The organism is Spirillospora sp. NPDC047279 (assembly GCF_040643285.1).
Taxonomy (GTDB): domain Bacteria; phylum Actinomycetota; class Actinomycetes; order Streptosporangiales; family Streptosporangiaceae; genus Spirillospora.
In genome coordinates this window covers 1-50,223 of record NZ_JBEYUA010000034.1, presented here as the reverse complement: position 1 = coordinate 50,223, position 50,223 = coordinate 1, and the positions used below count along the sequence as shown (strand labels likewise).

Sequence of the window (50,223 nt, the reverse complement as noted above, 5' to 3'; positions counted from 1 at the left end):
GTCACTCTGCTCGGTACCCGTTCTCGCCCTACTCATGTCAGTTAGGGAACTTCATCCCCTTCTGTCTCACTTGAGCTTGGCACAGAGGGGGGCGGTGACCTTGGTCCTGGTGTCGGTGGGAGGTTGATCGCTGATGGCTGTGCTCGCGCTCGCCTCGATCAAGGCATCTCCCGGAGTGACCGCCACCGCGATCACCCTGACCGGCGTCTGGTCCCTGATAACCCCAATGACCGTCACGCTCCTGGAGTGTGATCCGGCGGGTGGGGACGCTGCGGCAAGGCTCGATCTGCCTCCCGAACCCGGACTTGTCAGTCTGGCGGCATCCGTGCGCCATGGCGCCAACGCGGCGGACCTCTGGCAGCATGCTCATCGGCTGCCGGGCCGGCGAGGACACGTGGTGCCTGGCCCCGTGGGACCGGACCAGGCACGAGCAGCCGTGCGTTCGGTCGCCGACTCTGGCCTGGTGGCCGAACTGGCCCGCTCTGGGACGGCGATGCTGGTCGCCGACTGCGGTCGGCTGGATCCGGACTCGGTTGCTCGTCCTGTGCTGGCCCAGGCGAATCGGGTGCTGTTGGTCGTTCGACCACGGACGGCCGAGTTGGCGCATCTGGCGTTGCGGCTTCAGGCGCTGCGTGCGCAGTTGCCGACCACCGAACTCCTGCTCGTGGGCGCAGCCGAGTACTCCATCAAGGAGATCATTACGACGCTGCGGACGCCGGTGGCCGCGCATCTCCCCTACGACCGTCGCGGCGCGGAGCTCATTCTCCGGCAAGGGCTGTCGCAGCGGCGCAGCACCCGGCTGCCCCTGGTGCGTGCCTGCCGGACACTGGCCGAACGCCTCGTCAACGCTCCCCCACCCACAGGAGACGACGCGAACAGACCTGCCGCTGAACCGGTGGACGCAACGACTCCGCCAAAGGCGTGGCTCGTCGGCCGCCCGATGGCGCCGGATGATCCGGCGCAGCGGGAGACGACGCAACCATGACCGTCCCTCCCATGAGCCCGCAACCTGGACCACTCAACGGCTCTGAAGCAGCGATCGTGGAATGGCTTCGTGCCGAGGTGGCACGGCGCCTGACCACCAGGGCTAAGGACTCCGTCCCGATCGCACCGGATGAACGAGCCGGTGTGGGCCGCCAGCTCATCACCGAGGTCCTGGACGGCTACGCGGCGCATGCGTTGCATCAAGGTCACGCACCGCTCGACGCACAGGCCGAGGAGCGGATCAGCGCGGTGGTGTTCAACAAGCTGTTCGCGCTGGGCGGTTTTCAACCGCTGCTGGACGACCCTGACATCGAGAACATCAATGCCAACGGATGTGACAACGTCCGGGTCCGCTACGCCGACGGGCGCCGCGAGCAAGCTCCGCCGGTGGCCCGCTCGGATGAGGAGCTCGTCGAGCTGGTCCGGACGATCGCTGCCCGCGCCGGAATCGAGGAGCGGCGCTTCGACCGTGGCTCACCGGGCCTGTCGCTACAGCTGCCGGACGGCAGCCGGCTGTTCGCCGTGATGGCGGTGACCCGAAGGCCGAGCGTGTCGATTCGCCGGCATCGATATCTGACGGTCACGCTGTCGGATCTCGTACGCGCCGGAACGCTCGACCGGGAACTGGCGGCGTTCCTGCGCGGGCTCGTCCGTGCTCGCCGGAACGTATTGGTCAGCGGAGGCACCGCGATCGGCAAGACCACTCTGCTCCGCGCGATGGCAGCGGAGATCCCCGAGTGGGAGCGGCTGGTCACCATCGAGGACGCCCATGAGCTCGCGCTCGACCAGGACGATGACGCCCACCCTGATGTCGTGGCACTCCAGGAGCGTGAGGCCAACGTCGAAGGTGAGGGCGCGGTGAGCCTGGCCGAGCTGGTGCGGTGGGCGCTGCGGATGAGCCCGGACCGGGTCATCGTCGGCGAGGCGCGAGGCTCCGAGGTCGTGCCGATGCTGAACGCGATGTCGCAAGGCAACGATGGGTCGATGGCGACCGTGCATGCCTCCAGTTCGCGCGGCGCGTTCACCAAGCTGGCCACCTATGCCGCGCAGGCCGCCGAAAGACTGCCGATCGAGGCCAGCGCCATGCTGATCGGCGGCGCCGTGCATTTCGTGATCCATCTGGCCCTGAGCGCCGAGGGGACGCGCGTCGTCTCCAGCGTGCTGGAGGTCACCGGCTCTGAAGGCCCGCTGGTAACGGCCAACGAGGTCTTTCGGCCTGGCGCTGACAAGCGAGCGATGTCGGGGGTGCCTGTGCGTGCCGAGACCATGGACGATCTCGTCACCGTCGGCTATCAGCCCGTCTTCGGGAGGCGGGGATGAATGCCGATATCGGGCTCGCAGCCGTTCTGGGTGCCGTGGCCGGGCTCGGGCTGGTGCTGTGCTGGACGGGGTTGCGGGCCCGGTCTCAGGGTTCGACCGGCCATGGGTGGTCGTGGCGTCGGTGGCGGCATTCGCCGGCTCGAGTCGCTGCGGCGGTCGGCTGCGCGGTCGTGGTCGGCGGTTGGACCCGATGGCCGGTGGGAGCGGTACTTGCCGCGGTGGCCTTCTGGTGGCTGCCCGACCTGCTTGGGCCCGATCGCCAGCGCGCACGGCTGGTCGCGCGGATTGAGGCGGTGGCCTCGTGGACCGAGTCGTTGCGCGACACGCTGGCCGGGGCCGCCGGCCTCGAGCAGACGATCCTGGCAACGGCCGCGGTCGCGCCCCCGCCCATCGCCGAAGAGGTAGCCGAGCTGGCCGCGCGGCTGGAGGCTGGGGACCGCCTCGGCGATGCGCTGCATGCCTTCGCCGACCGGCTCGCCGATCCGACCGCGGATCTGGTCGCCGTCTCTTTGATCTTGGCCGCCGAGACCGAGGCGAGTGACCTGGGCAGGCTGCTGGGGCGGCTGGCAGCGGCAGCGCGTGAGCAGGCGGGCATGCGGATGCGGGTGGCCGCAGGGCGTGCGCGGGTCCGGTCGTCGGTACGGATCATCGTGGCGGCCACATTGACTCTCGCCGGCGGGTTGCTGCTGTGGAGCCGCGAGTACCTGGCGCCCTACGACTCAGCGGTCGGCCAGTCGGTGCTCATCGTGATCGGGGTGTCCTTTGCCGGTGCCTTCGGCTGGCTGCGGCGAATCAGCCGGATCGAGGAGCCTCGGCGGGTGCTGGGCGCCTGGCCGACAGCGAGCCTCTCAAGCGCGAGAGGGCTGTGATCATGACGGCTGCGATGCTGCTGGGCGCCGGGTGCGGCCTCGGATTGGTTGTTCTGCTCCGCGGGCTCTTTCCGCCGCGGCCGAGCTTGGCGGCCATCCTTGATCGACTGACTCGACCCGCCGCCCTCATGGCCACTCCCAGAACATCGGAGACGTCGGGGTGGGCAGCCTGGGGCGGCCGTCCCTTCGCACCGGTGCTCGCAGGCCTGGGTTTGCCCACCGCATCGATACGGCGGGATCTGGCAGTGCTTGACCGCCCGCCGGAGCGCCTGCTGGCGGAAAAGGCGAGCTGCGCGCTGACCGGTCTGCTCCTCGGCCCGATCACGATCTTCCTGTTCGGTCTTGCCGGATTCGTGTTCCCCTGGCAGGCGCCGGCCTGGACCGCGCTGGCGATGGGTGCCGTCGGATTCTTCGTTCCTGATCTTGCAGTCCGGGCTCAGGCCGCGGCCCGCCGGGCTGAGTTCCGGCATTCCCTCAGCGCGTTCCTGGATCTCGTCGTGATCAGCCTCGCCGGCGGCGCCGGGGTCGAGGCCGCACTCAGCTACGGAGCCGCGGCGGGCCAAGGCTGGCCGTTCGACCAGATCCGACGAGCCCTGGACAACGCCCAGCTCACCCGCCAGCCGCCCTGGCACAGCCTCAGCGAACTAGGCCACACGCTGGACATCCCCGAACTGGTCGAACTCGCCGGCAGCGTTTCCCTGGCGGGAACCGAAGGTGCCAAGATCCGCGCGTCCTTGACGGCCAAGGCCGCGGGACTGCGAGCCCGCCAACTCACCGACGCCGAAGCCCAGGCGCAGGCAGCGACCGAACGGCTCAGCCTGCCCGTCGTGCTGCTCTTCGCCGGCTTCCTGGTTCTTCTCGGATTCCCCGCCGTCGCCAACATCCTGATCGATTTCTGACACCCGACGAGGAGAGTGCCGTGCACCTGCCCGAACTCACCGTCCTCAAAGCGTTCGCCGCCACGGTGTGGAACCGGTGGCGCCAAGGCCCGCGCGACGCCGGCTACACCACCGAAAGCGTGGTGGTGACCGCCCTGCTCGTCGCCTTGGCCATCGCGGCGGTCGCCCTGATCGCCGCAAAGGTCCGCGCCAAGGCCAGCGGCCTGAACCTGGGATGAGACACCACAGAGCGCGGTGGAACGCGCGGCAACGCACCGATGACGGATCGGCGACAGCCGAGACGGTCGCCGCCATGCCGCTGCTGTTGCTGCTCATCTTCGTCGTCGTCCAGTTCGGTGTGTGGGCGCACGCCAATCACGTCGCCCAAGCCACCGCTTCCGAAGCTCTGGCCGCCGTACGGCTGGAAGGCGCCAGCGCAGCCGACGGCTACGCCCGCGCCGCCGCCGTCCGCCACCAGATCGGCCCGCGCGCACTCGCCGACACCTCCGTGACCGTCGCCCGCACGACCGACACCGCGACGGTCCAGGTCACAGGCACCGCGCCTCGCGTCATCCCCGTTCCCTTCCTCAAGCTCACCGTCCACGCTCGAGCGTCCGGACCGGTCGAACGCTTCCGGCCCGGCGCAGACGGGCTTGGACTCGGCGGGAGGTGACCATGAGGACCCACCGCCAGCAGCCTCCAGGGGCCGGCGACCGTGGTGCGGCAGCCGCCGAACTGACCTTGATCACACCATTGCTCGTCCTACTGCTCCTGCTTCTGGTCGCCAGCGCGCGGCTGGTCTCGGCACGACAGAAGGTGAACGACGCGGCCCACCAGGCGGCCCGCGCGGCCTCCATCGCTCCCGACTCCGCGTCCGCCACGGCGGCAGCCGAGGTCACCGCCCGGACGGCGATCGCTCAGGGCGGTGTTTCCTGCCAGAACCTTGACGTCACCGCAGAGACCTCCGGTTTCCGGCCGGGTGGGCAGATCGACGTCCATGTCAGCTGTTCGGTCGCGCTCTCCGACCTGTCCATGCTGAGCCTCCCGGGCAACAGGTCGATCAACGCTCGATTCACCGCGCCCATCGATCAGTGGCGCTCTTCCGCTCCATAAGGGCTCAGGGTATGAACGACGACACGCGGCACCAAGACAGCGGCCAGGTCACAGCGTTCGCCATCGTGATGGTCAGCGCGCTGATCCTGGTGACCGGTCTCGTCCTGGACGGCGGCCTCATCCTTTCGGCTCGCGTGCGCGCCATCGGCGAAGCGCAGGAAGCCGCCCGCGCCGGCGCCCAGGCCATCGACCTTCAGGTCTACCGGACCCGCGGCGACGTCGTCCTCAACCTGCCTCAAGCCTCCGCAGCGGCACGCGCCTACCTGTCCGCCACAGGCGCATCCGGCGACGTTCAGGTCTCCCCCGCCCGGGTCATGGTCACCGTGCACCGCACCCAACCCACCCAGATCCTCAACGTCATCGGGCTCGGCGCCGTCCAGGTCCGGGCCACTGCCAGCGCTCGGGCCGCCCGCGGCATCACCACGGAGATCCCATGAATCCCCAACCGGCTCCCTGGTGGTCGCGCAGCCTCCGCAACGCTGCCCACGCCTGCGCCCTGATCCTCCTGCTCGCCGCGCCACCAGCAGCGCTCACCCGGTTCACCGGATGGCCGCTCCCCCACACGTCACCTCGCCTCGGCAGCGTTCGCCACTGGCTCACTCAGCCGATCAGCGAACAGACCCTGATCAACGTCCTCGCCTGCACAGCATGGATCACCTGGCTCCTCCTGGCGCTGGCGCTGCTCATCGAACTGGTCGCCGTACTACGGGGCCGCGCGGCACCCCAGCTTCCTGGGTTGAAGCCGCTGCAAACTCTGGCCGCCACCCTCATCGGTTCCGCCACCCTCACCCTGATCCCCACCGCAGCGCGAACCCTCGCCCCACTCCCCGCGACCGCAAGCGCCGACGTCATCAGCACCGCACCACTGCGCCCCACCACCACGACATCCCAGCAGCCAACCTCCGCAGAGACCACGACCGCTCAAACACCCCGCACCACACCGGAACGGCGACCACCCAGAACCCATCGAGTCGTGTCAGGCGACACCCTCTGGGACATCGCCGAACACCACCTGGGCGCACCAGAGCGGTGGCCTGAGATCTACAAACTCAACCGCGGCCGTCCCCAGCCCAACGGCTCCCGGCTCGCCGATCCAGACGTGATCCACCCCGGCTGGGTCCTGCTGCTGCCCAACCAGCCTCCCCAGACAACGCCACCAAAGCCACGCACCCCCCAGCCCGAAACCTCACCCGCTCCCGCCCAGCCACCGCACCCCAAACCCCAACCCGCCCCCTCCACCAGCAACGCACCGACCAGCAAGCCCACGCCAAAAGACCGATCCACACCTCCTCCCACCGTCGATCACGATGAACCCGGCCAGCACCACCATCCGACCACCCTGACACTCCCCTCCGAAGCGATCATCGGCACAACGCTCGCCGCCGCCATCGCACTGGCCATCACCCTGTCCCGACTACACCAGCGCCGCCGACGCCACCCATCGCCCGACCCCGGCACCACGCCCGCCGAACCGCCGCTGCCACCCGCCCTCTCGGCCATTCGCCACCACCACCTCCAAGCTCAAGAACACCCCACTCCCGCCCCGACAGAACAACCACCGCCACAGCCAGGCCCCGAAACAGAACACGAACCACCCGAAGCCATCAACGCCGCCACCGACGGCACCCACGAGATCCCCCTCCACCTCGACCGCACATTCGGCATCGGCCTCACCGGCGACGGAGCCCCAAGTGCCGTCCGCGCCCTCGCACTCACCCTCCTAACCCACCCCTCATCTCCACCCGAACGCCCCCAAGTCATCCTCACCACCGACGACGCCCACGAACTCTTCGGCCCCCTCCCCCAACTCGAACACGTCCCCGGCCTCACCCTCACCCCCACACTCGGCGACGCCCTCACCAACCTCGAAACCGAGATCATCCACCGCCGCCGCCTGCTCGAGAACGCCGCCACCAGCGACCTCACCACCTACCGCACCCAGCACCCCGACGACCCGCTCCCCACCATCCTGCTCATCGCCCAACCCGACACCCACCTCACTGACCGAACCGCCGCCGTCCTCACCCTCGGACGCTCCATCGGCATCATCGGCCTGCTCCTCACACCCTGGCGAGCCGGCACCGCCACCATCGACGCCGACGGCCACGTCATCGCCACCGACGGCCGCACCACCCACCACCTCCAAGGCACCCGCATGTTCCACACCACCCGCGACGACGCCGTCGACATCCTCACCACCCTGACCGCCGCCCACGGCCACACCCCGCCCGACCCCACTCCCCCACCACAACCCCGCCAACTCCCCCAGCCCGAACACAACCAGGCCTCCGAACCCGAGGACGTCCGCGTCGCCCCCACCACCAACCCCACGCCGACCAAACCGGTCTCCTTGACCATCCTCGGCCCCTTCCAGCTCACCGCCTGCGGCACACCCATCACCAAAGGCCTCCGCCGCAAAGGCCTAGAACTCCTCGCCTACCTCGCCCTCCACCCCGACGGCGCCGCCACCGCCACCCTCGCCGAAACCCTCTGGCCCGGCCTCCCCGACGGCAAGGCCATCAAAAGCCTCTACACCGTCACCGCCAACATCCGCACCACCCTCCGCACCGCCACCGACCACCGCGAAGCCGAATTCATCCAACGCCGCACCGACCGCTACCAACTCGACCCCACCCTCATCGACGTCGACCTCTGGCGATTCCAACAAGCCCTCGCCCGCCACGCCCACGCCACCACCGACACCCAACGCATCCAAGCCCTCAAGGGAGCCGCCATGACCTGGCCCAACGACCTCGAAGCCTGGCCCTCCATCGAATGGTTCGAACCCTGGCAGGAAACCCTCCGCCGCGACCTCACCGACACCCTCAGCCGCCTAGCCACCCACCTCGCCAAAGACCACCCCGACCAAGCCCTCACCCACCTCCAACAAGCCATCCACCACGACCCCTACGCCGAACAGCTCTACCGCCGCACCATGCACATCCAAGCCACCCTCAACGAACCCGACGCCATCCGCCGCACCTACAACCTCCTCCAAAACCGCCTCACCGACCTCGACACCGAACCCGAAAACGAAACCCAAGACCTACTCCACAACCTCACATCCAAACCACAACTCTGAACCACAACACTCGGGATAAGCACGAGCGACTGAGGCCCGGCCCGCCTTGACGCAAGTGGAGCAGGTCTTCCGATCTTTCCTCGTCACTCGTGAGCCATCCCGGCATAGGAGAGATCCGACGGTCAAGAAAACCCAGCCAGGCGGAGTTATCCCCGCATGCGCGGGGAGCAGAAGCGGAATTCTCCGCAGATCCTCCCACCAGCTCGAGGTCAACCCCATATTTATGGGGAACAGCCACTACCTCGTGGAGTAAATATCTAATGATAGCTGCAATATTCACTCAAATGTCTTCTCACCTGTGGATCCTTCGCTATCAGTTGAGCTCGACGAGCGCGGAAAGAGCTTTATCGCCCAGCGAACCGACATCCCTGCAGCACTGCCGCCAGCAAGAAGCGCTAGGGGTTCTAGCCCCTGAGCCCAGTATGTCAAGCCGCCAGCAGTACAACCAACAGCTGCCGCAAACCCGAGAATCTGCAGGGTGTACGAGTCGAGATGAGACTGCGGAGATTTACTCACCACCTACGCCCCTTCAGCTCTAGCAGAACCAACCACAAGCTCGTTACTTCCCTAAGGATGGAACACTTCGCAGTTTCGATCCACCCAACAAAACCAAATCGGCCTAGATCATCTAGATCTACATACCCAATGACGGCCGCCACGGCTGCACAATCCCCAAACCCCCAGAAGGTGACTTTCTACGTCAATCAGCACAATTCCTACAAAGCGAACGTTGCGTTCGGCCCTGCTCAAGCAAAGACCTCACGCATGTCCTGATAGAGATCAGCCGTCTACTGAAGCTGGGGCACCTAATTCAGGTCCTTTCCTGGATGCACGGGGCAGTCGATGGCGCAGCAGCAAGTCAACAGCATTCCGGGACCGTCCCCGCGCGCAAGAAGCAGATCCAGGCGGAAGGTGACGTCGTGCTCCAGGCGGGACCATCCCCGCATGCACGGGGAGCAATAGAGGACCTGCTGGTTGGGCTGGCCGAGCGCGGGACCATCCCCGCGTGCGCGGGGAGCAGTGTCGATTTCCAGGCCGGCGCGGCCGGACGCCGGGACCATCCCCGCGTGCGCGGGGAGCAGCGTGAGGGACATAGCGCGTTCAAGGGCGCGCTGGGACCATCCCCGCGTGCGCGGGGAGCAGTCGAGCCCCGACCACACGACGATCAATGACGTGGGACCATCCCCGCGTGCGCGGGGAGCAGACCGCGGCCCCCGATCTCTGGCTCGCCCGCGCGGGACCATCCCCGCGTGCGCGGGGAGCAGGTCGGCGTGGTCGGCTGGCCCGCCGGAGCGGGAGGACCATCCCCGCGTGCGCGGGGAGCAGCTCGGCTCCGTCTCTGACCTGATGGCGGAGCCGGGACCATCCCCGCGTGCGCGGGGAGCAGGCGTCGAGCGCCGCACGCTGACGCCGCGTACGGGGACCATCCCCGCGTGCGCGGGGAGCAGTTGAGAACTTGGTCGGCAGAGACACCCCAAGCGGGACCATCCCCGCGTGCGCGGGGAGCAGTTCTGGAGCGAGCGCGGGTGGTTGACGATGGCGGGACCATCCCCGCGTGCGCGGGGAGCAGACCGGCGGGTCCCAGTCCCCGGCGACCGTGTAGGGACCATCCCCGCGTGCGCGGGGAGCAGGCGGTCGAACCGGAGTACGACCTGATGGCGTCGGGACCATCCCCGCGTGCGCGGGGAGCAGGAACTGCGTGCACGCCTCGACCTCACCACATGGGGACCATCCCCGCGTGCGCGGGGAGCAGGCTGGGCCACGAGTCGATCACGACGACGCAGCGGGACCATCCCCGCGTGCGCGGGGGGCAGGCCTGGTCGTAGGTGATGATGCCGCCCGAGGCGGGACCATCCCCGCGTGCGCGGGGAGCAGGGGCCCCGCTACCGGGCGCTGTACGCCGCCGTGGGACCATCCCCGCGTGCGCGGGGAGCAGGGGCCCCGCTACCGGGCGCTGTACGCCGCCGTGGGACCATCCCCGCGTGCGCGGGGAGCAGGATCGAGTGGAGGGACTGGCCTTCGGCGTGGAGGGACCATCCCCGCGTGCGCGGGGAGCAGGACGACCTGGCGTGCGAAGTCGCGGAGCTGCTGGGACCATCCCCGCGTGCGCGGGGAGCAGCGGTGGTAGCAGGCGTGGCGGGCCTTGAGCCCGGCCGGGCAGGGACCATCCCCGCGTGCGCGGGGAGCAGAAGACCCGCGTGAGCGATGACGCCATCGCCGAGGGACCATCCCCGCGTGCGCGGGGAGCAGCGCCCGAAGAGGAGGAGATCCTCGAAGGCGAAGGGACCATCCCCGCGTGCGCGGGGAGCAGGATCGAGTGGAGGGACTGGCCTTCGGCGTGGAGGGACCATCCCCGCGTGCGCGGGGAGCAGGACGACCTGGCGTGCGAAGTCGCGGAGCTGCTGGGACCATCCCCGCGTGCGCGGGGAGCAGCTCGGCGAGCTGCTGCACGGAGAGCCTGCGCATGGGACCATCCCCGCGTGCGCGGGGAGCAGGCTGGCTGACCTGGCCTTCTACCAGCCAGTAACCACGAATCGAAGCACTTCTTGAGGTTCGGACATTTGAGACAGTCGGGCCTTGTGGGCCCAGCCGGGACACTCGGTTGTGGTCAGCGGTTGCCGTAGCGGCGGCGTTTGGAGGCTTTGCTCCAACCTGTGGTGGGTGGGGCGGCGGTCACGGTGGGCTGGTCTTTGGGGCGGCGGATCAGGGTGATGCCTTCGTGGTCGATGGGTTCCCATTTGTGGTCGTGGGTTTCGAAGGTGAAGCCTTGTTCGTTGTTGGTGGTGTAGGCGAGCAGTGCGCGGCCGGTGTTGGCGTATTTGCAGACTTCGTCCCAGAGGGCTTGGCGGATGCGGGTTGAGGGGCCGCCGATGAAGACTCCTGGGGAGATTTCCATGAGCCATCGGGTGAGGTAGCCGCGGAGGCCGGCGGGGCAGTTGGTGAGGATGATGATCGTCACCAGTCGAAGTCCTGGGCGTAGTTGCGGCCGGATTCGATGTTCATGCCGTGATCGCTTTGCAGGGTGACATGGTCGGTGTCGGGATCGGCCGGGTCACGTTGGGAGTCTGGGAGGAGGAGTTGCTTGACGTCGTTGACGCAGCGTTTGAGCAGGCCGATGTCGTTGACGCGATCGCGGATGGCACGCCGTGTGCGGGAGCCGACGTCGTCGGGGCTTTGAGCGGCGACTTCGAAGGCCACGGGGATGGCTACCTCGACCTTGTAGAGGTCGGCGATGTCCAGAACAAAGGCGAGTTCGTGGCCGGAGTGGATGAAGCCGAGTCCGGGTGCGCAACCGAGCGCGGAGACGGTGGTCTGGGCGATCCCGTACATGCATTGGGCGGCGGCGGTGACGGCCTGGTTGACGGTGTCTCCGGAGTCGAAGTCGCCTGGGACGTAGTGGCGTCCGTTCCAGGTGAGGCCGGCCAGGGATGCTTGTTCGCGGTAGCTGTCTTTGACCCGGCGGCCTTCGCGGCCCAGGAGTTCGTGGCGTGACAGGCTCGAGGGGTCTTCGCCGGGGAAGCGCATTCGGTACATCGTTCGGGCAACGTCGAGGCGGGTGCGGCGGTTGGCCCAGAGTCGGGCTTGGGCTTCGACGAGGGCAGAGGAGCGTGTAAGGGATCGGCCACCGGAATAGAAGCGCACGCCTTGCTCGCCTACCCAGACGACTCCGGCGCCGCTGTCGCCGAGGACGCTCATGGCTTGGTGGGTGACGCGGGTGCCTGGGCCGAGGAGCAGGGTGCCGATGGTGGCGGAGGGGATGTGGATGATGCCGTCGGCGTCTTCTGCGGTCAGGGCGTTGTCGGCGCGGTGGATGGTGCAGCGTTCGAGGTAGATGAACGAGATGCGGTCGCTCATCCGGGTGAGTTCGCGGGGTGAGGCTGCGGGGCGTTTTCCGACGGTGGACATCGTTCAGGCCGGGGCGAGTGTCATCAGGCCGCAGCCGTAGGCCTTGCCGCGCCCCAGGCCGTGGGTGAGGGCGGCGCGAAAGGCGTCGGCGTTGGTGATCTGCAGGTGCCCGTCGAAGGTGACGGCCACGAGGGTGACGTGGCCTTTTCCGCCTTTGGAGAAGCGGAGCTGGCGGCGTCCGTGGACGAGGACATCGTGGGTGTCGAGGCCTTGGGCGAGCTGCTTGTCCTGGGCCTTTTCGGTGATTTTGAAGCCGGAGGCTTCCTGGCGGTCCAGAAGCCATCGGAGTTGGTGGATGGGGGTGAGGTGAGCGGTGCGTTTGGTGGGTTCGGTGTCGTTACGGCGGATGTGGTGGACCGGATTGGCGGTGAGCCGGAAGGCCCAGGTGTCCCCGGCGTTGAGGCGTTTGAGGAAGGGTGTGTAGTCGTAGGTCTCCCAGCGGGCGGTGGTGGGCCAGCCGGCTTGTTCGACCAGGTGGGTGAGGTCGGGGCGGTACGGGGAGACGATGCACAGGTGGGTGGCGGCGTTGCCGTTGCGGTCCAGCCGCCAGAGGACGCGTGGGCCGTCGGTGGGGGTGAGTGTCTCGGCGAAGGACATCATGACGGCGGCGTGCATGGCTTGTGGCGATGCCAGGAGTTTGCGAGCGCCGACGCGTCCTGTGTTGATGCGGAAGCGCGTCAGGTACATTTCACTGGCTCCTCAGGGCGATGGTTGGATCGTGCTCGCCGGGCTGGGCCGTGGCCGTGGCGGGCAGTTGGATGGGGAAAGTGCGGACGCTACGCAGCGCATACCGGCGGTGATCGGGATCGAAGCTGAGCGGTTGATCGCGCAGCGTGTTGGTTGTCCGGCCTCTCCCCTGTGCTGCAAGGTCTCGGTCGCCGGGTTGGTCTTGGCCGGTGACTTCGATGAGGCCCTCGAGGGCGCCGTTGTGCTGGCGCCGGTACCAGCCGGAGGCCTGCCATGGTTCGGTGTTGAGAGTGGTGACCAGGTCGAGGTCGCGGAGCCCGAGGCCGATGGGGCGTGAGGGCGGGCAGGAGCGGCGTCCTAGATAAGGCAGGAAGCCGGGGTGCTGAAGGGCGTGGTCCAGCTCGGCGACCAGGTCGCGCGGGCCTTGGACGGCGGCGACGAAGACGGCGTCGGCGAGGTAGAAGCGTTCGGAGACGGGCAGGGCATCGCCGGTGCCGAGGCGGTGGGCGGTCTGGAAGTCGCGTACGGGGGTGCCGCGCTGATCAATGCGGACGCCGAACCGGAGCGTGGCCAGGTCGGTGAGGTCGGCGGTGCGCGGTCGCCCGAGGGCGGAGGCCAGGAGTCCGACGACGCCGCTCTTGGTCGGTGCGGACTCGGTGGTGCGGCGCGCGAATCTCGCCGCGGAGCCCCATGCCTGCAGCGGACCGGCCAGTTGCATCACAAGGACGGTCATGCCTGGCCGTTCTGCCGCCGCTCGACCTCGGCACCGACGGCGGTGACCAGTTCACCGAGTGGCAGCTCGGCGCCCAGCAAAGCCAGGCTCTCGGTGTCGTCTCCGACACGTGTGATCCAGGTCGTGGTGCCCTCGCCCACTCCGAAGGCGGTTTCGATGGCGGGGATCTGCTTGGCGAGACGTTCACTGGCTTGCAGCACGTAGCCGCCGGATTCCGTGCCGGTCTGACAGGGGCGTTCGAACGCTCCGACGAAGTTCACCGGGCGGGTGGAGCGGACTTTGGCGATGACCGCGTCGGGCAGGGTGTGGTGGGCGAACGTGTTGATCTTCCCGGTGGGCAGGGACTCGACGAAACCGCGGATGAACGCCTCCACGGCGCGGCGAACGGGCTCGTCGTCGGGGGCGCCGTCGCGCAGTCCTCGGCCGAGGTTCTTGCGAAGCAGATCCACGTCGAGCGCGGCGTAGCGGTAGAGGGTCGCGGAGTTGAACTCGACGGTGCCGATCATCCCGGCGCCCTTGTCGTCCTCCTCGCGTTCCTTGTGGTCGTCAACGGCGGTGTAGTAGTCGGACTCGACGTCGACACGGTGAACGCTGATGGCGTGCGCGACCTGGGCTGCGGCGTCGACGTTGATGTCGGAGCCGTCGGCCACCATGCGCCCGAACAGCGCGATGTCGACCGAGTGGCGGCTGTTGGCCAGTTGCTTGGCCTGCGCTTTGTTGTCTTTGCTCTTGAAGAAGGTGGTGATGTCGTCCCGGCCTTGGACGGCCAGCCCGGCCAGCGCGTCGAGCTGGCGGGCGCTGAGGAAGACCAGATATTTGGCCTCGGGCGCGGGGGCGGGCTCGCCTTCCTTGGCGTTGCGTTTGGGCGGCTCGACCTTGGCACCCGTGGCGGCGGTGATCGTCGTGGCGGCCAACCCCCATGCTTCGGTTTCCGGGATCGACTCGTCGAGACGGCGGATGCGGGCTCCGAGCAGTTCGGCGAGACGGCGGGTGCGGACGCCCAGGTCCGCCGGATCCAAGATCTCCTGGAACGCCTGGCGAGTGGCGCGCTTCCAGGCCTGGCTGGATACCCGTGCCCGACGGACGCCGCCGTAGACGGCGGACTTGGGAGTGCCGGTGTCGTCCCGGTTGAGGTTGCTCGGTGGGACGGTCTGCAGCAGGTGCAGTTCAACGATGGTTCGTGAAGTCATGGAATGTCCTTGTCGGTGGTGTCGGCGCCCCGGTGCCGCGTACAGCAGGTCCTGCTCTGCTCGTCGCAAGGGCCTGGTCGTCAGGGCTGCTCTGTGCTCGTGCCGTCCTTGTCCGGGGGCTCGGCGCCAGGAGACTGCGTGCTGGACTGGTCGGTGTCGTCTGGCTTGTAGGTGTGGAAGCTGCGACCCCACTCGCGGCGCACTTGGTGCATGCCGTCGGGTGTTTGTGCCAGATAGAGCTGACCGGCGAGTCGTCCGTAGTCGAGGGGGACGCCGGCGCCGCGCATCAGGGAGACGATCTCGCGGAGCCGGTACGCGAGGATGTCGGCGGTGGCTGCGGTGCCGAGCCGGACGAAACGGCGGCGGATGGTCTCCTCAATGTCCCCGCGGGGCATCAGCCGACGGACGGCCTCGCCTAGGTCGGCTTTAGGCCGGTGCATCGGACTTCGCTGGGACTGCTGATGCAGGGCGTACAGAGTGACCGCGATGAAGTGGCCCGCCTCGGCACGCTCAGCGCGAGTCTCACTATCGGCCAGCAACTCGTGCTGGAGCAGTTGGTCGGTGCCGGTGATCCCCCAGAGCTCGGGAGTCTGGCTGGGGAGTTTGCCGGCGCCGCGGCGCAGCTGCGCCAGCGCGCCAACAGCGATCGACCGGTCGGAGAGGAAACCGCGTTGGAGTTCGGCGATGAACCTTCCAGCGGTGTCGGTGACCAGCGAGCGCACTGACAGCTGCTGAGATGTCGCGGTGTCGAGAGCCGTGGCGGCTGCCGCCATGTTGCGCGTGCTCGGAAGTACCGAAGTCATGACGATGCCTTCATGGTCGAAGTTGATTCAGGCGCGTTCACGGCGGCGGCAGCGCTGGACGCCGGGATCGTCGACGGCGGTGGGCCGGCGGGCAGCGCTTGGGCGAGTCGGGCGAGGAAGATCTGCTCGGCGCGGGTGGCGCTGAGCCAGATCGTGCGGCCTTCCTTGGCGGTCACGACACGGCCCTGCCATGCGGCGTCGCCGGCCCCGGCGACCAGGTCGGCGCCGACCCGGCGGATGATCGAGTACGCGGTGCGCCGCCATGCGGTGCGGACGGTGTCGGGATCGTCGCCGGGTGACAGCGCGGCGAGCCAGCTGCGGAACGGGCCGTCCAACAGGGCGTATCCCTGGTTGCGGGCCGTGTCTTTGCGTGGTTCGGGCGAGTCGCCTGCTGCGGTCGCCAGACCGGCGGCCAGGTCGCCTAGGAGGCGCACGGCTTGGTCGGCGTCAGCGACCGCATCGATCGCCTCAATGCCCAGCTCATGGTCTTGGTCGTGCAGCAGGACCACCGGCATCTGGACCTCATCGTCGATCATTTCGTCGATGACCGACTGTTGCGTGCCGTATCGTGCGCCGATCAGCCGGGCCCGCAGCAGGAACTCCTGCGGCAGCAGGCCCTCCACGGTGAGCCGGGCCACCCAATCCAGGATCCGGGGACGGACGATCGCGGCCGCTTCGTTGCGCTGCTGAGCCCCTTCGGCCCGCCCCGCGATGACCGCCCCCAAGCCTCGCCACGCGGTGCGGGCGGGGTCGTGCTCGCGAGGCAGGTAGATCTGCTCCTCCCGGAGCTTCTTCTCCTGTGCCGGGCTGCGCCGCCATGCAGTCATCGGTTCAAGCCGGTGCTTGTTGTGTGCCGCGAGCGGGTCCCCGTAGGCCAAGACGACCCCGAGTACACCGGTGTCGTCGAAGTGCAGCCGGACGCGGCGAGACGGCCAGGTATAGAGGTCCCGGACGCCGTGGGGACGACGCGCCGCTTCGGTGTCGCTGAGTGGCGCGGCGGTCGGCACCTCACGCCTCCATGCCGGCCGGTCATGGCGAGGATCGATCTGCAAGGTGCCGGTGTCGAAAGCGATGAGGTTGAGCAGCAGGGTGGTACGAAGGTCGTCGCCCACGGCGAGGACACCGCCCAGGCTCCCCGCCCAGGCAACACCCTGCGGATACCCCTTGCCGCCTTTGACCCGCGGATCTCCCACCGCACCGGATTTGATGCCCGAGGTATCGAAGGCATGCGTGTGCACCAGCCACCGGGCGGCTTCGGCGTAGGTCAGCCGGTCCACCCCGCGGCCGCGCATGGTGAACAGTCGCGCGCCATTCGGCACATCCGCCACGATCTTGTCCAGGGAGGACACTTCGTCTTTCACCGTATGCAGCGATGGTGTCTGCAGGAATGGCATGTCGGGATGAAGAAGATCAAATCGTTCGACGTGATCATCCAGATACTTCTGCAACCGACCGACCGGGAGTCCGTTCTCCCAGAGATCCTCCCAAGCGTCGAGATCGCGCGGTCCGTCGACGGCATCATGCAGGATCGCCAGCAGCAGCCGCATCAGCGCGAACTCCTGGGTCGGCAGATCGCCGACAATGCGCCGCAAGTCGCCGGCCTGGGCGAACACATCACGAAGCGAAAGCACGTCGTGGCTGCCGTCCATACGCAGCACCGGGAGCCAACGTTCACCGGTCAGATCGAAGCGGAGGCGCTCATTCGCCACTGATGATCTCCAGTCCGTCGTCGGCGCTGTAACGCATTTCGTAACCTGCCAGCCGGGTACGACAGTTCTCGTCCAAGAACATGATCAGTTCTCCCGCGAGCCAGGAACTGTCGCGTTCCTGCCATGCCGCAATGACCTCTTTCTCGAGTTCCTCGATCGCTTGATCGGCGATCTTTGGGATCGAGAATTGGAACGGCAACCGCAAACCGCTGGCGGCCACAATGCGTCCCAGCCGGGGCTCCGGCACGCTCTCGGTCGGCAAGGGCAGCCCGCCTTGCCCGTCTATCAGCCACGGCAGCGTCCGGACGGTCCCATCCGCCAGGCGCTGCACCACCAGGACCTCGAGCGACTCCACTCCGTCTCGGACTTGCGCGCGGCCGGCGCGCGTATCGTCGGCGTCACCTACCCCCGCGTCGATCCATCCGAACAGCGCGGTGCCAGGTGTACCGACGTCTGCCAGCTGGAACGTCTCAGCCTTAGCGTGCTGCGTAGCTCGGCGCGCCTGGTGCTTGTCGAAGGCCTTCCGCAGCTCTGGCTGCCATGCCTGCGGGCCAACAGGTCCGTCGCCGTAGGCGACCTGCACCAACGGGCTGATGTGCTCGGGGAGCCTGACGGTTCGGCCGGTCTCGGCCGTTCCCTCAAGGTGGGGCCAGAGCACGGCCGCAGAGCGCAGCAACGCGTACCGCGAGTAGACCCGTTGCGAGCCCGAAACAGGTTCCACCGGAGACGCGGTCCAATCAGCGCCCGCCACAAAGCACTTGGCTTCCCGCAGGCGCTTTGGCCGGTCTCCCTGATCGTTCCCGCGCTGATGCCGGTGCAGCCGTCCCATCCGCTGAAGCAGCAGGTCAACCGGACACAGGTCTGAGACCAGCAGGTCGAAGTCGATGTCCAGGGACTGCTCGGCGACCTGGCTCGCGACCACGACATGAGGCCCTCGCGGTCGTGAACCGCCCTCACCGGGCGGACCGAACCTGGACACCAGGTCGGCGTCCTTGCGCATCCGATCCAGATCGACGAAGCGGGCGTGAACGACGGTGACGGCCTCGGCGCCGAACCGATCCCGCAGGAACACAGACGTTTCCAGGACCCTGGTCACCGTGTTGCGGACGACCAGCGCACAGCCGCCGCCCGCCAGCTCCTGCTCCAAACGATCGGCTAGCACTTCCAGGTCATCTGCCAGCCGTTCAACCTGGACGTCGGTGCGCCGCCCAGACGCGTCGACCGCCTCCACCTCAGGCGGCTCGCCCCGTTCAACAACGGTGATCAGCGGATAGTCCGTCGCGGTCTCGACGGCGTCCCCGCCACCGACGCCGGCACCGGCGTCGTCACCGCTCCCGCGATACGCCTCCACGAGCTCCCGGCGGCGCCGAGCCGGGAGCGTCGCCGACAGCACCACGACCGGAACGCCGTAAGCGCCCAGCCACGACACCACCCGATCCAGATAAGAGTTCATGTAGGCGTCGTAGGCATGCACCTCGTCAATCAGGACAACCTTCCCCGCGAGAGCCAGATGCCGCAACGCCAGATGCCGGCTCTTGAGCCCCATGAACAACAGTTGGTCGACGGTCCCAACTCCGAAGTCGGCCAGCATGCCCTTCTTGCGACCACGCAACCACTGGTGCGCGACCAGCTCCGCGGCCGCCCGGAACTGATCCTCCTCGTCGAGTTGCACCCCCTGAACGGACCGCGAACCAGCCCATACCAGCTCCCGGAACTCCTCGTTCAGCGCCGCTTTGGAGTGTGCGAGCCACACAGCCCGGTCTCCTCGCGTCGGCCCTGCGTCCGGAAGACGCCGCAACCACCGCAACACCCGGGAGAACATCGCGTTGCTCGTCGCCATCGTCGGCAACGCCACGAACACGCCGCCAGCCCCAGAACCAGCAGCGAAAACCTCGGCTGCGGCAAGACCGGCCTCAGTCTTGCCCTCCCCCATCGGACCCTCGATGATCATCAGGCCGGGTGACATCGCCCTCGCCGAGAGCACAGCCTGCTCCTGCAACGGCCGGATCGACGCCCCCGCCGGCAACTCGAACCGAGCACCGAACACAGCCTCCGGATCCTCACCGGAATCCACAGCCCGCCACGGCACCGGAAGCCCTAGGCCGCGCCACGCCGAGTCAACCCGATCAACAGTCTCCCCGCCGTGGAAATCGAGACTGTAGGGAAACAGGTCGGCGTTACTGGCGATCCAGTCGGCAACGATCACGATGCCCGTCAGCACCGCCTGCGCGGGCTGAGACAGCCTGACGCCCTTCCAAGCAGGCAACCGGTCAGCCACGCCGCAGGCCTCGGCACACGCGCCCAGCAGTTCCCACTGCACATCCCGCCATGCCTGCTCGTGTCGCCGCGCCCGCAGAAATCGAGGCCGATCCCTCAGTTCCTTAATGTCCGCTGCGGTCGGAGGGACTCCGTGATGCCCACCGGCCACGATCGCCCACTGCCATGCTTTTCGCTGCGACCAGCCATACCGCTCCACCAACCAGTCGCACAGCAACACCATCCCCGCCAAACCGTGAGGAGCGATACGCCCGGCTTCCTTCTCCCGCGGCAATGGCATCCGCAGGCCCTGCCTGCACATCCGTTCGGCGAGAGGTTCCACCTGAGCTGCAAACGACGGCGTCGCCTTCCCGATGTCATGGGTCGCCGCAGACCACACCACCAACAGCCGCGCGTCCTCCGCACCACCGGGCAAGGCCGCGCTGATAACGTCCCGTACCTGCGAAGGCAGCCATTCCTCCCACAACAAGGCCGCCACCGCACCGCTGTCCGCAAGATGAACCCACAGCGGAAGCCAATCCTCGGTGTCACGATCATGCTTGGCCCACACCGACCGCGCCGCCCCGGACAACCCTTCCCCGAGCCGCACAACGTCCGCTATCCCATCCAGCACAGCCCCATACAAATCAACCCAGCCACACGACGCCCTGCCAACCAACCAAGCGGACCACAACCGGAAAACTCGTGACTAGACGCAGCCGACCGTGCTACGAGAGCAACCAACACCTAACCCAACACCAGCGAAGAGAACCGTCCATCATGGGCCAGACACGGACCCAGCACGAAGAAGCCGCAACCGACGGCCCCACGCGAGCCAGCCACCCACACCAGTGACCGAAATGTCTAAATCTCAAGAAGTGCTCAAGAATCGCATTACCGACCGGTAGGACACCAGGTCAGCGAGTCTGCTCCCCGCGCACGCGGGGATGGTCCCCTCGCCGCCGCCGTCGGCTTCCTCCTCGGCGTCTGCTCCCCGCGCACGCGGGGATGGTCCCGACGACGCCCACCATTGGACCCAGGCGTCCAACTGCTCCCCGCGCACGCGGGGATGGTCCCTGGTCGGACTCCTCGTCGGCCGCCCGGGTCGCCTGCTCCCCGCGCACGCGGGGATGGTCCCGCGGCCACCTGTGCGTCGGTCGGCCTCTCGGCCTGCTCCCCGCGCACGCGGGGATGGTCCCTTCGCGCCGTCACAGAGGATGTCGTCGTTCATCTGCTCCCCGCGCACGCGGGGATGGTCCCTGATGACACCCTCTTTCGTATTGTGCATGAGACTGCTCCCCGCGCACGCGGGGATGGTCCCACCCTCTGTATAGCCCTGTGAGGCTCTGTGAGCTGCTCCCCGCGCACGCGGGGATGGTCCCTCCACCTGTGCACCTCCGCACCTCGGGGGGTCCTGCTCCCCGCGCACGCGGGGATGGTCCCGGCGGACCAGCGCCCGGGTGACGAGCCAGATGCTGCTCCCCGCGCACGCGGGGATGGTCCCAGGGCCGGGTCGTGGACTCGACGTGCCACGGACTGCTCCCCGCGCACGCGGGGATGGTCCTACCGCACCAGCTTCACGCTCGCCATCGCCGCCCTGCTCCCCGCGCACGCGGGGATGGTCCCTCGGGCGAGTCGGTCTGGCCGCCGCCGGTGAGCTGCTCCCCGCGCACGCGGGGATGGTCCCAGATCGGCGACGGCGCGGTCCAGGCCCGCGCGCTGCTCCCCGCGCACGCGGGGATGGTCCCGCATCGCGGCGCGGACGGTGTTGCGGGAGACGCTGCTCCCCGCGCACGCGGGGATGGTCCCCCCGGTCCGTGTTGGCGGTCGGCCCCTGGTCCCTGCTCCCCGCGCACGCGGGGATGGTCCCGGTGGTGGCCGGCACGATCACGACGTCACGGACTGCTCCCCGCGCACGCGGGGATGGTCCCCAGGTGATGCGCGAATTCCTGGGCTGGGCGAACTGCTCCCCGCGCACGCGGGGATGGTCCCGTCACGGTGTGGCCGGCGGAACCGTTGTTGACCTGCTCCCCGCGCACGCGGGGATGGTCCCCAGCTGATCGGGTCGCAGCACAGTGCGGCGTCCTGCTCCCCGCGCACGCGGGGAAGCCCTCAACTGGCGTCTCCGAGAAACGCACCAGCCTGCCTCCGGAGCTAGGCAGCTAGCGCTTGGCTGCCCCCTGAGCCCTTCTTGAAAGTCCAGGACATTAGACGGATCGAGATGTCAGGAGGTGCGAGCTTCCAGGGCTTAGACCCTACTCAGGGGCGTCTGATCGGGGCGCCGATTCCGGTGGCCAGGTCCAGTTGGAGGGCGTTCTGGATCTCGTCGGGGTCGGCGGCGGGGTCGAGGGAGGAGACTCTGGTCTGCACGGTGGGGATCTTGGCGGTTTCGGTGGCGAGCCAGTTGAAGGCGGCGGTCTCGCGTTCGGCCATGGTGAAGATCCCTTCGGCTGCGCGGACGTGGTAGGGCAGCCAGTCGATCGCCAGGCGTCGCGCGACCCAGTCGGCGACCGAGCGTACGCGCGGAATGTCGAGGTCGTCTGTGTGGCCGTTGGGAGTGAAGTAGAGGTCCAGGCCCTGGTGGACGAGGTCCAGGAGAGGAACGCCGTGCTGGACGGCGACCGAGAGCGCGACCGAGTACATGTCCATGAGGCCGGCGGAGGTCTGGCCTTGCTTGCCCCAGCGGATGAAGACCTCTCCCAGGGTTCCGTCCTGGCGGGCGTTGGCGGTCAGGTAGAAGCGTTCGCCGCCGATGGTCACCGCTGTGGTGGTGCCCGAACGCCGCTGCGGCATGTGGCGTTGTGTCGTCGGGCTTGGCGGGTGCACCATTTCAACCTCCGTGGCAGGCCACAACCTGTGGACGTTCGGTGGGCCTGGGCTACAACATGTGGTGTTGATGGAGCTTAGTGAGGCGCGGGGACGTTTGTGGGTGTGCCGCGCCGACGAGCGGGTTGCAGCTCTCATCGCGTTGCTGGGTTGGGCGGTCAGTAGTGGGTGTTGGCCAGGATCGTGTCGAGGTCGGCGACGGTGCGGGCGCGTCGTAGGGCGCGTCGGATCAGGTCGGTTCCGTCAGGGGCGGACCAGGCGGTGATCGCGTGGCCGAGCCGGTCGGTGAATCGCTCGAGCTCTCGCTCGTCGGGGGCGAGGGTGCCGCGTAGCAGGAACGCGTCGGCGTCGTTCGGTGGGTTCATAGCGATGGCTGTCGTGGGTGCGGGCCGGTGCCCGAACAGCTCGCCGGGGAGCATGGCGATGCCGGTGTTGGGGTCGTTGCCGCCGTAGTGCAGCAGCGCGGCGGCCGCGTCGACGCTGCTGGCTGCGGGCGGTAGCAGTCTGCGGGACAGGCGCAGGGGCAGGTACCAGCCGCCGTCGATGGGGTCTGCCCAGACGGCGCGGTATCCGAGGCGCCGGTTGATGTCGTCGAGGCGTTGGTTCAGCCGTCGCAGCGACGCCTGGTAGGTCGTATTCCAGGTGTCGATCCATGCTTGGGGGGTGAGGCAGATCGCCGCGGCTGCGGTCAGTTCGTTGACCTGCGGTACTCGTCCGTGTGAGAGGACCGTTCGGTAGTGCGCTGCCGCGGCTCGCAGGGAGGGGTTGGTGGTGGCGGCGAAAGCGATCCTGGTGGTGGGCGCCGCGAAGGTCTTGGAGGAGGTGACGACCGATAATGTCCAGTCGCTCATCCGTCCCAGCGATGGCTGCCCCAGATCGGTGCCGGTGATCGCGCCGATGGGGTGTCCGGACCGGTCGTTGTGCAGGTAGGAGCCGACGTAGACGTCATCGGCGAGGACGTGGACCGGGCGGTGCGGGTGGCGGGTGTTGTGTTCCAGGATCGCCTCGGCGATTTGGAGCGCGCGCGGCTTGGTGAGGACTGCGCCGTCGGCGTTGTTGACCAGCGGGACGTACACGCAGCGCCGCGGCAGCGCGGCGGTCGCGGCCAGCCAGTCAGCAACGGCGGTGCCAGTGAATGAGGGGATGACGTCGATGGCTCCGCCGGCCATCGGCGGGATGAGCCGCAGGCTCTGGTAGTAGCCGGCCGGGGCGAGCATCCGCCCGCCCAGATGCCGCAGGGTGTCGTGGCGGCGGTGACACATCACTGCAGCGCAGAAGGCCAGGAACGCTCCCTTAGCGCCACCTGCGAACACCAGCACCTCGGCCGCCTCCGTGGGCACTCCGACGCTGGTGAAGTGAGCAGCTGCGAACGCCCGCGCTTCCTCGTCCCAGCCGCTGGATCCGCCGCGATAGACACCGAGCCGGTGCCGACGGGTGGCCAGGTAGTTGAGCACGTCCACGGCGTTCTGCCCTGGCCGGGCCAGCTCGGGGTAGAGCCGGTCGAACACGGTGCGGACTGCGACGCGAGGACGCTGTTGTGCGTCGAAGGCGTCCAGATCGGCCAGGTGCGGACGCTGCCGGGAGCCGCTTTGGTGGCAGGCGTACGCGAACAAGCCGCGCTGGTGCTCGAAGAAGAAGGTCCCGAGGTCGGTGACGATCGGGTGCGGGTCTGCGGCGGCGTGGCTTCCTTTGTAGAGCTTGACCAGCTCACGGTCGGTCTTGGCATCATCGAGCACCGCGTAGAACGCCGTGTAGAGATCGTTGAAGGTGCCCTGGACCGTCGGCCCCGCCGTAGCGCTCGGGCAAGGGACGCTCTGGGCGGCTCGCCCGCCGTTCACGAGCGTCTCCGGCTACTCCGCGGTTGCCGGGTGTGTGTTGGAGCCGGCGGGTGCGCAGCCGGTTCAGCATGCGCACCAAGCTCGGCCACCGTGGCCCGGATCAGTTCGACATGGCGCTGCTCGGCCCAGTCCCAAGCTCCGTCGTCGACGCGGGGATCCAAGGCCGCCAACGCTCGGCGCAGTCGAATTCGGCTGTGCACCTCGTGCGTCGCATCTGCGGTGTGACCGACGTCGTAGAGACGCAGCCCGGCTCCCGAGGTTCGCACGGCTATGTAGGAGGCTGCGGCAGGCAAGTCCACCAGCGACCCGATCCGCCGCCCGGCGAGCCGTTCATCCAGCCAACCGGCCAGGTCGGCCGGGGAGGGCACCAGATGCCAGTGGGCGTGCTCGATCCGCCGCACCCCGGCCGCGGCCAGACCGTACTCGAACCCCAGCACCGGCAGCCCGTACACCCTCTTGAGCCGTGCGACGAGATCGTCGATCAGGATCTGCGCTTCTGCGAGCTCGCCCGGGTCGAGTTGCCCGAACGCCAGAACGTGCCGGCGCGGCACGACCAGCAGGTAGCCGCGAACGAAACAGCCATAGGTCGGAACCGCAGCGAACCTCGGCGTGCAAGCCACGAACCTGGACTGTCCCGGCGGCAGAAGTTCCGACAGCGGTGTGACCCGTGCCGGGTCAGCGCCAGCACACAGCACACACGATCCCGAGCCCGCGGAACGTGAGACACCAGCGCTCACGTCGCCATCGGCTCCGGCAACTGATCGATTCACCTGCCACTCCCTTTACCGGTCGCGGTGCGGTTTGTTTCGCGGAGCTACAAACCCTGCGACACGAGAGGACCGCGAGGTCTGGCGGTGAGACCATCGTGAGGCTGACTCATTCACGTTTCATTCACGGCCTTCACGACCATTCACGAAAGGGCGGACATACGGTGGCACCCCACAATCCCGCCGGCCACCCTGGTGACAGCTCGCCTGAGCTGCGTTTTCCGGCCGCGCTGACGCGTGCCCGCTCCCGCCGCCAGATGAGCATGCGGGCTCTGGCCAAAGCGATGGGCTTCGACCCCTCCTACGTCTCTCATGTCGAGGCGTCCCGGTATCCGGCGTCGGCCGACTTCGTCCGCAAGGCCGAGCAGGTCCTCGCCGCCGAGGGGCAGCTATGGAACGCCTGGCAGGCCGAGAATCCCGCCGCCCCGCCCCAAACGGTGGCCTCCCGAGGCACCACCGGCCTGATCGTCGAACTCGATCACGCCGACCTGCGCTACGACGGCACCCGCTACCACGCGGCCATGCGCCGCACGATCGTCAACACCGGCCCCGCCCCAGTCACCCGCTACCTGATCCGCATCTCCGTCGACCGCCACCCCGGCAACGTCGAGGCCTCCAACCAGCTCTATCGAAGCAACCCACTCACCTTCGACGAACTGAACCTGACCGCCACCTGCGACGGCGAACCCATGGACTGGCAGCCCAAGCTGGACCGCGACAGCTTCAAAGAAATCTGGCTGCGATTCGGCAACGAGCACGGACGGTTCCCGCTCTACCCCGGTCAACGCGCCACCCTCGACTACGCCTACACCGTCGGCGACGACAAATGGGGGCACTGGTTCCAGCGCGCCGTCCGCCTTCCCACTCTGGCGCTATCGGTGAAGCTCGCGTTCCCCACCGACCTGTCCGCCGCCGTCTGGGGTTCCGAGACCTCCACCACCGCCGAAGCAGTCACCCTGCACGCCCCCATCACCCATCACGTAGATGCCGACAAGGGCGAAGACGTCTTCGAATGGGCCACCGGCGACCCACCACTCAACTCCCGCTACCGGCTCGAATGGCGCTTCCGCGGCCGCACCGACGACACCGGCGCCGACTCGGACCAAGCACCTGACCTGCGCCTGGCCAGTGACCGCATGAAAGCAGCCGGCATCGTCCAGCAAGGCGACCCCATCCTCACCCAGCCCGCCGAGCTCTTCGACCTGCCCGCCGAAGCCGACCGCGCCCGAGACCTCATCGACATGCTGCTGGCCGCCATGCAACGCGTCCGCGAACACCACGTCTTCGGCAAAGGCATGGGCCTGGCCGCACCCCAGATTGGCATCGGACGCGCAGCAGCCCTCGTCCAACCACCCGGCGACGACGCCAATCCACTCGTCCTGCTCAACCCCACCATCGTGGTCAGCTCACCGGACACCGACGAGCAATACGAAGGATGCTTGTCGTTCTTCGATGTCCGCGGCCTGGTCCCCCGCCCCCGCCGCATCGAAGTCGAACACACCGCACTCGACGGCTCCACCACCATCACCATCTTCACCGACGCACTCGCCCGCCTCGTCGGCCACGAAATCGACCACCTCAACGGACACCTCTACCTAGACCTCATGCGCCCCAACGTCCACCCCATCCCCGTCGAAACCTACAAAGGCACCGGCCACGCCTGGAGATACCAATGAGCAAGATCAACCGAACACCACACCCGTTGGGCGAAATGTCCAGATCTCAAGAAGTACTCAAGAATCGCGTTACCAGCCGGTAGAACACCAGGTCAGCGAGTCTGCTCCCCGCGCACGCGGGGATGGTCCCGCCAGCAGCACGACCTGGAGGTCCGCCTCAGCCTGCTCCCCGCGCACGCGGGGATGGTCCCGCCGAGGACTGGCCAGCCGCCGACCGCAGCATCTGCTCCCCGCGCACGCGGGGATGGTCCCGACCCATTCGAGGAGGTCTTCCTCGTCGAAGACTGCTCCCCGCGCACGCGGGGATGGTCCGCTGCCGCACCATCGGCGACTACCTCGCCACGCCTGCTCCCCGCGCACGCGGGGATGGTCCCTGGTGTTGCTTGCCCGCGCCTTGGCCGCCGAGCTGCTCCCCGCGCACGCGGGGATGGTCCCCGGTGCGTCCGCATCGCCGAGAAGCACATGAGCTGCTCCCCGCGCACGCGGGGATGGTCCCTCGGCGTCGGTCGCCTCCTCGACCAGCCAGTCCTGCTCCCCGCGCACGCGGGGATGGTCCCACCGATCTGGACTTCGAAGAGGTCCGCTCTCACTGCTCCCCGCGCACGCGGGGATGGTCCCTGGGCTGAGGCGCTCGGCCCGACCCGGTTCGACTGCTCCCCGCGCACGCGGGGATGGTCCCCGGATACCTCGGTCGTCGATGTAGGCGATCGCCTGCTCCCCGCGCACGCGGGGATGGTCCCCGGTTTCGGGGGTGGTATCGGCCAAGCAGGCACTGCTCCCCGCGCACGCGGGGATGGTCCTCTTGGAGCACCGCCCGTTGCTGCGACAGGGTCTGCTCCCCGCGCACGCGGGGATGGTCCCTAACTGGCTTCGGGCCCGTCAAGCCGTTGCCCCTGCTCCCCGCGCACGCGGGGATGGTCCCTTGCAGATTTGCATCTTGCGGGTTCATCCTGACTGCTCCCCGCGCACGCGGGGATGGTCCCTGATCGCGCTGTCCGGCACAGCCAGCGGACCCCTGCTCCCCGCGCACGCGGGGATGGTCCCGGCGGGGCCATGCGGGGCCGCCGGAAGCGCGACTGCTCCCCGCGCACGCGGGGATGGTCCCCCGAGCCTGGCCCCCTACCCCGATCCCGCGCACTGCTCCCCGCGCACGCGGGGATGGTCCCCGGGGCGGCCATGTCGCCGCCCAGCCGCGCGGCTGCTCCCCGCGCACGCGGGGATGGTCCCGCCGCCGTGGCGCTGCTCGTGGCGTACGGGCTCTGCTCCCCGCGCACGCGGGGATGGTCCCGACCTGGCGATCGGCAACGCCGGCTCGCCCGACTGCTCCCCGCGCACGCGGGGATGGTCCCGTTCGGGTTCTCCCGCGCCCGGATCCGCCCGTCTGCTCCCCGCGCACGCGGGGATGGTCCCTTCGTCGCCGGTGGCCAGATGGGGCAGGGCAACTGCTCCCCGCGCACGCGGGGATGGTCCCAGCAGGCCGACTAGACCCCGCGGTCCCGGGTGCTGCTCCCCGCGCACGCGGGGATGGTCCCGGTCCGACATCGCCCCCGGGCAGCGGCTCGACCTGCTCCCCGCGCACGCGGGGATGGTCCCGACATCGAGACACCGAGCGGCATGGACGTGGGCTGCTCCCCGCGCACGCGGGGATGGTCCCCCCGACGACGTCAAGGAACTGATGGCCGAGCGCTGCTCCCCGCGCACGCGGGGATGGTCCCTCGTACGACTCGTTGGCGTCGACCGCGATGACCTGCTCCCCGCGCACGTGGGGATGGTCCCCACCCGATCGACACCGGCGACGGCCAGAAGCCCTGCTCCCCGATGCCTCCACGGTTCCAGGGGATTGCCACGGCGGCGTGCGGCGGACTGCGGTGGAGGCGGTGGGGTCGGGGTGGGCGAGCGACGCCGAGGTGCTGGCCTGGCTCCGCGATCTCGGCACCCACGACCAGAACGACGACAGACAAGAGTTGGCTCGGGGATTCGCCGCTTACCTCGGGTGAGTTCGCTTGTTGCGTCCCGTTTAACTTGAGGCAGTCCCGTTGATCATGAGGCATTCGATCGTCCACGGCTGTTTCAAGATCATGATGTGAGGGCGGGTGTCGGGTCTGTTCGGGAACGTGTGCGCGCCCGGAGGAACCAATGCGCGGCGACCAAGGGGATGACGCCGACGGGGTACCAGGCAACGTCAATGAGGTCGAACTGGGCGCCTAATCGTGCTCGAACTTGCCTCGCAGTGGGGGGGTCTGCAACGTTCCAATGAGGTCGTAGTGATCATCTTGTGGAGTGATCGCCAGTGGCTTCAAGACCGCCTCTCGTGGCTGATCTTGAGGTGCTTCCTGGCTGGGCGTGATGCCGGTCGACGGTCTGGGTTCTTTCCTGACCGTTCAGGGCAGCTCGTTTGAAGATGCCGTCGCAAGGATGTGTTCTCGGGGCGGCTCCGGACGACGGAGCGCCTGGGGTCCTGGTGTTCCTGTGGAAGGGGTAGTGCGATGCGTAAGTTCGTGGCCGTCTGGGGGGTCGTGGCGATGACCGCAGGGATGTTCGCGGTGTCGGCGGTGTCGGCGTCCGCTGCTGATGGCGGTGACATCACCTGCCAGGGCGGTAACGGGCAGGTGCAGTTCAACCCCGGCGTCACCTTCAAGAAGGGGACCACCCAGGTCCAGGCGAACGGCGATCTAGGTACGTGCACCTCTGCGTCCCAGCCGAAGATCACCGGAGGTGTCTGGCGGTTTGTGGGGTCGGGCACGGGCGCCTGCCCGGGGCCGTTCGCGGTCGGCACCGGCAAGATGCAGATCTCCTGGAGCGATGGAACGACCTCGGTCCTGCCGGGCACGAGCGTGCGCGCCGAGGCGTTCACCTGGAGCCTGGACGGTGCGGTCTCCCAGGGCTCCTTCACCGGGCAGACCAGCCACCTCAGCGGCCGGTCCACCACATCGGCCACGGACATGGGCGCCCAGTGCATCACCAGCGGCCTGAACACCTACTCCGGCACGATCGAAAGCTTCGCCATCGGCGCCGGCTGACACAGCCAAGCCCGCCCCGTCCTGACCTCCGGTCGCATCCGCTGGCGGCGGGCACGGAAGCGGAAGAGTGAGTCCGAACAAGATCCGGTGCAACCGTTCGGACTCACTCTTCCTGACGCGTGCTCAGCTTTGCCGTTTAACCCGCTTCCGTCGTCGGCAGCCTGCACCTGCGCCATCTGCGCTTCACCGACCCCGCCGAGCCGCCACGCTCCTGGCTGCTGGCGGCCGGTTCACGCCGCCACCGCCTCGAACTCGCGCTCGGCTACCCGCCCTCACCGGTGAACAGCACCCAGGCTCAAGGTTCCGCCTGACCACCTGAATCTAGATCGTCTGGCCGGGTGCGGGGCGGCACTAGCGTCAGCACGATGGAACTGGAGGAGTTGTGGCCGCTGCTGGGACTGCGGATCACCACCGAGCGTCTGACCTTGCGGCCGGTGCCTGAGCAGGACTTGCCGCGGCTGGCGGCGGCGGCCCGGACCCTGCGCGGCTCGGCCGACCGGTATCAGCTGCCGTGGCTGTACGGGCCGTCACCTCAGCTGGAGCGGGACCTGCTGCAGCGGCACTGGCGGGCCCGCGCGCACTGGCGCACCGACAGCTGGCACCTGCAGTTGGGCATCTACCACGACCAGGCACTGATCGGCCTGCAGGAGATCTGGGCCACCGACTTCCCGCTGCGGCGGGTGGTGGAGACCGGGTCGTGGATCCGGCTGGACCAGCAACGCCACGGCTACGGCACCCAAGCACGCGCCAGCGTGCTGGAATTCGCCTTCACCACACTGGACGCCCGCGAAGCCCGCAGCGACCACCTGGACGGCAACCTCGCCTCCCGGGCGGTCTCGCTGCGGCTGGGATACCAGCCCAACGGGTCACGGATCGTCGTCCGCGACGGCCGGCCGGTCCGCGAGCACTCCCTGATGCTGGACCACACCACCTGGAGCCAGCGGCGACCGCAACCTCACCGTGCACGGCTTGGAGGCATGCCGCGACTTCTTCGGCCCTGATAGCCCGTCACCGATCAGTTCCCACCGGTGAAACCAGCCAGGCGCCGCCGGACGTGTCGCCGACGTCTGCTCTGGCGGCCTGCGCGGCCCCGCGAGCCTGCTGGTGGCAGGTCCTGGTCGACCGGGGGGTGATGTAGGTCAGTTCGTCCAGGTGAGGGCCAGATTGGTGGTCGGCTTGGCGATCGTGTGGCCGCTGTGCGACGCGGGTGGGGTGGTGGTGCGGCGGGCGGTGATCTGCGGCTGGGCGGGGTGTTGCTGGTGCCAGCGGTGCAGTAGGTGGGCGAGGTCGCCGGTGAGGTGGCGGGCGTGGGGGCCGTGGGCGGTGATGCCGAGTTCGCCGGTGCCGCGGGTAACGGTGCGGGTGAGGTAGGCCAGAGTGTCGGTGCTGGTGATGGCGGCGCCGGCCCAGCGGCGGGCGGGGTCGGCGGTTCCCGCGTCGCGCGCTGCGCCGGTTACGGCGAGGCGGGCGAACCGGGGGTGGTGGGTGGCCAGCCAGAGGTCGAGGTGCTCGATGGGCTCCTGGTCGCCGACGACGATGCCGGTCTACTGGTGGGTCGCGGGGTGGTCCAGGACGTGTTGGAGGGTGTCTTGGCCAGGGGTGTCGGCGGGCAGGCGGAGCGAGACGCCGTCGGCGAGGGGCACGGTGTGGGGGCGTGGGCGATGGCGCCGATCATCGGGACGAAGCCGGAGACGCGGACCGATCGGGACTGCATCTCGCCGGGACCGACGTGGTCGAAGGCGATGGTGCGGGTGAGGTCGCTGCCGTGCAGGCGCAGCGGGATCAGCAGCCGCCCGCTGGGGGCGAGCTGGTCCCACCAGGCCGGGGCGATGTCCCAGGCCCCCGCGGTGACGATGATCTTGTCGTAGGGGGCGGCGGCGGGGTGGCTGTCGGCGCCGTCGGCGCAGATCACCTGCACGTGGCCCTAGCTGGCGGCGTCGAGTCCGGCTTGTCCTGCGGCGGTGACGTCGGGGTCGATGTCGATGGTGGTGACCGTGCCGGTGGGGCCGGTCAGCTCGGTCAGCAGCGCGGCGTTGATGCCGGTGCCGGCGCCGATTTCCAGGATGCGGTCGCCGGGGTTGACCTCGAGCTGTTCCAGCATGGCGGCGACGATGCGCGGGCTGGACGCCGAGGACACCGCTCCGCCGTCGGTGTCGCGTTTGGTGACCACAGCGGTCGGCGCGTAGGCGGCGGCCAGGTCGACGCCGGGCAGGAACACCTCGCGCGGGACGGCGCGGAAGGCGGCCTGGACGGCGGGGGTGGTGATGAGTCCGGCGTCGAGGAGTGTGGCGGTGAGCGCGTCGCGCAGGCGGTGCGGGTGGTGCGGGCTGGTGGGCTCGGTGCGGGTGCCGGTCACCGACGTCACGGTAGTCGGCGAGGGGGCCGCGGGAGCGTGGCTCGACCAGGTCTGGTGAGGATCTTGGTCGAACACGATGGTCGCGGCGGTGAGGGCGAGGGAGGCTTGGGCGCGGGCGGGGATGCCCCGCCGGTTCAGGGCGAACAAGGCGTGGTGGGTGAGGACGGCGCGCAGGTCGCGGGTGAGGCGGCCGTGGGCGGACAGGTCGGCCAGGCTCTGCCCGGCGTGCCGTACGGTTTGCTGCCAGGGTTGGGTGAAGGGGCCGTCGGTGGCGGGATTGCCGGTGATCAGCTCTGCCATGGTGTGCGGGTCGCTGGCGTGAACCGGGTGGGCGGCGGCACTGCCTGGAGCGGTGTCGCTAGGGGCAGTGCCGTTAGGAGCGGTAAGGGCGGCGACGCGGTGGGCGGCGATGCGGTGCCAGACGTCTCCTTGCTCGTACCAGTCGAGGCCGGCTGATCGCAGGAGTTGCGCGACGGCCAGGCTCCGCGATGATGGACCGCGTGTCCCTCCTCCAGGCCCTGCTGCACGCTGCTCCGTCCCAGGTCACGATCGAGCAGATTCGTCGACTGGTCTCGCTGGTCGGTCCAGAGGCCCCCATGTTGGAGTACAAGGCCAACATGACCAGCACGATCGCCAAGGCTGTCGCAGCGCTGGCCAACACCTACGGCGGCCTGGTCCTGGTGGGGGTCACCGACGACCGCGAGATCACCGGGGTCAAGGAGAAGACGATCGAGGCGGTCTCCCAGCACTGCCACAGCGTCCTGGAGCCCCCGTGGGTCCCCGAGGTCCTCCCGGTCCCGATGGACGACGGTTCCGGCAAGTACGTGTTGGTGCTGCGTGTGGTGCCGGGCATCGCTCCGCGGCCGCTGCTCCTCGACGGTGCCGCCCCTATCCGGCACAACAACACCACGCACCCGGCCACCCGGCAACAGCTCGCCGCTCTGTTCGCAGAACAAGACACGCTTGCGCAAGCCGATCCGTGGGTCATCCGAGCTCCGAAACAGCCAGGGCATGACGATCATGTGGACCTGATCGCCCGCTCCGGCCTCAACATCGACATCGATCCCCGGGCCTCCTGGCGTCCGTTGCGAGAGCAGTACGTCGACCAACTCGCGACCGCACTCAACCGGTCCCCGCTCATCAATGCACTCACCGCCTTGGCTTTGCCAGCCGAGGGCCTCACGGCCCGGCCCTTTCACCGGCGGGGTCTCAATAGATCACGTGTCATCACACTGCTGTGGCAGGCCCTCCCGCAGGGCTGGACTCCCCACGATCTGGCTCCGGTCGAGGCTACGTTCTCGATGGAAGTGCCCGGCGGCTATGGGCAGCACGCCAGGCATATGCGCGCTCATCTCGATGTCATCCTTCGCGTGGGGCATTGGCGCACACCCGCCCTCAGAAAGGCTCTGCGCAGGGAAATAAGTCGAAGTCCTCTCGCACCAGTGGCTCACGACCCCAGCCCCAGGCTCCCTGACCCTGGCGAGTCGGAGGTCGACTGGCGGATGAGCGTGCCCGATCTCAGAAGGCTCATAGAGGCGTTGATGGCTGCGCTGGTCGACGAGCACGTGGTCCGTGCGCTCGCACAGCTAGCCCAGGTCCAGCCGCTGGTTGTCCCCCAGCCGCAGGTGCTGCACCTGACGTCTCGGCGTCCGATGCCAGAGACTCTCGACACCGAGGGGCTCGAGGCGATCCCCGAAATCAGGGATTCCTCCGGGAATTCCTACGGCGCGCACCTGCTTGCCGATCCCGGCCTCGATCTGGCTGCGATCGGCAGCCGGCGCGAGCAGGTCAATACCTGGCTCGTCCAGACGGCCCTAGACGCCGGTCTACTCGGTATGGAGAAGCTCCTGGCCACCCGCTGAAACGATCACCACAACGCCTCGGGTTTGAGGGCCAAGCCCGCTGCAACCAACCACCGTCGCCTGCCGCGGGCTCCGAACGCGCGAGCCGACTGCGCTGCTCGGGCCCTCGATGCCGCCGCACCAGTGTTCGCTCACTCGGCCCGCGGCATGAGCGGACGTCTCCGGGATGGACCGATGGTCGTTTGGGGGGTCGAGGCTCCCGGCTGGACTATCGGCCGAACGCGCAGCAGGTGTGGCCGGTTACGGTCGTTAGCCTGGCCGTCTGATCTCGGGTTGCGTGATGTCCGGGCCACCGGTGTGCGGTGTTGGTATGTAACCGCGGTCTGGTTCGGGTAGGGCCGCCACGCACGCCGCGGAGCAGGCGTTGACCAAGAGCGGCAGCACATCGGTGCCGACTAGCCGAGAGATCCACACCTGACGCAGCTCATGATCGATCGGTCCGTCGCAGACACTGCAACTTCGTATCGCATCGGCGCCCCACACGCCTGGGTCGAGCGTTCCCAGGTCGGTATCCCGGAAGTCGCTCACCGGCCGGAGCGCCGGAAACGGTGGCCGGAATTTGAAATTGCCGTATAGGACGCGCGTGCTCACCGTGCTGTTGGTCAGCCGAGCGCAGCGGGTCAGCTCGTAGGGGTACCAGTGCAGGCGGTGCGAGGTGTAGGGCTCGAAGAACTGAAGGCTCGTCATACCTGCGATCTCAGGCGGGATACGCACCAGGTTCGTACCGTAGAGCACCAGATGTTCGACGGCCGTCAGCTTCGCGATCGTGGAAGGCAGCGTCACGACCTGTCGCCGCTCTGAACCGCTCAACTCCACGAACGGCTTGAACACCGTCCGCCCATCCGCCGCTGCTTCTTCGATCAGTGCCAGCAGGTGCCGCCAGCCCTCCGCCTCAGTGTCCTGCCGGTCCCCGTGGAAGGAGACTCTCGTCGGTCGGGTCGAGACCGAATAGCCGACGCACCGGCATCGATCCCGATCGGGACCCGGAGATACAGGCCCGACGGCATCCGCGAAGCGGTTGGGAAACGCCTGCGGTTTATTCTCGCCAGTCTCCACCAGCCGAGCGTACTGGCCTCGGCGTGTCCGGTCATCGGCATGAGCGGACTCGACGGCAGGCCAACAACCCCGCCCGGCGCCTGCGGCGCAGCGGGCCGACGAGAGCGCTCGCGTGTGGACTCTCCCTGGCCCAGAGACTCCCCCGAACACCTGCAGAGGCCGTGAGCTCGAAACGGCGTCCCGGACCCAACGGCAGCGTTACAGATCACCGAGAGTGACGGGCACAGGAGCGAACCTTCTCCATGATCTGGAGAGGGATGGGAGATCATCTTTGCGTTGAAGGGGGCTCAACGGTGCTGAACGGAGCTCAACGAACGCGCGTGAGCTGCACAGATAGCTCACAGGGCAGGTCAGGGGTGATCGTGGATTACCTTGACACGGTAGAGGCCACTGGTTCAATCCCAGTATCGCCCACCACCAACACCCAGCTCACAACCCCGGTCACCACCCACGGTGACCGGGGTTTGATCGTTTGACCGTGCCCCGACCGTGAGACGCGCCGTCAGCCGACCGGGAATCGGACACCGGCGCGGGTGACGGCCAGGGCGGCGAGCGCGGTGTCGTCGGCGTCCGCCAGCGTGTGCAGGTACCGCTCAGTGGCGCGCAGGCTGGCGTGCCCGAGCCTTTCCCGAACGATCTGCACGTCTGCTCCCCCGGCCAGCACCCAGGACGCATGCGCATGCCGCAGATCCCGCACCCGCACCTTGCGGCCGATCCCAGACGCCCGCACCGCCGGATCCCAGATCCGCTGCCGGAACCAGTCCCGCGGCATGTGCCCATCAGTATCCAAGCCTCGCCCGCGCCGCGGCCGATCCTTACCTTCCGCCCGCCGCACATGGATGCACAAACACCACCCGGTCGTTCAACGCCGTGGTGAAGATCGAACTCAGCACCGTCCGGCACCGCTGCACCGTGCCCGCCGACCGCCCCTCCCCGCTGAGATGGCTAAGAAAGTTCCGCACGTGGGAGGGCAGGATCTCGGCCATGCGCATCGGCCCGAACTCCGGCAGCAGATATCGCTCGATCATCCCGGTGTACGACTGCCGCGTATTGGTCTCCATCCGATGGTTCGGCAGCCACTCACCCATCACATAACGCGCGAACGACCGCCGACCACGCTGCAGATCCACCTGCCGCCCCCGACCCACCTCAGCCTCCGCACGACGCCACGCCCGCACCGCCTCCCGCCGAGTCGCGAACGTCCCCGCCGAACGCCCGCCCCCGCACATCCCAGAAATACGCCGTGAACCACCGCTGACCATCCCTACGACACCGCACCCGCACATACCCCATCGCCCTCACCACCCCTAGATCAACCATCCCGGACCTCGACCGTGACACGACCGTCGACCACGCCGCACCCGGCAACCACCCCTCCCACTCAACGCAGGACAAGCCCGCCTCGCAGCGGCCCATGCGCCAGTGCACCCAGCCGTGCCTGTGTTCAATTCCAGCGAATCGCATCACTGAGCACGAGATGAGACCCAGGTGCTGAGCCGACGAAAAGGCTCGAACAAGCGTCACGGGGCATCTGAACCGCCACGTTCCTACTGTCGACGTTCGCCGCTGTAGTAGCTGCGCGGACGCAGAGCAAGGGGCTCAGCACGCCAGCTGGACGCGGTGGCGTTGCTGGCCGCTCGGGACCATGCGGCCGAGCAGAGCGGACGGTCGCGGACTGTGCTACGAGCACAGCCGATCCGTAATCTCAGCGGCGTAGAGTCCCGTCATACCCTTCGCGTCTCGGCCCGGAGCCGCCGTGTATCTGATCGCGACTCGGACGATGCCAGCAAGGGAGTGTCCTTGCCACCGTCGTCGTGCCCGATCAGGTCGGTGATGCGCGTTGAGACATCGTGTAGCAGCGTTTCGGGCGCTATTGGGGCGGCGGCGATCGCTGAAAAGAGCGCAGGTAGGCCGTGCAATGGATACGAGTCGCCCTCGCCACCGTCCATGGCTAGCTTGCCGAGCGGATGGCGTAGCAGCGAGGTGCGTGAGCGAACCCAGGCGGTCTTCACCTCTTCCGGCGAGGGCACCCCGAAACCGTGACCGACTGGCGCCGCGTGCCGAAGCCTGACCAAAGCGCTGTCAGTGAATTCGGCGGCGAGCTTGCACCTTTGGGTGAGGTCGTCGCGCACAAGTTCGTCGATCCGCGTCATGACCGAGCAGGGGGTGCGGCAGCGGGCTGCGCAGTCACCGAGCGCCTGGGCGACCTGGCTGTGCTGGCGGTCCAGGTAAGCCCGCCAGCCCTGCTCCGGCTCGGTCGAGACCCGCAGCGTGCGTTCGCACGCCGAGCGTTCCGGCCTGGTGTGGTCGCATTCCCGGACCGCGCCGGGTTCGACCGGAACGCCGAACCGGCTACCCTCGCCGCTCACCGAGGCGCCAATCAGCGCCGGGTCCCCGGCATGCCCCAGCACCGACTCCCAGGCCAGCATCGGCAGGTATTCGCTGGCGATGTGGACGGCGGCCACCAGCGCATTCATGTCTCGGCGCTTCCAGCTGACCTCGATGACCTCCAGCATGAGCGCATATGCGGGGCGCAGGCTGGTGAGTGCCCCACGCGGCTGTTCCTCTGGTGCCTGCGGCATTTTGCTGGCGCGCGCCCGGTCGAGCAGCTCCTTGGGCAACTCGCCGACGGCTTCGGGCATGCCGAAGTCTTCCGCGTCCATGTCCAAGACGCGTTGCCCGAAGGCGCACAGTGCAGCCAGCGCCTGGGACGCCCTCCATGAAAGCAATCCGCCGGGGCCCACGAGCGCTTCTAGGTCTCCGAACGCGTACCGGCCGGCAAGCAGGTGCATGATTTCCAGGGCACTGGTGCGAGCGTCGCCACCGGAGGCTGCCGACGCGCCGCCTCTGGCGGCGATGTCGCCGTTCGAGTTCAGACGCGGCAGAATGTCCATCTCTTCGGTGCCAGCAGGGACATTCGTGCCGTCGAGATCCCCTGCCTCCAGGTCGTCCAGCTGCTCTTCAAGTTCCTGGCAGCGGACGACAGCGTGAGCCTCACGCTCACGGGCCAAGTCCAACTGATCTCGGAAATCTGCGATCTCCTCGCGGAGATATGCCGTCTCATCACCGAGCCACAAGTACTCTCGCTGCATCCGAGTGCGATCTTCGTCCCAGGCTGCGCGCAACCGTTCCCGCTCGGATTCCAACTGCTCAACCTGACGCGTTCGCTTGACCACCTGTTGCTCGAGATCGTTGGCGTAGCGTGTGGCCTCTCGCAACCGGGCTTCGGTCAGCGCCAGTTCGTCATTGACGACACGCAGCCGATATTCCTGAGGATGGGCCGCCTCCAAGGCGTCCAGCTGAAGCCTGACCAGATGCTCGCGCACCTCACGAGTCACCGGCTTGTCGACCATCGCGAGATAAGCCAGCACCTTATCGAGGAACCAGCCTTCGCGGGGCACCCGCCGGCCGTTCAGATACCGCGAGACGGTCCCCTTGTCGATCATTGGGTGAAGACGCGCGAACCGGCTGATGGACAGGCCAGTCGCCGCGAACAACGTCCGCAGTTCGGTAACCCACGCCAGAGTCGGTGCGCTCAGGCCGGAGTCCAGAGCGCTCCAACGCTCCTCCGGCGCGGGAACGATGTCAGCCACGCCACCATCATCAACGGCGCGCCGTCAGGGCGTCACGCCGTCATCGCGCACTGGCCGTTGCCATTTACGTGCAACCCCCGTTGCGGTGTGGTTCAACAACCGTCCGCTCTGGCTTGCTGGGACCACCAGCCCCGCGCCCCGCTGCACTCGGGGGCGCGCACGTTTCCAATGGAGTCCAACGGAGGCATCATGCCTTGCCCGCGATCCCCATCGCTGCTCACCGTCAGGACGGCCTTGATCTTCCTCGCCGCGCTCGTCGTGGGATGCGGCAGCGGTGGTCTCATGTTCTGGGCCACCGGTTCAGTCCCCTCAGCTCTGCTTGCGGGACTCGGCGCGACCGGCGGCGCAATCGGCCTGTTCAACCGGATCATCGAGACAGAGCCCAAACCCGCGACTGACGAGCGAGAATGACCTCGATCGGCCTTGAACCGTCTCAGAGTTGAGCACCGACCTCACCAATCAGTAGCGACGTTCAGTCTGCCAGGGAGTGGGTCCAGTCGGCATCGAAGGGTCCTCAAGGTGTCCGAACGCTGGGAGGAAGTTCACTCCGCAGTCGGGCGTGATCGTCCCTCTCACTACGCACCCCATCAGCGATCTTTGCTCTTGCAAAGATTGCACGTAAGGTGCCGATCCCGATCGAGGGTCAGCCAGGCGCCGTCAGCGGCATGAGTGTTTCTTTGTCAGTCTCCAGGCCTCCCCTAGACATCAGCGTCGTGATCGAAGCCGGAGCAGCTCAATCGCCCCTGATCGTGGACGCCAGTTGCTGTGCGGCAGCGGTCAGCGTGGTTGGTCGCTTCTCGTATCCGGCCGGGCTGATTAACGCCCCAGGGTCGGGGTGGCCGCGGTGGCTGCTGGGAAGGCCGGCCAGCCGGACGCCGCCAAGCGAGGCGGCCTGGGCGCTGGTGGGATGGCCGCGGGCGGGCAGGGCCTGGGGTTGCCGCGTGGCTGAACGCGAGTTCCCGCACGGTTCCCGTTCGTCCATGTGGGTGGTCGGCGGTCGTCAGCGGAAGGCTCGCTTGAGAGTGAAGAAGGCGTCTCGTTGGATGCCGGGGGCGGTCCATTCCACGCGGGCCTCGCAGCTCGCGCTGTCCACGCGCCGGAACGAGAGGGTGAACCTGTCCGGGTCCTTTTCGGTGACGTCGGTGGCTGGGAAGTCGGGCAGCCTGACGAATCCCTGTCCTGACGACACCGTGGTGGTGCGGTCGCCCAGCCGTGCCGTCACCTGGACTCTCGCGCCTTCGCAGGCTGTCAGGCTGATGCTGCCGCCGAGGTTCTGGACGGGGAGGCGGGATGCGGCCCCCTTCACGGCGAACCCGGTCCATGTCGCCGAGTTCGCGGGAATGACCCAGGTCAGCACCTCGGCCTGGGTTCCCTGGCAGTCCGGGGCGGCGCACCCGTCGGCCGGTACCTGCGAGCGTTCGGGAGTCTCGCCGGAGTCGTACTTCACGAAGTCGACCGAGTTGAAGATCGCCAGCACGCCCAGGACCAGCGAGGTCGCCAGTGCCAGGACCGCCAGCCGGTGCATCGGCGTGACGCGGATCCTGGACGGCGGTGCGGGAGCGCGGCGTTCCTCGGCCTGGTGAGCCGCGTCGGCCAGGTGATCCTGGAGCTTGACGTGGCGGAACTGGTGCACGGCGCCCGCGCGCCGCAGGACGCCGCGCTCGTGCGCGTCGTCGATGAACGCCAAGAGCCGGAACGGCAGGCGGCCCGTCGACGCGAACCACAGGCGGCTCAGCTGATAGGAGCCCCACGCGCTCATGAAACAGGTGGCCAGGCCGAAGGTGGCGGCCGACAGCAGCCCGTAGGTGAGGACGGCCGACGGCCGGGAGGCGCTCAGGCCGTAGCCGAGCATGCCGAAGATGAGCAGGCCGACGGCGGACCCGGCCAGGAGAGTCCACATCGCCGTCAGACCGCGATGGCGGCGCAGGATCGAACGCGGATCGGTGATCCGGCTCTCGTCGACCACCACCTCCGACCAGTGGAACACCGCCGCCGCGACGCCCGCCGCTCCGACCGCGAGCCCGCCGACGATCGCGGACAGGCTGCCGAACGAGGCATGGAACACCCACCACGACCCCGAAGCGGCCAGCACACCGACAACGGGCCCGACGATCAGTGATCTGATCCGCCACCACGCCAGGTCGCGTGTGCGCTGCCAGTCCATTTCGCGGGCGAGGAACCGCAGCCACCGCAGGGCCCGGTCCTCGGAAGGGCCGCCAGGATGAAAGGGCGAGTACACGGCCGGGATGAACCGGTCGAGCAGGCGCCGCTCCACCGCCCGACGATCGGCGAAAGCGGTGGTATCGAGCAGCTCTCCCGGGTCGCTGGAGGGATCCTTGTACACATCGCGCAGCAGGCCCACCATCAGCGGGGTCGACAACGCCTCCGCCAGTGCCCCCTCCGGCTCGTCCCGCAGACGCGCGAACACCTCGGTCCACCGCTCGTCGCCGTCCAGGTAGGCCTGGCTCAGGTAGCCGATGGCGTTCTCGATCTCGACCGGCTCGATCTCGACGACGGCGGCCCGGCTGAAGAAGCTGCCGGAGACGGTGACGGCGGCCTGGTACTCATCGCTCCGGCAGGTCACCACGAGCGGGCGCCCGCCGGCGACGGAACGGTCGATCGCCTCGATCGCGGTCGCGTGCAGGGCCGCCGACATCTCGTCGAGACCGTCCAGGACGGGCAGGACCCTGCCGTGCTCGATCAGCCGCGCCGCCAGGTCCGCGCCGTGCCCGCGCCGGTGCCCCTGGCCGCCGGCCAGGAAGGGATGGTCCTCGATGAGCCGGCGCGCCATCCAGGTGTGCAGGTCGGTGCCCGGATGCCACGACGACAGCGAGAAAATCACCGGGACCGGCTCGCCGTCCTCCGCCGTGTCGAGCAGCTCCAGCACGAACAGGATCGCCATCGCGGTCTTCCCCGCCCCGGGCTCCCCCAGCACCACCAGCTGGCGGGCCGGCAACCGCCGGAACGCGGCAGCGAGTCCATCGCCCTCCCCACGCAGCCGCAGCCTGACAGGCCGCCCCGCCAAGAGGGAGTCACCCAGCACCGCCGACGCCGACGCCTGCACCGGACGCCTCGTGGTCGACCAGCGCAGCCGCAACGGCGCCGAACGCCGCAGCTCACGAAACGCCACCTCGCGCTCCCATTGGGCAGCGACCCCCGAAGCCAGCCGTTCGGCCGCCTCCTCCAGATCCGCCACCGGCGCCGCCGACACCTCGCGGTAGAGCATCCAGCCGAACGAGACGAGGGCGAGCACGACGCTGATCGGCCCGGCGAGCTTGTCCGAACGATCGATCCCCTGCACCACGAAGAAGGCGGCGACACCGACCACGGCAGCCACGACCACGACCAGAACGACCCGCCGCGCCGCCGCCGTCGACCTCACGTCCACGCCACCACACTGGAACGATCATCGATCACGCCCGCCACCATATGACGCCAAATAACATCATGGGCGAACATCGGACCCGGAATCCCGACCCGACCCGCCCGGCTCCGGGTGGTGAGCAATGCATCGCCCCGATCGTGACCAGAACTGCTCACAGCGTGATTCCGGGCCATCGGGGCCGCGCAAGGGGCAGCGTCCCGCAGCCGTTGTTGACGCCGGTGTCCTGCTCGAACAGCCACCGGCGCACCCAACGCCCGGTCGTCGGCAGAGCAGCGCGTGATCCGCGGCAGATCCGGACGTTTTGACGCGTGCGGAGCCGGTCGAATGCCTGCGTTCCGCTCGGGGGCGCTGGGTCCAGCGCACTCTGGTGCGAGGAGTTGGCGCTCTTTCTGTGCTGGTGCTGCGTCCTGTTGGGTGGCGGCGGCACGACCGCCGCGGGGACATCGGGCGGCCGCGGTCGTCAGTGGACGCGGGCGGAGTCTGGTTGGGATGCCGTCGCGGTTTCGACTTCGGCTTGGGGCTGGCTGTCTTCGTCGTGATCAGGGTGGTGGTGCTTGCGGCTCAACAGCTCCTTTGCCTGCTCGTGGTCGAAGTCCTTCTCCCACTTGCCGATGACGATGGTTGCGACGGCGTTGCCGAGGACGTTGATGAACACCCGGCCCTCGTTGAGGATGCGGTCGATGCCCACGATGAGCGCCAGCGCGGCGACCGGGACGGTGCCGATGGAGCTGACCGTGCTGGCCAGGATGATGAAGGCGCCGCCGGCGATGCCTGCGGTGCCCTTGCTGGTGAGCATCATGATGCCCACCATCACCAGTTGTTGCTGCCAGGACAGATCGGTGTTCGTCGCCTGGGCGAGGAACAGGAACGCCATGGTCAGGTAGACCGCAGATCCGTCGAGGTTGAAGGAGAAGCCGGAGGGGATGACGATGCCGACCACGGGTCGTCCCACACCGAGGTCCTCGAGCCGCTTGATCAGTTGCGGGAGGACGGCCTCGCTGGAGCAGGTGCTGAGTGCGATGAGCAGCTCGGTCTTCAGGTAGCGAATCAGCCCGAAGAGGCTGAGTCCGCAGGCCCTCATGACGGCGCCGAGGACAAGCAGCACGTAGAAGACGCAGGTCAGCGTGAAGAGCAGGATCAGGTATCCGAGTTGCCGCAGACTCTCTGCGCCGTTGGTCGCGACGACCGCGGCCAAGGCGCCGAAGGTACCCAGGGGGGCGAGCCGCATGACCCACCCGACGATGCGGAACACGACTGCCTGGAGGGCGTTGATGCCGTTGACCAAGGGCTTGCCCTGCTCGCCGCTCATGTTCAGGGCGACTCCGAAGAGCACCGAGACGACGAGCGCGGCGAGCAGGTTGTCAGAGGTGATCGCGCCGAGCAGGTTGGTCGGGATCAGGTTCGAGACGAATGCGGTGAAGCTGGCGTGCACCTCTGTCGAGCCCTCCGGAATGGCTCCGGTGTCCAGTGAGGAAGGGTCGACGTTCATGCCGTCTCCGGGGCGGAAGATGTTGGCGACCGCCAGCCCGATCAGCATCGACAGCAGGGAGAGGACCACGAAGTAGCCCAGGGCCTTGCCGCCGATCCTCCCGGCCTTGCGCAGGTTGTCCATGGACGCGATGCCGGTGACCATGACACAGAAGATCACCGGGACGACGATCATCTTGATCAGGCCGATGAACCACTCGTTGAGGGGCGCCATCTTGGCGGCCACGTCGGGCGCGACCATCCCGAGGGTGATGCCGAGGACGGCGGCAACGATGACCTGGATCCACAACTGGCCGGCCAGGTGCCCGAATCGCGAGCGCGGAGCTCGGCCGTTGATGGTGCGGTTGTGCGGCGTGCTGGTGGGGTTCGACATAACGGCTCCTATCGCTGCTCTGTCCGCACGCCTACGCGTGGAGGTCGCGCAGGACCTTGTGGAAGTTGGCCTTGCCCTCGAACCCGATGCCGGGTCGGTCGTCGAGGGTGACTCGGCTGTTCTCGACGACCGCGTCGTCGGCGAACCCGCCGGTGGGCTGGAACTCTCCGGGGTAGGACTCGTTGCCGCCGAGCTTGAGCGCCGCGGCGATGTGCAGGGAGAACTGGTGGCCGCCGTGCGGGATGCAGCGGCGCGAGGACCAGCCGTGCCGGGCCAGCATCTCCTGGATCCGGCGGTACTCGACCAAGCCGTAGCTCAGGGCCGGGTCGACCTGGATGTAGTCGCGGTCGGGCCGCATGCCGCCGTACCGGATGAGGTTGCGGGCGTCCTGCAGTGAGAAGAGGTTCTCGCCCGTCGCGATCGGGCCGCGGTAGTGCTCCGACAGGGTCGCGTTGAGGCGGTAGTCGAGCGGGTCGCCGACCTCCTCGTACCAGAACAGCCCGTAGGGGTCGAGTGCCCGGCCATAGTGCAGAGCCGTGTCGAGGTCGAAGCGTCCGTTGACGTCGACCGCGAGCCGGGAGCCGTCGCCGTCCAGAACCTCGATGACCGCCTCGATGCGGCGCAGGTCCTCGGCGAGGTCGGCGCCGCCGATCTTCATCTTGACGACGTTGTAGCCGGCGTCGAGGAAGCGCCTCATCTCGTCCTGGAGATCGGCGTAGGACTTGCCGGGGGCGTAGTAGCCGCCGGCGGCGTAGACGAAGACCGAGTCGTCGGGGTCGCCGTCGCCGTACTTGTCTGAGATCCACTTGTAGAGCGGGACGCCGGCGATCTTGGCGGCGAGATCGTGCAGAGCCATGTCGACCACGCCGACCGCGACGGACCGCTCGCCGTGACCGCCGGGCTTCTCGTTGCGCATCATGGCGTCCCAGGCGATCGACGGGCTCAGCTCGCCGGTCTCGTCCAACAGGCTTTCGGCAGGGGCCTCCATGAGGCGGGGCAGGATCCGGCGCCGGAGAATGTCGCCGGCCGAGTAGCGACCGTTGGAGTTGAAGCCGTAGCCGACCACCGGCTCACCGTCGACCACCACGTCGCTGACCAGGGCCAGGATCGAGCAGTCCATCGTGGAGAAGTCGATGAACGCGTTGCTCATCGACGAGCTGATCGGGATGACGCCCTCATGGGCGGAAACGATCTTCACGACCTGTCCTCTCGTAACTTATAAGTTGTGAGATGTGACGTCGACCATAAGTGTGACCGCCGTCATAACGCAACAGGTCTTATAAGAAATATGCGAGGATGGGGGTCATGACGACGTACACGTTCACCAGCAAGGCCGACGTCGCCTACGCCCAGATCCGTCAGCAGATCCTGGACGGCACCCTTGAGGCCGGCTCGAAACTCGCCCAGTACGACCTCGCCGCCTCCATGGGCATCAGCATCACGCCCCTGCGCGAAGCCATCCGGCGACTCAGCGGCGAAGGGTGGATCGTGCTGGACAACCACCGCAACGCCCGCGTCGCCGCTCTGGACCTCGAACAGGCTCGGCAGATCTTCGAGGCACGCCGCGCGCTGGAGCCCGCCGCGATTGCGCTGGCGGCCGTACGCCGCACCGACGCCGACATCGCCAGAATGACGGCCGCGCTAGAGAATCTGCTGCCGGTCACCCGAGAGTGGGGTGAAACCGCCGTGGCCGCGCACCGCGAGGTCCACCAAGCGCTCTACCACTCCTCGCACAGCGACGTCATGGTCCAGATGCTCGACGACCTGTGGGACAAGTCCGACCGATACCGCCGGATCGGACTGCAGCTTCCCCCGGGCGGAGAGCCGCGCACCCGTGACTTCAACGAGCACCACCAGCTCGTCGACCTCGTGATCGCAGGCGAAGCCGACGCGGCCGCAGCCTTGATGATTTCTCACATCGACCACAGCCTGACCGCAAGCGCGCTCGAGCAGGAGGGGTAGGGGTTGGCCGAAGAGGACCCGCAAATCGCGTTCGGGCGCGGATGTGTCAATCTCTGCCGCGGAGGTTCCTGAGCTGCCAGCTATCCCCCTCCGCCCTGCACGACCACTGCGGGCATCTAGCGATCACGGTCGTTGCCATCAGGTTGCGACCGTGGCTGTCCTGTGGATCAGCGTCTTCGTCAGGCCGCTCTGAGGCTCGCGCTCCCTCAGCGGCAAATGAGTTTCTCGGCGGCCTGCACGGGTGGTGTGGCGTACTGCGGGGTCCGGCCGTGGTGTCGCTGCGTTGTCCGGACGGTGCCGGGACCGCCTGCTCAGTGGCCGTTCGTGTCGTCGCCGGGCTCGTTGATGAGGAACATGGCGTGCGCTGCGATGATCTTCCAGCCCGTCCGGTCGGCACGGGTCCAGGTGCGGGTGTAGCGCATCCGGGCGGTTATCGGCTGGCCGCCGACCGTGCCTTCCAAGGTCCCGAGGAACCAGGTGACACCGGCGTGCTCGGTGGCGAGCACCCGCAGTTCTTCCTCCTCGACACGGCTCAGTACCTGATGGCCGGTCTTGTGCGCGCTCAGGTCGTCCTGCTTGGGGACAGATTCCCGTCGGGGCCGGTGAACCACGCCTGGTCGTCGATCAGCTCGGTCAGCGCGTCGACATCGGAGGCCAGCTGGGCGGCTTGAAGGCGCCGTTCGGCGGCGCGGAGGCTTTCGATGTGATCATCGTTAGGCCCGGGGCAGGACTCACCCATGACGCCTGGACGGGTTCGGCGTCCGGCCCGGGACGCTCCACCGTGGTGAGCATGCCGCGTGGCTTCCAGACGACCCGATCTCCGCAGCCCCCGAACATCCGGACATCGGCAGACCAGTGGGTTCTGACTCTTGGCTCTTGGTTAGGTGCCGGAGGCCATGTAGGCGGCGAGGATGTAGTTGGGGTGTCGGTCGAGGTTGTTGCGGGCTCGGTCGTAGCGCATGGTGGTGCGCGGGTCTGCGTGGCGTGCGGCGATCTGGACGTCACGCAGGTCGACGCCGGCGTCGAGCATGGTGGTCACGAACGTGTGGCGGAGCATGTGCGGGTGCATCCGCGGCAACCGGACAACGGATTCGGCCGCGAGCCGGCGCAAGCGGCGGGTGGCGGCATGGCGATCCATCCGAGCCCCGCGAGTGTTGAGCAGGATCGGCCCGCCGGTCCGGTCGCCGATGGCGCGGTCGATCGCTCTGCCCACCGCCGGTGGAAGCGGCACCAGCACGATCCGGGTGCCCTTGCCGACCACCCGCAAAACCCGGTGCCCGTGCTCTTCGCCCAGGTCGTCAATGTCGGCCTGGGTTGCCTCGAAGATCCGCAGCCCGAGCAAGCCGAGCATCGCGACCAGCGCGAAGTCGTTGGGGTTGGCCGATGCGCGTGCGGCCGACAGCAGGGCCTCGAACTGCAGATGGGACAACCCGAGCGTGGGCGATTCGGGTGGGACGTTGGGGCGGCGGACATGGTCGGCGGGCGAGTGTTCGAGATCCCGTCGATCACGCAGGTCCGGTAAATGCCCACCACTACCGAGAGACGCCGGGACACGGTTGAGGGCCGGAACCGGCGGATCTCCTGAAGCCATCGCACATACATCTCCACATGCGCACGCTGCACCACCAGCGGATCCAGGCGCCGCTCAGCGCACCAGGCCAGGTAGATCCGCAGATCCGACTCGGTGTGCATACGCGAGTCACCCTTGTACCGGGCCAGGTAGGCGACCGTCGCCAACCGCAGGACGTCCCCACCCGCGACTGCCGCCGCAGGCGCTGCTCCCAAGAGGTCATCGAACGAAGTCATTCCTGTGACGCTGCGCCCGCATCCGGTTCGAGGCCAGACCGACCACACGCGGCATGAGCGTGCGATCGGGGTCGTTTAGGTGACGTGGTCAATAGCGAGTTCCGGCAGTCCGGCGGCGGTGACTGCCGGGTTTCGCTTGTGTGCTGCGTTGGACTGGAGGGTGATGGGGTCGTTACGGTGTGTCGGGTCTAGTGATCTTGGTCTGGGCGTCGGCGATCAGGTTCGCCGCGTGTGGGCCGGCGGCGTAGCGGGCGGCGTCGATGGTGTCGGTGGCCGCGGCGAGCGGGTCGGGGTTGGTCGCCCGGTGCAGGGCGAGCCAGACCCACCGGTGTTCGCCGTCGTGGAGTTGGGACCGGCGGGCGCGCAGGTGCGCGTCGGGGGTCAGCGTGCGGGCGGCGACGCTGGCGGCGATCTCGGGGTCTTCGCCGAGCCCCGCGTAGTGGGCCGCCTGCATGGCGGCCCACCAGGCCAGGTCCCGCAGCATTGGTTCAGATAGCCCGGCCAGTGTTTCGGCGGCGGGGCCGAGCGGGTTGCCGGGCTGCGGCCGTCCCGGGTACAGCGTGGGCAGGTCTGGCACGATTCGGAAACCGATGTCGGCGGCCTCGATGCGGGCCAGGTCTTCGGCGGTGATGCCGTGGCCGGTGAATCGCTGCACTGCGACCAGGCCCATCATGTGCTTGCGGCGGTGGTGGTCGGCGAAATCGAGGTCGGCGAGCATCGCGGTGATCTGTGGTGGCGCGTCGATGTCGCCGAATGGTTCCTCCGACAGCAACATCTCGCCGTTGTCGGCGAACGACAGCCGGGTCACCGCGTTGACGTTCCAGTACATGCTGGCGGCCCGCCCGCCGGCGGATGCCCGAGTCAGCACGGGTGCGGTCGAGCCCTGCCAGCCGTTGTACTCGACGGCGAGGACGGCGCCGCCGATGTCGAGCACCGCGACGTACGGATCGATCGACTGCCGGCGCATCAAGTCCTCGCCGATGGTACGCAGCGACTCCGGTCGGGCCGGGTCCGCGTTGAAGGCGCGCAGCACGTCCGCGACGTCGGTCCCGGTCACCACCGTGACCGTCGCGGCCTCGGACAGTGCGCTGTTGCGCAGCCACCGGTAGGCGGTTTCGGGCCGTTCGGGCCGTGCCGGCTCCGGCTCACCGCGCAGCCGGTGACCGAGCCGGTCGGCGCGGGCGTAGACGGTCTCGGGCGCGGCGGGCGCCTGCCACACCACCAACTCGTAGTACTCGGCTTCGTCGGTGTCATCTCGACCACGGGCGTGTACCCGCAGCCGGTAGTCGCCCGGCCAGGGTGGGGTGACCCTGCGCAGATGCGGCTCGACCGCGTGAGGTCCGACCACCGAGGCGCCGCCAAGGGCCGCTCGCCAGCTGACCTCGACGATCTCCTCCCAGCCGGTCGCGACGTCCGGCGGTGGCCCGTCCAGAACGCTCAACAGGACCCCGACCTGCCCAGTCTGAACGCCGGTGCGGATCACCGCACCGCCCGGAACGACCGCGACCAGCCCGTTGCCTCCGAAGTCGACATCGGGGACCCACCTTCTTCCAGCAGCGCGAACCGGTGCCCCGACACCGCTGCCCGTCCGCTGGACCGGCGGGGCAGCAGGTACTCCTCCCTGACTTTGGCGAGCACCGCTGCGGCATAACCGGGCGGCATCGGAGTCTCGCGCAGCAGCAGGACCGCGGTGCCGATCGCGACGCCGAGCACCGCGGGTGGTTGGGTAGCCCAGGGCTGGACGCCCACCCCGTGCAGCACAGCGGCGGCAGTCGACACCGCCAGTGCAAGCTGTGCCGCGCCATGCGCCGCGGCCACCCCCGGCTCGTCGGTGATCTCAAGCCCCACCGCCAGGAGGGCGGCCACGCGAGGGTGGGTGGCCAGCCGGCGGGCCAGCGCAGCGACCAGCAGCACCGCGCCCGGCCGGACCCGGTCCAGCATGGCCGCCGCGTTAACCGCCTCACTCGTCCCGGACATCCTCACCACACCGAAGCTGCCGCTGAACGGCTCCTCCAGGAGGCCGGCCAGGTCCGGAACGCCGACCAGGTCCAACTCCGGCACGGTCAGTTCCAGCGCGCCGAGCAGGCGTTCGATCAGCAACGGCGGCAGCGAGCCGAGCGCGTCCCGCACCGGGGAATCGCCCGCCCCCGGCCGGCCACCGGAGCGCAACTGAGCCCCAGCCCGATCCCCGACGGCCGACCCACGGACACGCCACATGTCGTCGGAGATCGCCCGCAGCCGCCCGAGCTCGGCCGCCGGTGCCGGCGGAACGCGGGCGACGACCAGCGGCATCGCCGCGGCGACCGGCCCGGCCAACTCCTCCAGCACCGCATCCGGAACCTCGACCACAGCACCCCCGACCACCAACACATACAAGACGGACGAAACCCTAGTTCAGCCGTCCGACACAACCGCCTGCTGACACCACAAGCTCACAATGGACGGGTCAGGACGACAACGCCCCACGTCGACCGCCCCGACACCCATGCCATCCTGAACAATTGGCGGCACGCCGCACACTCATCGACACGAATGCACGATCGTGGCAGATGAGGGCGTCTTGCGCGCACCTTCCTTCTCTCGGCCGGAGGGAGCTTGTAACTCGTAGTGTGTAAAGTTGATCTTGGTGTGGGTCTGGTTGTCTTACCTGATGCGACCTGGGTAGGCAGCGGCGAGTTCGTTCAG

At 68.2% G+C, this 50,223-nt stretch carries 38 protein-coding genes, 1 pseudogene and 3 CRISPR repeat arrays; of the genes and pseudogenes, 15 read left to right on the top strand and 24 right to left on the bottom strand.

The features are described from left to right. Window positions 1-133 precede the first annotated feature (133 nt). The 9 genes from ABZ810_RS46630 (at window position 134) to ABZ810_RS46590 (ending at window position 8,246) form a co-directional block, all read left to right on the top strand. Complete coding sequence (locus tag ABZ810_RS46630; protein WP_358414947.1) at window positions 134-985, top strand: hypothetical protein; 852 nt, start codon at window positions 134-136, stop codon at window positions 983-985. A gap of 11 nt (window positions 986-996) precedes the next feature. Then, window positions 997-2,304 (top strand): ATPase, T2SS/T4P/T4SS family, encoded by a 1,308-nt coding sequence (locus ABZ810_RS46625; RefSeq protein ID WP_358414944.1) that lies wholly within the window; start codon window positions 997-999, stop codon window positions 2,302-2,304. Next, the gene (locus ABZ810_RS46620; RefSeq protein ID WP_358414941.1) at window positions 2,301-3,173 is read left to right on the top strand and encodes a type II secretion system F family protein; all 873 of its coding nucleotides are present in this window, start codon (window positions 2,301-2,303) and stop codon (window positions 3,171-3,173) included. The genes ABZ810_RS46625 and ABZ810_RS46620 overlap by 4 nt, the downstream gene beginning before the upstream one ends. A gap of 194 nt (window positions 3,174-3,367) precedes the next feature. After that, window positions 3,368-4,072: a type II secretion system F family protein gene (locus ABZ810_RS46615; protein WP_358414938.1), complete on the top strand. Its 705-nt coding sequence runs from the start codon at window positions 3,368-3,370 to the stop codon at window positions 4,070-4,072. A 20-nt stretch (window positions 4,073-4,092) separates the two neighbouring features. Next, window positions 4,093-4,290: a hypothetical protein gene (locus ABZ810_RS46610; protein WP_358414935.1), complete on the top strand. Its 198-nt coding sequence runs from the start codon at window positions 4,093-4,095 to the stop codon at window positions 4,288-4,290. Beyond that, window positions 4,287-4,724, top strand: coding sequence for a TadE/TadG family type IV pilus assembly protein (locus ABZ810_RS46605; RefSeq protein WP_358414932.1), 438 nt, complete (start codon window positions 4,287-4,289; stop codon window positions 4,722-4,724). The genes ABZ810_RS46610 and ABZ810_RS46605 overlap by 4 nt, the downstream gene beginning before the upstream one ends. A gap of 2 nt (window positions 4,725-4,726) precedes the next feature. Beyond that, on the top strand, window positions 4,727-5,164 hold the full coding sequence (locus ABZ810_RS46600) for a TadE/TadG family type IV pilus assembly protein (protein ID WP_358414929.1): 438 nt from the start codon (window positions 4,727-4,729) through the stop codon (window positions 5,162-5,164). Window positions 5,165-5,175: 11 nt separating this feature from the next. Next, complete coding sequence (locus ABZ810_RS46595; RefSeq protein WP_358414926.1) at window positions 5,176-5,601, top strand: pilus assembly protein TadG-related protein; 426 nt, start codon at window positions 5,176-5,178, stop codon at window positions 5,599-5,601. Between the two features lie 536 nt (window positions 5,602-6,137). Beyond that, window positions 6,138-8,246 (top strand): BTAD domain-containing putative transcriptional regulator, encoded by a 2,109-nt coding sequence (locus ABZ810_RS46590; RefSeq protein ID WP_358414923.1) that lies wholly within the window; start codon window positions 6,138-6,140, stop codon window positions 8,244-8,246. 931 nt (window positions 8,247-9,177) lie between these two features. Beyond that, window positions 9,178-10,741: a CRISPR direct-repeat array (repeat unit 29 nt; unit sequence GGGACCATCCCCGCGTGCGCGGGGAGCAG). Window positions 10,742-10,854: 113 nt separating this feature from the next. Here ABZ810_RS46590 and cas2e read toward each other — a convergent pair. The 11 genes from cas2e to ABZ810_RS46535 all read right to left on the bottom strand — a co-directional run bounded on the left by cas2e (window position 10,855) and on the right by ABZ810_RS46535 (window position 24,814). Then, complete coding sequence (cas2e, locus tag ABZ810_RS46585) at window positions 10,855-11,205, bottom strand: type I-E CRISPR-associated endoribonuclease Cas2e (protein WP_358414920.1); 351 nt, start codon at window positions 11,203-11,205, stop codon at window positions 10,855-10,857. Then, window positions 11,202-12,152, bottom strand: a complete 951-nt coding sequence (gene cas1e / locus ABZ810_RS46580; RefSeq protein ID WP_358414917.1) for a type I-E CRISPR-associated endonuclease Cas1e — start codon at window positions 12,150-12,152, stop codon at window positions 11,202-11,204. Before cas1e ends, cas2e begins: the two co-directional genes overlap by 4 nt. A 3-nt stretch (window positions 12,153-12,155) precedes the next feature. Then, window positions 12,156-12,839 (bottom strand): type I-E CRISPR-associated protein Cas6/Cse3/CasE, encoded by a 684-nt coding sequence (cas6e, locus tag ABZ810_RS46575; RefSeq protein WP_358414914.1) that lies wholly within the window; start codon window positions 12,837-12,839, stop codon window positions 12,156-12,158. A gap of 1 nt (window position 12,840) precedes the next feature. Continuing rightward, window positions 12,841-13,572, bottom strand: coding sequence for a type I-E CRISPR-associated protein Cas5/CasD (gene cas5e / locus ABZ810_RS46570; protein ID WP_358414912.1), 732 nt, complete (start codon window positions 13,570-13,572; stop codon window positions 12,841-12,843). Continuing rightward, window positions 13,569-14,762, bottom strand: a complete 1,194-nt coding sequence (gene cas7e, locus ABZ810_RS46565; protein ID WP_358414910.1) for a type I-E CRISPR-associated protein Cas7/Cse4/CasC — start codon at window positions 14,760-14,762, stop codon at window positions 13,569-13,571. The genes cas5e and cas7e overlap by 4 nt, the downstream gene beginning before the upstream one ends. A gap of 80 nt (window positions 14,763-14,842) precedes the next feature. Then, a complete protein-coding gene (casB, locus tag ABZ810_RS46560; protein WP_358414908.1) occupies window positions 14,843-15,565 on the bottom strand; it encodes a type I-E CRISPR-associated protein Cse2/CasB in 723 nt (240 codons plus the stop codon). Continuing rightward, window positions 15,562-17,274 carry a type I-E CRISPR-associated protein Cse1/CasA gene (gene casA / locus ABZ810_RS46555; RefSeq protein WP_358414905.1) on the bottom strand — a complete coding sequence of 571 codons (1,713 nt, stop codon included), beginning with the start codon at window positions 17,272-17,274 and terminating at the stop codon, window positions 15,562-15,564. The genes casB and casA overlap by 4 nt, the downstream gene beginning before the upstream one ends. Beyond that, complete coding sequence (cas3, locus tag ABZ810_RS46550; RefSeq protein ID WP_358414902.1) at window positions 17,264-20,140, bottom strand: CRISPR-associated helicase Cas3'; 2,877 nt, start codon at window positions 20,138-20,140, stop codon at window positions 17,264-17,266. The genes casA and cas3 overlap by 11 nt, the downstream gene beginning before the upstream one ends. A 316-nt stretch (window positions 20,141-20,456) precedes the next feature. After that, a CRISPR array of direct repeats spans window positions 20,457-21,644; the repeat unit is 29 nt; unit sequence CTGCTCCCCGCGCACGCGGGGATGGTCCC. Window positions 21,645-21,789: 145 nt separating this feature from the next. Beyond that, window positions 21,790-22,359 carry a hypothetical protein gene (locus ABZ810_RS46545; RefSeq protein ID WP_358414899.1) on the bottom strand — a complete coding sequence of 190 codons (570 nt, stop codon included), beginning with the start codon at window positions 22,357-22,359 and terminating at the stop codon, window positions 21,790-21,792. A 155-nt stretch (window positions 22,360-22,514) separates the two neighbouring features. Beyond that, on the bottom strand, window positions 22,515-24,194 hold the full coding sequence (locus ABZ810_RS46540) for an aminotransferase class I/II-fold pyridoxal phosphate-dependent enzyme (RefSeq protein WP_358414896.1): 1,680 nt from the start codon (window positions 24,192-24,194) through the stop codon (window positions 22,515-22,517). Continuing rightward, complete coding sequence (locus tag ABZ810_RS46535) at window positions 24,191-24,814, bottom strand: HIT domain-containing protein (RefSeq protein ID WP_358414893.1); 624 nt, start codon at window positions 24,812-24,814, stop codon at window positions 24,191-24,193. Before ABZ810_RS46535 ends, ABZ810_RS46540 begins: the two co-directional genes overlap by 4 nt. Before the next feature lie 311 nt (window positions 24,815-25,125). On the opposite strand from ABZ810_RS46535, the gene ABZ810_RS46530 reads away from it, so the two are divergent. The 3 genes from ABZ810_RS46530 (at window position 25,126) to ABZ810_RS46520 (ending at window position 30,658) form a co-directional block, all read left to right on the top strand. Beyond that, a complete protein-coding gene (locus ABZ810_RS46530) occupies window positions 25,126-26,637 on the top strand; it encodes a peptide deformylase (RefSeq protein WP_358414890.1) in 1,512 nt (503 codons plus the stop codon). A 101-nt stretch (window positions 26,638-26,738) separates the two neighbouring features. After that, a CRISPR array of direct repeats spans window positions 26,739-28,474; the repeat unit is 28 nt; unit sequence CTGCTCCCCGCGCACGCGGGGATGGTCC. A gap of 649 nt (window positions 28,475-29,123) precedes the next feature. After that, the gene (locus ABZ810_RS46525; RefSeq protein ID WP_358414887.1) at window positions 29,124-29,657 is read left to right on the top strand and encodes a hypothetical protein; all 534 of its coding nucleotides are present in this window, start codon (window positions 29,124-29,126) and stop codon (window positions 29,655-29,657) included. A gap of 365 nt (window positions 29,658-30,022) precedes the next feature. After that, entirely contained in the window at window positions 30,023-30,658 is a 636-nt protein-coding gene (locus ABZ810_RS46520; RefSeq protein ID WP_358414884.1) for a GNAT family N-acetyltransferase, read from the top strand. 452 nt (window positions 30,659-31,110) lie between these two features. On the opposite strand, the pseudogene ABZ810_RS46515 reads toward ABZ810_RS46520, so the two are convergent. Further along, window positions 31,111-32,313, bottom strand: a pseudogene (locus ABZ810_RS46515) (methyltransferase domain-containing protein). Between the two features lie 200 nt (window positions 32,314-32,513). On the opposite strand from ABZ810_RS46515, the gene ABZ810_RS46510 reads away from it, so the two are divergent. After that, complete coding sequence (locus ABZ810_RS46510; RefSeq protein WP_358414881.1) at window positions 32,514-33,875, top strand: ATP-binding protein; 1,362 nt, start codon at window positions 32,514-32,516, stop codon at window positions 33,873-33,875. A 249-nt stretch (window positions 33,876-34,124) separates the two neighbouring features. On the opposite strand, the gene ABZ810_RS46505 is transcribed toward ABZ810_RS46510, so the two are convergent. From ABZ810_RS46505 to ABZ810_RS46490, 4 genes are all read right to left on the bottom strand, one after another. Continuing rightward, a complete protein-coding gene (locus tag ABZ810_RS46505; RefSeq protein WP_358414878.1) occupies window positions 34,125-34,931 on the bottom strand; it encodes a hypothetical protein in 807 nt (268 codons plus the stop codon). A gap of 502 nt (window positions 34,932-35,433) precedes the next feature. Beyond that, window positions 35,434-35,703 (bottom strand): tyrosine-type recombinase/integrase, encoded by a 270-nt coding sequence (locus ABZ810_RS46500; protein WP_358414875.1) that lies wholly within the window; start codon window positions 35,701-35,703, stop codon window positions 35,434-35,436. A gap of 43 nt (window positions 35,704-35,746) precedes the next feature. After that, entirely contained in the window at window positions 35,747-36,061 is a 315-nt protein-coding gene (locus ABZ810_RS46495) for an N-terminal phage integrase SAM-like domain-containing protein (protein ID WP_358414872.1), read from the bottom strand. Window positions 36,062-36,655: 594 nt separating this feature from the next. Further along, the gene (locus ABZ810_RS46490) at window positions 36,656-38,524 is read right to left on the bottom strand and encodes a hypothetical protein (protein ID WP_358414869.1); all 1,869 of its coding nucleotides are present in this window, start codon (window positions 38,522-38,524) and stop codon (window positions 36,656-36,658) included. 234 nt (window positions 38,525-38,758) lie between these two features. Between ABZ810_RS46490 and ABZ810_RS46485 the strand changes: the two genes are divergently transcribed. After that, complete coding sequence (locus ABZ810_RS46485) at window positions 38,759-38,935, top strand: hypothetical protein (RefSeq protein ID WP_358414866.1); 177 nt, start codon at window positions 38,759-38,761, stop codon at window positions 38,933-38,935. 589 nt (window positions 38,936-39,524) lie between these two features. On the opposite strand, the gene ABZ810_RS46480 is transcribed toward ABZ810_RS46485, so the two are convergent. The 3 genes from ABZ810_RS46480 to ABZ810_RS46470 all read right to left on the bottom strand — a co-directional run bounded on the left by ABZ810_RS46480 (window position 39,525) and on the right by ABZ810_RS46470 (window position 44,968). Further along, complete coding sequence (locus ABZ810_RS46480; RefSeq protein ID WP_358414863.1) at window positions 39,525-41,912, bottom strand: hypothetical protein; 2,388 nt, start codon at window positions 41,910-41,912, stop codon at window positions 39,525-39,527. Window positions 41,913-42,369: 457 nt separating this feature from the next. Further along, on the bottom strand, window positions 42,370-43,770 hold the full coding sequence (locus ABZ810_RS46475; RefSeq protein WP_358414860.1) for a cation:dicarboxylase symporter family transporter: 1,401 nt from the start codon (window positions 43,768-43,770) through the stop codon (window positions 42,370-42,372). A 31-nt stretch (window positions 43,771-43,801) separates the two neighbouring features. Continuing rightward, window positions 43,802-44,968, bottom strand: a complete 1,167-nt coding sequence (locus ABZ810_RS46470; RefSeq protein ID WP_358414857.1) for a mandelate racemase/muconate lactonizing enzyme family protein — start codon at window positions 44,966-44,968, stop codon at window positions 43,802-43,804. A gap of 107 nt (window positions 44,969-45,075) precedes the next feature. On the opposite strand from ABZ810_RS46470, the gene ABZ810_RS46465 reads away from it, so the two are divergent. Further along, complete coding sequence (locus ABZ810_RS46465) at window positions 45,076-45,732, top strand: GntR family transcriptional regulator (protein ID WP_358414854.1); 657 nt, start codon at window positions 45,076-45,078, stop codon at window positions 45,730-45,732. Between the two features lie 311 nt (window positions 45,733-46,043). Here the strand turns inward: ABZ810_RS46465 and ABZ810_RS46460 are convergent, their stop codons facing one another. The 5 genes from ABZ810_RS46460 to ABZ810_RS46440 all read right to left on the bottom strand — a co-directional run bounded on the left by ABZ810_RS46460 (window position 46,044) and on the right by ABZ810_RS46440 (window position 49,887). After that, window positions 46,044-46,343, bottom strand: a complete 300-nt coding sequence (locus tag ABZ810_RS46460) for a nuclear transport factor 2 family protein (RefSeq protein WP_358414851.1) — start codon at window positions 46,341-46,343, stop codon at window positions 46,044-46,046. Then, the gene (locus ABZ810_RS46455; protein WP_358414950.1) at window positions 46,295-46,471 is read right to left on the bottom strand and encodes a nuclear transport factor 2 family protein; all 177 of its coding nucleotides are present in this window, start codon (window positions 46,469-46,471) and stop codon (window positions 46,295-46,297) included. The genes ABZ810_RS46460 and ABZ810_RS46455 overlap by 49 nt, the downstream gene beginning before the upstream one ends. Window positions 46,472-46,612: 141 nt before the next feature. Beyond that, on the bottom strand, window positions 46,613-47,323 hold the full coding sequence (locus tag ABZ810_RS46450) for a tyrosine-type recombinase/integrase (RefSeq protein ID WP_358414848.1): 711 nt from the start codon (window positions 47,321-47,323) through the stop codon (window positions 46,613-46,615). A gap of 387 nt (window positions 47,324-47,710) precedes the next feature. Continuing rightward, window positions 47,711-48,979, bottom strand: coding sequence for a DUF6461 domain-containing protein (locus tag ABZ810_RS46445; RefSeq protein ID WP_358414845.1), 1,269 nt, complete (start codon window positions 48,977-48,979; stop codon window positions 47,711-47,713). Window positions 48,980-49,017: 38 nt separating this feature from the next. Further along, window positions 49,018-49,887 (bottom strand): hypothetical protein, encoded by an 870-nt coding sequence (locus ABZ810_RS46440; protein WP_358414842.1) that lies wholly within the window; start codon window positions 49,885-49,887, stop codon window positions 49,018-49,020. Between the last annotated feature and the right edge of the window lie 336 nt (window positions 49,888-50,223).

Bases quoted from the DNA above. Each gene is read 5' to 3' on its own strand.
- ABZ810_RS46630 (WP_358414947.1), top strand. From the start codon at position 134: ATGGCTGTGCTCGCGCTCGCCTCGATCAAGGCATCTCCCGGAGTGACC.
- ABZ810_RS46625 (WP_358414944.1), top strand. From the start codon at position 997: ATGAGCCCGCAACCTGGACCACTCAACGGCTCTGAAGCAGCGATCGTG.
- ABZ810_RS46620 (WP_358414941.1), top strand. From the start codon at position 2,301: ATGAATGCCGATATCGGGCTCGCAGCCGTTCTGGGTGCCGTGGCCGGG.
- ABZ810_RS46605 (WP_358414932.1), top strand. From the start codon at position 4,287: ATGAGACACCACAGAGCGCGGTGGAACGCGCGGCAACGCACCGATGAC.
- ABZ810_RS46600 (WP_358414929.1), top strand. From the start codon at position 4,727: ATGAGGACCCACCGCCAGCAGCCTCCAGGGGCCGGCGACCGTGGTGCG.
- ABZ810_RS46595 (WP_358414926.1), top strand. From the start codon at position 5,176: ATGAACGACGACACGCGGCACCAAGACAGCGGCCAGGTCACAGCGTTC.
- cas1e (WP_358414917.1), bottom strand. From the start codon at position 12,152: ATGTCCACCGTCGGAAAACGCCCCGCAGCCTCACCCCGCGAACTCACC.
- cas6e (WP_358414914.1), bottom strand. From the start codon at position 12,839: ATGTACCTGACGCGCTTCCGCATCAACACAGGACGCGTCGGCGCTCGC.
- cas5e (WP_358414912.1), bottom strand. From the start codon at position 13,572: ATGACCGTCCTTGTGATGCAACTGGCCGGTCCGCTGCAGGCATGGGGC.
- cas7e (WP_358414910.1), bottom strand. From the start codon at position 14,762: ATGACTTCACGAACCATCGTTGAACTGCACCTGCTGCAGACCGTCCCA.
- casB (WP_358414908.1), bottom strand. From the start codon at position 15,565: ATGACTTCGGTACTTCCGAGCACGCGCAACATGGCGGCAGCCGCCACG.
- ABZ810_RS46545 (WP_358414899.1), bottom strand. From the start codon at position 22,359: ATGGTGCACCCGCCAAGCCCGACGACACAACGCCACATGCCGCAGCGG.
- ABZ810_RS46525 (WP_358414887.1), top strand. From the start codon at position 29,124: ATGCGTAAGTTCGTGGCCGTCTGGGGGGTCGTGGCGATGACCGCAGGG.
- ABZ810_RS46520 (WP_358414884.1), top strand. From the start codon at position 30,023: ATGGAACTGGAGGAGTTGTGGCCGCTGCTGGGACTGCGGATCACCACC.
- ABZ810_RS46500 (WP_358414875.1), bottom strand. From the start codon at position 35,703: ATGCCGCGGGACTGGTTCCGGCAGCGGATCTGGGATCCGGCGGTGCGG.
- ABZ810_RS46475 (WP_358414860.1), bottom strand. From the start codon at position 43,770: ATGTCGAACCCCACCAGCACGCCGCACAACCGCACCATCAACGGCCGA.
- ABZ810_RS46465 (WP_358414854.1), top strand. From the start codon at position 45,076: ATGACGACGTACACGTTCACCAGCAAGGCCGACGTCGCCTACGCCCAG.
- ABZ810_RS46455 (WP_358414950.1), bottom strand. From the start codon at position 46,471: ATGGGTGAGTCCTGCCCCGGGCCTAACGATGATCACATCGAAAGCCTC.
- ABZ810_RS46450 (WP_358414848.1), bottom strand. From the start codon at position 47,323: ATGGCTTCAGGAGATCCGCCGGTTCCGGCCCTCAACCGTGTCCCGGCG.